Here is a 50,437-nt window from a genome sequence, read left to right on the forward strand (position 1 = left end):
AAATATCTAGATATATCTAACAAATTTCAGTCTCCAAACCTCATTTTTGTAAATAAGCCATGAGCGATAGTTCACTTCTTACCCTACAAGATAAAGAACACGCATAGCACTTAATCTTCTGCTTCATCATCTTCGTAGTTATATAAACTTCTATAAAAAGCGATTGTCTTGATTGTGTGGTTGTCTGTTTCTAAGACGACCCACTTATCTTCTTTCGTATCGACAACATCACCTTCTGAGATGTCAGGGTTAATGTTTTGTAGCCATCCACCGATTGTGTCGATGTCTTCGCTGTCTTCAAATTCGATACCGAACATTTCTTCTAAATCTGAAAGTAACATTCTTCCGTTAATGTGATACAGATTCTCTTCTTGTTCGACTTTAACGATTTCTGGTTCTTCATCTTCGTCGAATTCGTCACGGATTTCACCGACGATTTCTTCGAGAATGTCTTCCATCGTCATCATACCTGCTGTTCCACCGTACTCATCGATGACGAGTGCGATGTGGACGCGTTCTTTTTGCATTTTAATTAGCGCATCAGAAATGTGAGATACTTCAGTAATAACAGGCAGTTCGTGTATAAAGTCTTCGATGTTATCTGTTTTACCCGATAAATACTCTGTGAAATATTCTCTTACGTTTATAAATCCGATAATTTGGTCTTTATCTCCAGTTTCGTCTGTCACTGGATAACGTGTAAAGCTATATTCGTTTACAGTTTCTAAGACACTTTCTAGCGTAATCGGTTGTTGCAGTGTGATCATTTGAGTTCTCGGAACCATAATATCTTTTGCGGCTCTTTCATCAAATGAGAATATATTTTTCATATAAGCGAGCTCTGTTAAGTTGATTTCCCCGCTTTTATAACTTTGTGTCATAATAATTTTTAACTCTTCTTCAGAGTGTGCATGTTCTGTCGCGACATCTTTGATACCAATGAGTCTCACTAAAAATCGTGCAGTTCCGTTCATTGACCATATTAATGGCTTCATGATAACTCCAAATATATAGAGTGGTCTCGCAAATACCATACTCACTTTTTCAGCGTATTGAATCGCAACTGTTTTTGGTGCAAGTTCACCGACGACGACGTGTATAAACGTCACGATTGTAAACGCGACAATAAAGCTAACGATTGTCATATACTCGTTTGGTATATTAATTAAGTCAAATAAAGGATTTAATAAAATTGCGAATGTAGATTCACCAATCCAACCTAATCCTAGAGCTGTGATTGTAATCCCTAACTGACAGGCAGATAAATAATAATCGAGATGAACGATCATATGCTTCACTAACTCAGCTTTTTTATTGCCCTCTTCAATTAGTTGATCGATTTTCGATAATCTCGCTTTAACAAATGCAAACTCAGACCCAACGAACATCATCGTCAGTAAAATGAGTAAAATAAATATAAATAAATTTAAGATTGTGGTCGTATCCAATACGTTCCCGAACTCGGGGTCACCTCCATTGATTACCTATATATAGATAAGAATGCATACGATACGTTTCTTTTTCCAATATAGTATTGATATTTTACCACATTCGCTTAATTTTGAATATATTTCTACATCATTCAAATATAAAACGTTCAGTGATTTTTTTAATTCTGAACTCTCTTCTTTTAACGCATGACTCGTAATCGTTTCAACAATTTCTCCCTCTTTTAAATAATGAATAAAATCAAACTGATCCAAATGACTTAAATCATGCGTCACGACGATTAATGTCTCTTGCTTTAATATAAGGTCCCACATTTTTTTTCGTAACGCATCGTTTAATCGAGCCGTCGGCTCGTCCATCATCCACGTATTTTTACGTTCTAAAATCATGCGAATCGCATGCAGGCGTTTCATTTCCCCTGCTGACATGTGACGAGTAGCGTACATATAGTCATCCAGTTCCAATTCTTTTAGTTCAAATTCATCCAAATACCCTTTTAACTCGTCCGCTTCAACTTCATTTTTACCGAACATCGTTAAATTATCTCTTAAAGTTCCGTTATAAAAATCTAAAAACTGAGGCATCACACTCGCATCTTCTGTAATTAAATGATGAAGTAACGTCGACTTCCCAGATCCACTCGGCCCAATAATGACGTGCTTTTCACCTCGTTTAACGTTTAACGTCACATGTTTTAACACGTCGCGCTTTGAATTTTCATATCTAAACGTTAAGTCTTTAACTGATAACTCTTCGTTAAACGGTCGCTCACTCTCAGAGCGACCTTCGATTCTTTCTATCGTTCTTTTCACACGACTGAACTCGCTCACCGGCTGCATGACCGGAACGAGCACTTCGACGATGTTTATAAATATCAGAAGAACCATCGGTAATAGTAGTACATCATCCACCGCGTAAATAATGAGAGACAATCCAATAATTTGTAATAACTGTGAAGTCATTCGCATTATATGTGTCATGTTCGCGCGCATAAATTTCTTGTCGTTATATCGCTCAATTAACGTCTCAATGTCGTGCTGCTTTTCATCAATCTCTTTGTTGATGAAAAAATCCGTATACCCGTATATGAGACTATATATTTTTAAATAGAGCGTTGACTCCACGTTACTCTCTTCGTCATAAATACGTTCAAATACACGCTTAAAAATAAGTGGTACGACGAGTAAAACGAGCAATGAAAATGCGCTAAAAATAACGACGAGTTTCGTACTAACGAGTGCCGATAAAATAACGACAATAACCGCAATCGAAACAGCCGTAATAATAGGGTAAACGATTCGAATGTAATACCCTTCAATATCATCAAAATGTTTATTTAAACGTTCGATTAACCGGACGTCACGCGTCTTAGTGTGATTTGCCAATGTCTGATTTAAAAAATCAAGGCGCAAACGGTTGATCATTTGAAACGTCGCTTCATGCGAAAATATGCGTTCAAAATATTTAAACACACCTTTTGATAGACCCATCAATTTAATAATCACGATAATAAAAATAATTGTAATGAGTGGTGGGCTAAAATAACTCAAGCTAATCATATACCCACTTAACCCGAATATCGAGACGCCAACGAGCCCACTTAAAATGCCGAGGATAATGCTGAAATATACTTTTATTTGTTCATTTTTAAAAAAGTTCATACACTCACCTCTAGCGTTTTATTTTGCATAACGATATGTGTGTCCGCGATATCTAATAATGCACGTCGATGAACGACTGCGATAATTAACGCATGTTCTTTTAGCTGACTTAAATGCTCTAATACGATTTCTTCAGTCGTTTCATCTAAAAACTCTGTCGGCTCGTCCATTAATACGATTTGTGGTCGTAATAGTAATACACGTGCGAGTTTCAGTCGAACAATTTCTCCGCCACTTAACGGTACGTTATTGTTAATAATTAACGTGTCAAGGCCCGCTTCAAGATTCATAATACTGTCGTAAAGTTGAAGTTCTTTTAAAGTACCGAGTATTTTATCTTCTTCGACATCGTTAAAATACTCTCTAAACGTCGTGTCTGATAAGTAAATATCGTCAGATATATATAACACGTCGTCGGTAGGAATCGTTACTTGTCCCTTTGTTGGTGGGTGTAGTCCGGCGATCGTATTTAATAACGTCGTTTTCCCAACACCAGATTTTCCTGTAATCGCAATGAGTCCTGATTTATTAAACTGAATAGACGTATTTTTAAGTAAGTCGCGGTCTGTCGCGATTGTAACATCGTGGAGCTGTAGCGACTCACCCTTTTCACGGTACTCTTCACGCGGTACTACTATTGACTCGTTCACTTTTTGTAAGTGACCGTCTGCTATTTTTCCGTTATGAAATTCTGTCCCCATCACTTTTAATGATGAATAAAATTCAGGCGCCATGAGCAGTACGAAAAAGCTTTGGTAAAACGTAATATTTTCAAAGATGATAATACGTAATCCGACCTCGAGCGCCGTTAGACCGATACCGAGTATCGTTATAAACTCGAGCATTAACGTCGATTGGAATGCATACTTTAGTATATGCATCGTCTTCGATAAAAACTTGTCGTTACTCTTTTGTAACGCACGACTCGCTTCACGTTCAGCGTTCGTATAGGTGACCGTTTCTTTTCCGCGCACTAAATTTAAAAATAGCGTCCCCATCTCGTCGAACCCTGTCGCTTGCTCGAGTGCTTCATCTTCGGTTTTAAGGCCGACTAATATATAAAATAACGGTATAAATGGTGCCGTTGTAAGCAGGATAATCGCTGCAACTGGCTCTATAAAAAAGAGTGCACCGATAATTATAACGACCTTTGTCACAGTTAAAACGACCGTCGGTATAAAACTTTCTTGATACGGACGATATTTTTCTAAATGGACAAATACTGCGTTTAAAATCGATTCGCTATCTCGCTTTGAATCGACGTGAATACTACGTGCAAGAGCTTTTGCTTTCTCTGTTAAGTTTTGACTTGCGACTTTACTCGTGTAGAAGTTATACATATATGTCACTAAGAAAAACAAGATAAAGTACACGATGAGCATTATAAATTCAGTCTTTACTGTCGTTTTGTTTATGATTAAATTTTCGAGTAGTTTTGATAGTTCGTGACCAAATAACAGATAACTCACTGCAATTACAGTTGAAATGAGCGTATAGATCACGATGTACTTTCTATCCAAATCTAACTTCATGTTTTACACCTCTATTAAAAAAACGTGAGAGTCTATCCTCTCACGCTTCTTATCCTCCAATATAGCTCATATCTATTTTACGACGTGCTTTGCGTTCTTCTTCTGTAATTTTATGACGAATTGCTGAATATTGATCGTCACGTTCATTCCACACGCCCATTAAGATGTCTTCGAGTGCTTCATCTGAAATACCTTCACGCATGAGCGTTTTTATATCAAATCCTTCAGTTGCGAATAGACATCCGTAAAACTTACCATCTGCAGATAGTCTAGCACGCGTACATGTTGAACAGAAGTTTTCAGACACACTCGTAATAAACCCTAAATGTGCATCTGTGTCCGTATGCTTATACACTTTCGCAACTTCCCCGTAGTACGCTGGTTCTACTGGCTCAAGCGTAAATTCTTCACGCAACATATCTAAAATATCTTCTTTAGATACGACTTTTTCGAAGTTCCAGCCGTTATCGTTACCGACATCCATAAATTCGATAAAACGTAACGTAATTGGCGTGTTTTTAAAATGACGTGCCATCGGTAAAATCTCATGGTCGTTTAACCCTTTTTGTACGACCATATTGACTTTAATTTTAAAGCCGAGAGAAATCGCATAATCTATATTTTCTAATATTCTCGACGTACCAATGCCACGGTCGTTAATTTGACCAAATAGTTCGTCGTCCATCGCATCGAGTGAAATGTTTAAACGACGAAGCCCCGCGTCGTAAAGCTTTTGGCCATGTTTCTTTAACAGTAACGCATTCGTCGTCATACCGATATCTTCTATACCTGGAATTTTATTTAATCGTGCGATAAGTTCGTGTAAGTCTTTACGCATTAACGGCTCACCACCTGTAATACGTAATTTTTTGACACCGAGATCTGCGTATATACGCGCGAGTCTTTCAATTTCATCAAATGAAAGTAAATGCTCTTCTGGTAAAAACGCATAGTCATCGCCGAATATTTCTTTTGGCATGCAGTAGCTACATCTGAACTGACATTTATCCGTTACGGAAATACGAAGATCTCGTAACGGTCGTCCAAACTTATCAGTTACTTGTTTCATCGTATCCCTCCTAGAGAATATCCGTTTTACGATTAATGTTTACAAACATCGATTCATTGAGACCGTAGTCTTCAATGTTTAACGTTATATAGTCTTGATGCTCTAAAAATTGTCGGATACTCAGTTTATTTGATTCGAGTTGTCTTTTTAAATCTTCGACGATTGTTTCACCGTGATACACACCGATTAACGGATGTAGTTGCTCACCTTCCGTAACGACGATTTTGTTCGTTTCGATCGCCTTTTCGACTAACACTTTTAACCATGCACTCGGTACGTACGGCGTGTCTGTCGACACGATAATGACGTAGTCGTCTGGATATTCTTTCATCAATGCGTAAATTCCACCGAGTGGTCCGTGATCTATAAAACTTTCGTCATCTATCACCGTTTTATACGGATGAAATGCATCCTTTAATCGCGCGTTCGTATTGACGACAATTTCGTCGACGACTCCACTTTTCTTTAAACGATTCACGACGTGCATATACATCGGTGTATCGTTTAACGCATATAATGATTTGTCTGAACCAAATCGCGTTGAATTTCCGCCTGCTAATACTGCTCCAATTACCATTTAACCACCACTCACTGGCGGGATAAGTGCTACGACGTCATCAGGTGCAATCGTCGACTCGTCTCTTTCAAATGATTCGTTCACTGCAACTTGAAACACTTCCCCGTCTAATTCTGGATAATCGATATATAAACGCTCTTTTAATTCTTTCACTGTTATTGCGTCATGAATCGGTAGTTCAATATGATCGTCACCGATTTTTTCTTTTATACTTGCAAATATTTTAATTTTCATCACGATCCACCTCCACACTCGAGTGATAATGTCTAGAGTCACCAATCCACTCTTCTCCGTCTTCCCAAATCTCTTTTTTCCATATTGGAACGATTTCTTTTAATCGATCGACTGCGTACATATTTGCACGGTACGCGTTATGTCGGTGAGGTGAAGACGTTAAAATAACTACCGCGATTTCAGTCGCGTCGAGTTTACCGATTCGGTGTGCGATGCTCGTTTTTACACCTGGCCACTTTTCGCTTATCTCATCTGCGATTTGTGCGAGCATTTTTTCAGCCATCGGAATATATGCTTCGTACTCTAAATATACTGTCCGCGTGCCCTTAGTCCACTCACGCACGTGACCCGTGAACGTCACAAGACCACCTTGATGTTCGTCTAGAACATATTGTTGATATTTTACGATATCAATCGGTTCAGTTACTATTTCGAACTGCTTCATCTATTTTTACTCCAACCTTTAAACCATTGTAATATCGCATCTTGATCTGATGCTACGTTATAGTAGTTTACCACATTTGACAGCTCTAAATCTCTTATATCGCCTTTTTCACCCGTGAACGAATGCGTGAGGACAATCTTGTCATAATCTTTGCTTTTATAACCTTCGACTAAAACGACGTCGACTTTACCGTTCAAAGCTTCGATTTGTTCTTCTAAATCCGGCACTTTGTTGTCATGGTAAATTGTATAGTTCGGTGTGTTTAAAATTGTATAGTCACTCAGTCGACTGAACTTTCCAGTGTCTGTCGATTCATCGATATCGATGTGATGATGTTTTATTACGGCTGCTTTTAAGTTCGAATCTTTCAATATTTTTAGAAATTCCACGATTAACATCGTTTTACCGGTGTCTTTATATCCAACGACTTGTAAAATTTTCATTGTAGAATCGAAAAGTGTGACACACCACTCGTCACATCTGTCAGCATTACTTGTACTTCATCTCCTGCTTCAAATCCACGCGTACCACCTGGTAATACGATAACTCCGTTACTTCTCGCAATCGACGTTACGGCGTTTGACTTATTAAATCCAGACGGTTTTGAAATGACTTTCCCGTCGACAAAGTCAATCTCAGCACGGACAAATCGCGTAAACGGATTTGGCTTTTTAAAGTCTTCTCCAAGCGTCGCGTTCACGAATGGCGCGAATGCTCGTGCAGAGCCTTGCATGAGTAATATCGCAGGACGAGCGAATAACTCAAATCCTGAATAACATGCAGATGGGTTCCCACTTAAACCGAATAAGAACTTGCCTTTTGCCCTTGCGACTGTCGTAACACTACCTGGTCGCATTGCCACTTTGTTAAACAGAACTTCCGCGCCGAGTTTTTCATAGACTTTCGGAAGTAAGTCGTAATCTCCAACAGACACACCACCTGTTGTGATAACTGCGTCGACTTCGTTAAACATTTTTTCAACTTTTTCTAGAAGTGTATCTAGATTATCTTCTTCTAAATCATAGCGCTTAGCGTGTACGCCAATTCTCTCTAACTGCGCCATGATCATCGGTGTGTTTGAATTTCTAATTTTACCGCGCTCTAACTCGTCAGATACTTCAAGTAGTTCGCTTCCTGTCGATAAAACGCCGACAACTGGGACGCGGTAGACATTCACTTCAGCGTATCCAAATGTCGCAAGCGTTGCGACTGTACCTGGGTTGATTTGGCTTCCTTTATGGACGATAATGTCGCCTTTTTTACACTCTTCACCTTGCATTGCAACGTTATCGTACGCGTTAAACGTTTTACGTATCGTGAACGTATTGCCGTCAATATTTGCCTGTTCAAACATCACGACCGTGTCCGCAGATTTCGGTAATTCTGCACCTGTCATAATACGGAATGCTTCATTTTCTTTTAGTTCGTAGTCACTCGTACTGCCAGCGGGTACTTCATCTACAACAGTGAACGTTGCACCTTTACCTGAATCTGCACTACGGATCGCAAACCCATCCATCGCTGAGCGCGTAAATAACGGCACGTCATGAGTTGCTGTTAAATCCTCTGAAAGATAACGATTATAACTCTCTTCGAGTTTCACTGTTTCAGTATCTATATGTGTAACATTTTCTACTACTTTAGTTACGGCATCAAAAACTGGGATTGGTTGTCTATTTAAAGTCACTAAAATCTCTCCTTTTGATATAATTAACGTAATACTTATGAACTATTATACTAAAAAGAGGGATTTTAATGTCTAAGTTTACTCACTTTAACGAAGAAGGACGCGCAAAAATGGTCGACGTCTCAGAAAAAAATGTCACGTCACGCGTTGCAACTGCAGAAAGCGTGATCGAGGTCAGTCAAGAAATATATGAAGGCATCATTAACGAAAAGATGAAAAAAGGTGACGTGTTAGCAGTCGCACAAATCGCTGGAATTATGGCAGCGAAAAACACGCATCAAATCATCCCGATGTGCCATCCACTACAACTTTCTGGAATCGACATCTCATTTAAATGGGATACGGATGACGGATACAAACTACACATCAAAGCAACAGTAAAAGTCAAAGGCCAAACAGGAGTGGAAATGGAAGCTTTAACAGCCGCAAGCGCTGCAGCACTCACAGTGTACGACATGTGTAAAGCGCTCGATAAAGGTATGATCATCAAAGAAACTAAGCTATTAAGTAAATCTGGCGGGAAATCCGGAGATTATTCGGTTTAGGTGATGGATGTGGGGGGTGGGGTGCTTTTGAAGTGTGTTTTTATTCTTTTGCCGAGTTTATTTAACAAAAATATCGCGGTTTTGTTAATTATTTTGATGTATCTAACACTTTCAGACATTTTTTGTAAATAACCGATGAGTGATAGTGGCTTTTTATCCCAAAAGATGAAAAACGCTCTTCTACCAAATTTTATTTAACAAAATATCGCGGTTTTGTGAGATATCCGGATTTAATTAAAATATTTCGGCACAGGCGCACCGTTTTTGTTAATTATATTTTTTTATCTAACAAAAACGTGGTCATATCCCCAGTTTTTGTTAATTATCCGGATATATCTAACACTTTCACACATTTTTTGTAAATAATTGAAGAGCGACAGTGGCTTTTTATCCTAATAGATGAAAAGCACCCTTCTCCCAAATTTTATTTAACAAAAATATCGCGATTTTGTGAGATATCCGGATTTAATTAACATATTCCGGTCCGCCGACACCGTTTTTGTTAATTATCCGGATATATCTAACACTTTCAAACATTTTTTGTAAATAACCGCTCCACACACGGCAAATCGCTCGCACTTCATCATCCATAAGAACAAAAACCTACTCCGACCGCACGTCGTTACAACTTACTACAATAGTTCGTGCCCCTACTAGTTCTCTTTGTTTAACTCAAATACTAGATGGTTTAACTCTGGGACGATGAGTTTGTCCATGCCGAGTTTGACTGCGCCTGTTGATCCTGGGAGGCTGACGATGAGTTGGTTGTCGTGCGTGCCCATTGCAGCGCGTGATAATAGACTTCGCGATCCGATGTCTTCTGTGTAAGACAACATTCTAAATAGTTCCCCGAACCCTTCGACTTCTTTGTCGAATAGTTCGCTCACCGCTTCTATTGTGACGTCTCGCTTAGCGATTCCTGTACCCCCTGTCGTGATGACGACGTCTAGATTTTTTTCGAGTAATCCAACAACCGCTTCACGGATTTTTTCTTTATCGTCTGTCACGATTAAGTGATTGTCATCTTCGACAACTGCGTTAATGTCAGTTAACTTTTCGATGACAAGTTTTCCGCCTTTGTCTGTTTCTTTTGTACGCGTATCACTCACTGTAATTACACCGACGTTAATATCTCTATCGATTCTTTCAACAATACTCATAGTATCTCTCCTATCCAAATAGTTGTGCGACGATCGTGCGTGCTTTTTCAATTCGTTTTAGACCGTGTATTAACATTCGACCGTTTTTAAATACGATAATTCGATAATCATCATAATAAAATTCGATGAAGTACGGTGTCTCTTTAAAATCACCGAGTCGCTTCGCAGTGTTTAACGAAAGTTCATAAGTGACTGTGTCATCATATATTTGAACAGTATCTCTTCCACATAAGCTTAATGCTTGGTGTGATTCATTATATGAAGGATAAAGTTCTAACTCACACGTATCGCACTCTTTATTCTTAATGTTATCAAATGCGATGCGACCATGCTCGCCTGACCATAAGTCTCCAAACGTCATATAGTGTCTGTCAAACGTTTCACCGATGAGTATTTTTATTGCTGTCGTGACTTGTATTGACACGGCCGTATGAATGGCTGGAGATATCACACCTGCTGTGTCACACGTTAATGTATTTGACGGAAGTACTGGCATCACACATCTATAACACGGCGAGTCCTTTGTAAATGGTGCACTTACGTATGACGCTTCGACGACAGCTGCGTGGACCCACGGAATCCCCACTTTATACGCGACGTCATTAATTACGAGTCTTGTTTCAAAGTTATCTGTCCCGTCTAAAATTAAATCGACGTTATGAGTTTTTACGAGTGATTCTAAAAAGAGTGCGTCTACGTGATTCACATGGACTTCAATATCTAGATCACTACGAATTTCTTTTAAATGTTCGAGTGCCGCGATTGCTTTTGGTTTTTGGTTTTCTGCGTCACGTTCAGTATATAACGTCTGACGCTGTAAATTCGATAGCTCAACGTAGTCTCGGTCAACTAAAATGAGTTTCCCAATACCTAAACGCGCAAGCATCTCGCTTGAAACTGATCCGAGTGCACCGACTCCGACGATGAGTACGGTACTATCTAACAACTTTCGTTGACCGTCTTCACCGATATTTTTATATAAAATTTGTCGACTATAACGTTCGATATTCATAGTTTCACCTTAAAAAGTATAATCTCTATTACAATACTATATTCTACACTATTCCATGAGTATTCTACATTGTAAAGATTGTGTAAAATATAAGTGAATAATTGTAAACATGATAAAATGATTAACATATAACAAATTCGATATGCAGGAGGTTACTATGCATAAAATTCTCGTTGTTGATGATGAAACATCAATTGTAACGTTACTTAAATTTAACTTAGAACAAAATGGCTTTGAAGTCGTTACAGCAAACGACGGTTTAGAAGCGATTGAGCAAGTGAAAAAGGAATCACCAGACGTAATGGTTTTAGACTTAATGCTTCCAAAAATGGATGGCATGGACGTCGTGAAAACTTTACGTCTCGATAAAATTCACGTTCCCGTTTTAATGCTCACTGCAAAAGATGATGAGTTCGATAAAATACTCGGCCTTGAAATGGGGGCGGATGACTATATGACAAAACCGTTTAGTCCGAGAGAAGTCGTAGCGAGAGTTCGCGCGATATTAAGACGCATTGACTTTGAAGCAAATCAAGTTACTACAGAAGACAACACTGTAAAAATCGGTGAACTAACAATCGATTATGACAACTATTCTATTTATAAAAACGATAAAAAAATCGACCTCACTAAAAAAGAATACGAACTTCTCGTTTACTTAAGTAAAAACAATGGACGTGTTTTATCTCGCGATCAACTGTTAAACGGAATTTGGCAGTTTGATTTTGACGGTGATACACGAATTGTCGACGTCCACATCGGTAAACTAAGAGAAAAAATTGAAGACAATCCGAAGTCGCCGAAATACATTCATACTGTTCGTGGATTCGGTTATAAGATGGAATATATCGATGAATAAACTGTGGGTTCGCATCACACTTTCGTTTTTCATCGTTTTAATTGTCGGATTATGTATGATGTTTTTCTTTGTAGATAACGTAAACCGTACGACGTATAACGCAATGACGAGTAAGCAACTTACTGAAGAAAGTGAACTGCTCGAAAGTATGATTACAAAAGATACGTTAACCATTCGTAATACGAAGGAAATGTTTTCGGATCTAAAGTTGCCCGAAAACTTACGCTTTACGATTATCGATGAGGACGGGAGAGTCATTTACGACACGGATTCAAACATTTGGACGATGAGTAATCACATCGATCGCCCAGAGATTAAAGAAGCGAAACGAAAGAAAACGACGAGTGAATCATACATTCGACAAAGTGACACTGAAGACATACAGATGATGTACGTCGCTGTACCGATCACTGAAGACGGTGAAGTCATTGGGTATGTCCGTAGCTCTACTCCACTAGAGACAATCGAAGCAGCTGCACAACAAAAATGGGTATCAATCGTCATCGTATTTACACTCATTTTAGTCGCAACGATTATATCAGCAGCACTACTCGCATATAAAATTACGAATCCAATTCAAAAGATTATAGAAGTGACAGAGCGTCTGAAGAAAAATGATTATAGCGCGCGTATTAACGATACGTTTCCTGGAGAACTGTACACGCTTAGTGAGTCCGTCAATTCTCTAGCAATTAGTCTAAACGCTCACGTCACAGAAATTAAAGACCAATCTAAACAGCTTGAGAGTATTTTATCGAATTTAAATACGGGTGTTATTTTGATTAACCCGGAAGGTAAAATTGACGTGATTAACGACGCAGCGTTAAAAATGATCAACCAAACGCGAGATAAAATTCTCCATAATGACTATCAGGAAAGTCTTGTTAAATTAAATGTACTAAGAGACATTCGTCACGTTTATAAATACGATGAAGTAAAAACGAGTGAAGTACATTTATACAATCCTGAAGAAATGATTTTAAACTTTTATGCCGCACCGTATTACGGTGAACGCTGGGAAAAGCGTGGTGTAATCGTTGCGCTTCACGATATTACGGATATTAAGCGACTTGAAAATATTCGTAGAGATTTCGTTGCAAACGTGTCTCATGAGTTAAAAACGCCGATCACATCAATTCAAGGTTTCTCTGAAACGTTATTACAATCTGGGGATTTACCCCGAGAAGTTGAGCGAGAGTTTTTAGAAATTATATATAACGAAAGTGTTCGGTTAAATAAGCTGATCATCGATATTTTAAATTTATCGAAAATAGAAAAACATCAAATTCGACTGAATGAAACGAATTTTGATTTAACTGAACTCGTTCATGCGACTGTGCGTCCAATGAAACGTTTATTTAAAGATAGAAACTTACAACTCCATTTACCAGAAAATGAGGAGCATATGCTCTATGCGGATAAAGAACGCGTCGCGCAAATACTCGTAAACCTACTTTCAAACGCTGCAAATTACACGCATGAAGGTGACATAGTTGAAGTAAAAATAGAAGAGACGAACGATTCCATAGAGTTAAGTGTTCATGACACAGGGGCTGGAATTCCAGAAGAAAGCCTCAGTCGACTATTCGAACGATTTTACCGCGTCGATTCTGCACGTAGTACAGCAGATGGTGGCACGGGCCTAGGTTTATCGATTGTGAAACACCTCGTCGAACTTCATAATGCCTCAATAACTGTAGACAGTATTGAAGGAGAATATACGACATTTACGGTAACGTTTAAAAGATAAAATGACGCCACTTTTAAAAGTGGCGTCATTATTATTTTCGGCGAATTAATTGTTCAAGTGCGATCATTTCTATAACGACCTGCTCTAAACGTTCTAGTCTATCATAGACAAATTCTACATCAGCATCTAAGGGCTCACTATTATAATCATTCGAGACATCTCGTAACTTCTCAAATCCTTTAACGATTTCCTTTTCTTTACTTTCAACTTCTACGTTATATACTTCCGCATGTTTATCTGAAACGACGAGTGGGTGTACTGTATCTTCGAGAAGTTCACTATAATCATTTAAAGCTTGTTTGACTTTATCATATGCGTGATGGACGTTTTCGTCTTTTAATTTTTTCTTCGACACTTTTTTAACATATTCATGTAAAACGGGTAGTTCATCTTTTAAATCTTCGATATAACGGTCGTGGACTGTTTTTGTAAGATCTTGCTTCGTATGATTGACGTAATTTGTGACATACTCGTCTTCCACAAAGTCTTTTAAATCGTTCACGACAGCTTCTACGTCTAAATTATGTTTAACCGCGACATCTTCGACTGTTACCGTATCGTCGACAGCAAATTTAAGTGATAAAGGACGGATAACCTCTCCGATATTTGGATAATCTATAAATAAATGTTGTACGCGTGTAGTTTTATCTAACGCCATAATTAACGCCTCCTCGTTTACTTACATATTGCCGATTATTTATGTTTATAAACACAGCCGTTTCGTGTAAATGATTAACGGGTACGTTATAATAATAAGTAATTCGTTAACCGGAGGTTATTTTTATGAAAGAGAAGCTAAGAATGGCTGCGACAATTTTACCTGTTTTACTCGTACCATTACTCAAAAACAGAAATGAAATTAAAGACCATCCAGACGTGCAAAAACTCGCAAAAAACAGTAATATTTTATATAGTAAAGCTAAGGATAAAACACAAACTGTCACTGAAGCGGGCGTTAAAGGATTTAACGAAACGCGTGACTTCGTTTCTGAAAAATACCACGCTTCAAAAGATAAGCGCGAGTATAATAAACAAATGAAAGCACACGACAAATCGTTAAGTAAACTGAACAAGTTAGAGGCACAGTTTGAAGCTGACAAAGAAAAACATCGTAAAAAACGTATGGAAAGTCTCGTATCAAGAGAGACTCTAGATCACGATGAAAAAGAATCACGTATGAACGTATCGAAAGGACATCAGAAATTGACTACTGAAAGACCAGACACAACAAACGTAAAAGAACTCAATGAACAATTCGTTGAACAAACAGAGTATGAGGATGATTATTCTCCAGGTGCATTACATTTAAAACATAAAGATTTACTCGACCCAAGAAGTGCACACCTTCGTGAAGAAGCTAAAGAACGTAAAATAGAAAAAGCCGACAAGAGAGACGATTCACTATTCGGTAAACATCGCCGTCAAAATGAGCGCCACATCGAAAACCACGGAAGAAAAACAGGATACGGTGAGAAATATCAAAAATCGGATTCTCTAAAACAATTTATCGAATGGAAAGACAAACATACCGACTAATGGAAATTAGCAAAGTTTCTGTTTTTTGTGGTGCACGTTTAGGTAATAGTGATAAATTTAGAGAAGATGCGTATACGCTCGGTGAAACGCTCGCAAACGAAAATGTCGAACTCATTTATGGTGGAGGCGGCCTCGGTTTAATGGGGGCTGTTGCGAACGGTGCGTTAGACGCTGGAGGCGACGTGACTGGCATTATCCCGACAGTATTAGTCGATAAAGAAATGGCACACCCTCGCGTTACAAACATGAAAGTCGTCGACACGATGAGCACGCGTAAAGATATGTTAATCGATGAAGCGGATGCGATCATCATTTTGCCTGGTGGCGCAGGCACGATGGAAGAGTTTTTCCAAGTATTTGTCGGTGGACAAATTGGACACGCTCAAAAACCAATTGCGCTCGTCAATACAGATGGTTACTACGATTCACTATTTGATTTGTTTGAATCATTTATTGAAAACGACTTTTTAGAGCGCAGATTTTTAGATTTAATCATTAAACTCGATTCAATCGAAAACGTACTCGACGAATTAAAACAATTCCGTCCAGTTGCTGGACGTAGTCGAGAAGATATAGAAAACGGACATCGTGATTAATTTCAAGATGTCCGTTTTTATGTGTGTATTTTAAAAATTAAACTGTCCGCTTTACGATGCCCTTCTACATAATACGGGTTCGTATATTCAAATATAGGATCCATACCGATTTTGTCGATGACATTTAACCACGGAAGATTGAGCTTTGAAGTGAATGCATATACTTCTTGAATGTCTGTTTTTTTACGTACAAACTTCATCACCGCTTCAGCCGCTTCAGTTGCGAGCCCTTGATTCCAGTATGGTTTATCAAGTAATAAATATAGCTCAACACACGGAAATAAATGTTCGATTTCATCTAAGTTTAGATGTTCGTCGTACTGTTTAATACGAATGCCCGCGATTCCTATCATTTCATTATTACTTTTTCTTTCTAACGCAAACACTCCAAATCCTCTGTCGCGAATGCTTCCTGACATATCTCTCACGAGTGTTTCTATTTCAACGTCAGATAACGGATTTGGAAAGTACTGCACGACATCTCTATCACGCATCATGTTTCGAATACAATCGATATCTGATGATGTGTAATCCCTTAATAATAAACGCTTTGTTTTTATCTGTGTCATTGTCTGTCACGTTTATTATAGTTAATTAGCTTTACAGTAAATTCTTTTTCATTTAAATCATAATCGACTAAATGCTTCTCTTTACTTACATCAGCTACGACGCTAACAAAATCATTAGAACCTTCGATATCAAAGTGGATATAGAACGTGTCATAACTATCTTCAGGTTTTGGTTGTTGTGAGACGCTACGCTTCGTTTGTTCAGCGTTATATACGCACTTATTTTGAATGATGTTGCTGAGTTCTTGACGTAAAGCTTCTAAAGACATCGTTTCGTTTTCCATTAAGACAAAATCACTTTCGTACATACTCTTTACTCCTCTTCTTCATCTTCTTTATCTTTTTCATTATCTTCTTGTTCGATTTGACTGAGTTCATCTTGTTTCGTTTTTAACTTCTGTTTTAAATCATCGTTATCTCTTTTTAATTCGTTAATTTGTCGTTCTAAGTTTGTAATGCTTTCTTCGAGTGCTTGGATGTCTTTCTCTTTTTGAGATTGTCCGCTACACGCACTGAGAAACACCGTGCATATTAACAAGATTAAAACACGTTTCATATCATCACCTACACATATAATAATAGTATAGCACTTCACATATACGTTGAAAATTCTCTTGTAGATTCTATCATTTTAAGCGATACTAAACTTAAGAGGTGGAACGAATGTTTGAATGGATTAAACTCGGAGTTACTGTTGTTTTCATCATTTTAATGCTCGTCGTATTTTTTAAAAATAAAAACGTTACTCGTTCATTAATCATACTACTTATTGCACATTCTATTATTATATTTTCACTTCGCTTTTTTGTCGGTAACGAACCGTTAGTCGATTCTATATTAGGCGCAGTGTATTTAATTGTAATTGCTGTGTTTTCAGTATTAATATTTAGAGCGTTAAAACAACAAGACAATTGATAAAACGTCCCAATTTTGGGACGTTTTTTAAAATACAAATACGTCTAATACGAACCATAAAATAATTAATGTGTAAACGACCGCTTTAAAAACAATCGTCGTTACAAATGCAGCTAAACTACCAAGTGCTGCCTTTAATGCTTTCGATGCATCTTTATAAATGACAAATTCTGTAAAGAATACTAAAAATAGGGGCACAAAAATAACGCCGAGTGGCGGGTATATAAACATCCCTAATACGACACCGATAAGCGCCGCCCATTCTCCTTGTTTTGTGCCTCCGAGTTTACCGACGTAATATTTTGTGATCGCCATGTCAGAGACAAATGTAAGTACTGTAAATACTCCGAGTATTAACCAGAACATAATTCCTAAATTATCACCGATGAAGAACGCGTAAATCGCAGCGCCAAGCCAATACATAAATATCGACGGAATAACTGGATACACGAGTCCAACATATCCAATGACAAACGATAAAACAACTAAAAGCCAAAGTAATGCTTCCACTTAAATCTCACCTTCTCTAAATTGTGTTTTCGTAAACATAAACAATATGACAGACGTAAACATTAAACCACTACTCACTAAAAATGCAGTGTTTACGCTAAACATATCTGATACAAATCCTCCGATTAAGTTTCCGAGTAGCTGGCCAACGACCATTGCATTCGCAAATAATGTCGATGCGTATCCTGGAAAGTCAGGGAGTAAATCTTGGAAATAACTAATTCCCATGCCAAGTAAAATTGCTAAGAAAAATGCGAGGACAACTTGTCCAATAAGTATAACTGTAAAACTTTGGAATAGCCCGATCGATAGGAAGAATAATCCTCCGACGACTCCAGCAAACATGAGTAAATGTTTCGTTTCAAAACGAGAGGCGATCCAGCCAATCCCAATCATAAACGGCACTTCTAATCCTGCACAAAGCGATGCGAGCACTCCGACTTTTCCTCTATCTTCACCGAGTACTTCAGTCACGTATAGAGGCATATTTAGTAAATACCCCCACTGACCGACGTGTAACATTATAAATGCAATAAACGGAACGATTAGAACAGGTGCACTGAATAATGACGGCGCTCTTTTTTCATCGATTTGTTGAATTGATAGTTCGCGTTCTGTTTTTACTGGTTTAATAAAAATTGTCGTAATAAAGACGACACCAAATAAAATCATCGTTCCGACAAACAGTCCTGTAAAATCGTATCTCGCAATTAAAATCGATCCGATTAATGGACCAAATAAAAATCCGAAACTAAACATCGAACGTAAAACGGTATTTGCAAATATTTTTAACCGTGCGTCATTTCCGTTGTCTTTATTCACAGATTCACGTGCTGACGCATATAACTGCGGAATCCCAGGTGCACCGAGTGAGAAGAATATTACGTATCCAATAACTAAAATTATCGTATCTTTAACGATTAAAAATAGACTAAACGTAATAATCTCCATAACGATCGCAGCGAGTAATAAATACTTTCTATCAAACGATAGCTTATCGCTAAATCGCCCAACAATTGTATTGACGATAAACGACCCTATCGCACCAGCGGCCATAAATATACCGTGCTGCGTGATTGTTAAACCGTGCTCACCTGTCATGAAAAGCACAAGGAATGGCGTCGTAATTGCGATTGCCATTCCAAATAAAATCATATTTACTAAAAATAATTTATAGTTCTCAATTGAAAATAACTTTTTAAACATACGAATTCCTACTTATATTCTTCATCTAATAATTTTAAAAACTTTTCTACTTGTGGGAGTTCTGCCATTTGATGATCATACGCGACATATGTTGAACGCGTCAATGGTACGTGATCGATTTCTACCTTTTCAGTATGGAATTTCGATAAGTCCATCGTGTTCGTAATAATCGTTGGTAGTACTGTCATCCCTACACCTTTAAGTAACAACTCTCGACACGTCGTTACTTGATCGACATAGAGTTGTGGCTTATATGGTTTATTAAAACTCTTTTCAAAAAACTGTTTGAGCTGGTTAATATACCAAGGATCTGCTTGAAATTCGATGAGCGGTTCGTTTTCAAGCGACTTATTTTTTGGCGCAACTAAATAGTGCTCATCCGTAAATAACAAACGATTTTCTAAATTTAATATTTTATTGCCACGTATAATCGCTAAATGATATCGATCGACGTTATCAATAATTTTTGATGAAGAACCGATTTCAAGCTGTATATCAACGTTCGGATATCTTTTCAAAAACTTCTCAAGTAACGTCGGCATAATCATATACCCAAGTAACGACGCCACTCCGATTTTTAATTTACCTTCAACTTGATGCTTATTAATATGAATGTTTTCTTTTAGTAAGAGTTCTGTTTCTACGATTTGTTTCGCGTGCTCGATAATCTTCTCACCCGCACTTGTCTTAATAAGTTCTTTTTTTGTGCGGATAAAGATCTGTACACCCCAGTAATTCTCGATTGTCTTTAAACGTTGACTCACAGCAGGTTGCGATATATATAACGCTTCGGCTGCTTGACGTAACGTCTTTTCTTTATCGAGTGTAACGAGTAATTCATAATCATCAAATCTCATTTTCTCTCTCCATCATTTCATACATAAACTGCCCTCTTTTAACGACCTCGTCAAACTGATAGTCTATTAAACGCTCGACGTCTGATGCAATTCTATACGCAAAATCTCTCTCTTCTGGTGTGACTTTGCCGTATTTTAATGCACGAATGATATCATCTTCATCGACGAGTTCACTTCGACCGTCTGGTAGTGCAAGAACATCTAAATATAAATCTTCTCGTCTCGCTCGACCGAGTTCTAACGTGTTTGATTTATTTATATCAAAATAATATTGAACCGCTTCATCATTTTCATTGAACATTACAGTAAGACTATAATGATCGCCTTCACCCATCATCGTAATCCACTTATAATGATCGTCTGCAACTTTAATCTTTTCACCAACAATCGTCACAGTAAGTGGATGATACACTGAATGAATATAATAGCATCCGATGAGGACCTTTTTACCTTCATATGTTGTTAATACTTCTTTATAGTCGGAATGTCTAATTCGGCGCCAGTCTTTTTTATTCAAATACTTTGTCTTCATCGCCTCATCTCCTTCTATAAGTATACAAAATTTATATCGTTAAAGTATAACTTAATACATTAAAAAGGAGAACCTTTCTGCTCTATCTCTATGTTTTTGGCGAATATTTTGGTTGAAACGATCGTGTGCTTCAATTTGCGTCAACGAAATCAATTAATTTTTACATAAAACGTTTTTTCGTTAAATTGTTTTTCATCTTTTAATACAAAACGCTTTTGCGTAAAAGGGCGTGCTGATTCGTTAACACAAACGCACTAATCGTCAAACTAATCCACAACTCGTTTACGCAAATGCAATTTGCGTAAAATAAACACACGAAACAACCTATCCTATCCCGAAATTTACGGATGAAAAACTAAAAAAGACTGTAGATCTTGTCTACAGTCTTAAACTTTTACTTTACAACTACTGATAATTCAACATACATTGGTGAATCTCCGTCGTTGTAGTGATCTCCGATAATGTAGAGTGTATCTCCTGACATATCAAAGTTCATTTCGTTTAGTTTATTAAATTCTTCTTCTTTGTCTGTTTCAGCGACTTCGACAAAATCGTACTTTTTAGATACTTCACTGTACGGCTTCGTTTTAATATCATTAAATAGTTGCTTCACATCATCGACTTTATTTAAATCGACTTTATATAACATATTTCCACTGTAACCATTAAACTCATAGTCGTGTTCTTTCATAAATGACTGAAGTGCTTTGTTGTATAGTGATGTCAGACCGGAATACGCACTAAATACATTGTAATTCGTGTTCACTTCTATATTAATAGTTCCTGTTTCAGCATATATATCAGATTCTGTGTCGATGTTGTTCATCTCATTTTGATAACCTTTAGCTAATACATTGAAATCTTTTAATGATATCTCTTCTGGATCAAACATCATACTACCAATTGTCATTGTTGAGATTGATTCAAACTTCTCACTTTTCACTTGATATAAAAAGTCTTTGTCTTTACTAAACGATGGTATATCTGAATTGATAATACGCTGTCCGACGTCGCTTGATGCACTGATTTCTCCGAATTGTCGCGACACTAATTTACCATTTTTTAGTAAGTAAGTGATTGTAACAGTTGGTGCGAGTTCTTCATTATTTCTACCTGAATCCGTGCGTACAATTTCGCTATGCAGATCACGTACTTCTTTGATTTTGTCTGTTTCGATATCAAACGTATAGTTTTCGTTAAACTTGTCTGAGTCTTTAACATTGACATTGTGAATACCATTTCCATCGTTATAGTTTACACCTTTAATGTCTGCTTCATTCGGTATATAACTCGTATAACGATCCCAGTAAACGAAGAATCCAACTAAGAATAATACGACACTGATTAGTGTAATCATCGCTTCTTTTAATCTGAATTTGATGCGCACTGTGTCTTGAGTAAACATGAGTACAAATACGTATGTGACGACTGCACTAAACGTAATGATTAAGATCGATAACGTTCTGTAATCTGGTAAGAGTACTGATAATACACCACTTAATAGTAACATTCCGAGAATCGATAGTAATACGACGAGTACGTAGTACATAAATTGATAGTTAAACGGTTGGTTCACACGCTCGTTACGTCTAATTTTATATAGATAAGCACTGCCGACGAGTAACCCGATAATCACAACTAACCAAATGATGAACGAACTTCCACCAAATCCGCCTTCGCCAAATGCTTTAAATAAGTATATGACTATACTTGTGTTTTCCATCGGTTCAAGTAGCGTTCTAAATCCACCAGCAGTGTATAACATAATACCGTCAAAGAATGTCGCTGCATTAAATACAATCGCAAACCATAATACATAAGGTACAAACATCATGATGAGTATCATTTCGATATGCAGTGTGATTGAGTTTACAAACATCCCAGCAAACACACTGATAATAAACACCATTACCTGAGCGATTAGTATAAATAATAGCCAAACAGCGATGTGCTTCATTGAAATTGGTATACTGATAAATGTTTTTTCAATCATGATAACGAATGCTGTAAGTAGTGTCGGCACAAAAATCGCAATTACACCCACAAAAAATCCGCTATTAAAAATCGCGAGTCGCTTAATTGGAAGACTGTGGATAAAATCATTCGTGTCCGCATTGTTTTTATAGTTATAAATTACGATCGCTAACGTCGCACTGAAAATAATAGAAATAATTAAATGAGCATGACCATACAAGAATAATACATTATCATTCCCAAAAGTCGTTCCATAATCTGCAGCACCCATATTCAGTGATGATATATATATTGGTAACGGTAATGATAGTAATGATAATAAGAAATATCCGACCGTTAACCACATAACTGAACTCGTAAAGTTTTTAACGAGCACTTTATTCAACAATGATGTTTTCGATTGCATATCCTGTCTCCCCCATTTCATAAGCGAACATCTCATCTAACGTAATTGGTAAAATATCGTACATGAGTGGTTCGTATTTTGAAATATTCACTTCGACATTTTTAATGTCGCCTTTAATAATCGCTGTAATTACGCGTCCTTGAATCGAGTGTTGGACGACGTTTAACTTTTTGTAGAACGATTCGTCTGGTAACTCTTTAAACGCGATTTGTAGTTTACAATGCGTATCTTTCATATCATGAATACTGTTTGTGTACAGTACTTTTCCGTCGTGCATAATTGATATCGCATCACATATGTTTTCCATTTCGAGTAAGTTATGGCTCGATAAGAATACTGTTAAGCCGTAACTTTCAACGTCTTGTAAAATGATGTTTTTAATTTGTCTTCGAACGATTGGATCTAACCCGTCAAACGGTTCGTCGAGTAATAGTACGTCTGGTTTAGATGAAAACGCAAGTATAAATGACGCTTGACGTCTCATCCCTTTAGACATTTCATTTAATGGTTTTTTCGGATTTAACTTAAAGTAACTATACAGCTTTTCAAAACGTTCGTCGCTCCAGTTACTGTAAAGTGTCTTATAATGATTTGCCATTTGCATTAACGAAAATCCACTAAAGAAAAAAGGCATATCTCCTATAAAAATTACGCGGTTTTTCACGTCTAGGTTTTCAAAAACAGGTGCGTCATCGAATAGCGCTTCACCTTCATCTGACTTATAAATACCTGCTAATATTTTTAAAAGCGTCGTTTTACCTGCTCCGTTAGAACCGATAAGCCCGTGTATCGTTCCACTTTTGACGTTTAAGTCAACTTTATTTACTGCAAGTTCATCGATAAAACTTTTGCTGAGCTTGTGTGTATTTATGTTCATTTACTTAACCTCCTATATTTATACTTCGCAACGGTCGACAGCACGTTTGATATCTTCTTTAGTTTCGTTCATATGTAATAGCTCGAGTACTACACGATTGAAACTTCCGTACAGTTCTTTAATGTATTGGTTATTTTGAGTGTCATCGGCCATTTCTTGTACGTAACTTCCTTTTCCTGGAATCGAGTAAATGTATCCTTGCTGCTCAAGTTCACCATAAGCTTTTTGAATCGTATTCGGGCTGATTGTCAGTTGACCCGCAAGCGCCCTTACGGATGGCATCTTTTCATCTGGTAATAATACTTGTTTAATAATCATTTCTTTTATATGATCAATCAATTGTTCATATATCGGGGTATCTTTAGAAAATCTTAAATCGAACATATTGCACCTCCATCTAACTGTCTCACTTAATATAATACAGTGAGCTTTAAAAAAATACAACTGTATTACTCAAATTAATACAGATATTTTTTAAATAAAAAATAGAAGTGGGAATCCACTTCTATTATTCTGGATTATTTTTAATATTTTCTTCAATAATCGTATCGTTGATAATCATTTCCATTTGATAAATACGGCTCACTAAACCGTGAAGCTGTGCTTGAGTGATTGCATATATTGGCCATGGTAATGCAGGATCAAAATCATGTAATGCCATAATGAATGATTTTTCGTGTTTTAACTCTCGAAATTCTAACCAACTATCACTTTTTTTAGCCAAACGTCCTCCGACGACGTCAAAAACGATTTGCCTTTCAGGTGTATCTTTTCTACGTCTTAATGTGAGTAACGGTGTTCGAGATGTTTCTATCGTCATGTGGATTTCATCGTCAACATAATCGATTTTAAACATACCGAATATAATTTCATCGAGCCATTTAAAATAATATTTCATAACTCCTTCAAGCGTCCAACCTCTCGGTATTTCAGCGCGCTGTGCACTGCGCATCGTTTTGTTATGAGAGTTATTATATTTTAAACTTTTACCGAGGCGTTTCACTCTCGTATCAGTCGTTATCACGTTAACATCATACGATGTCAACGTACGCTTCACGTCTTCGTGTAATATTTCTTCTGAAATATAGATAATGTCTTTCACACTATTATATTCAGCTGCACGCCCGACGTTATCTGCAATGAGTTCAAAGAACGTATCGAAACGCCCTTGTGTGATTTTACTGAACCGCATTATTGGATCTTCAAAAAATATAATTAAATCCATCCCTTTAACCGCTTCAACCATATGTTCTAGTTTATATGGATTTAAATAGACCGGGTGAATTTTATCTAACGTTTCCGTATCTTTTTTGCTCATAAACGCATACAGTTCATATGTATCTTTTAAAGTGTCATACAGATTTCTACCAATTTCTCCGTAAACACCAATGAGTAATATCTTTTTCATGCGTTACACCTCTTTAAAGTTAATACCTCTATCAAGTACTGCAAATACGACTAACAACACTATTAATACGATTGCCATGCTGAAAAACGGAATCGTAAACTGTTCTGTAAAGTACCCTGCAAGTGTAGAACCGACGACTGATCCAACTGAGAAGAACGCATAAAATATACCGTTCGCTTTCCCACGTTCACTCATCGTCGTAAATTGTCCGATCAATTTATTCATCGATGGGAATACGAGCGCATATCCTACTCCGTATATACCGAGTGCTGCGTATAGCATGCTCATACCTTGTCCAAAGTGAATGAGAATCATCGCAAGAGAAATAATAACGAGACCGATTTTTATTAATCTGTTTACAGCGACTCGGTTAAACATATTATTTAACGGAGAGCCAAATACGATTACAGCTGTAATTCCAAATACACTTAAGAGCATCCCTGTCACTCGATCATCTAATCCGAGCGACATCGTTTTAATCGGTAACGCAAAAGATAAAGCACCCATTGACGTCATTAATGCTAAAGACGCAATGTATGCAATGACTAACGGACGTCTCGTAATTAATGTCGTCCATTTCGTCTCATTATATTCTCTTCTCGACTGTACAGTTGTACTTTCTTTAACCGCAACAATCGTAAGTAAAAGTCCAACTACATACACAAGTGCTAGTATTAAGTACGTATTCGCGTATCCATACATGCTAGAGAGGATACCGCCTGCTGCAGGACCGAAAATCGCAGCAAGTCCAATCGATACACCAGTTAACGCCATCGCTTTTCCGATTGCTTCACGCCTAGAAATATCTTGAACTAAACTAAACGCAGCCGGCGTAATCATACCGCTCGTAAATCCGTGCACGACGCGAATACCAATTAACACACCAATCGTTGGCGTCGATATATATGAGCTAATAATTAGCACTTGTAGAATCATTCCAAGAAGAAGTGTTCTCTTCCTACCAAATCTATCAGAAAAATATCCACCGAGAACGTTACCGAGAACATTCGTTACAGAATACGCTGCAACGACGACACTCGCCATAAACTCACTTGCACCAAGTTCAAGCGCGTACGGCGTAACGATCGGGAATTGAACAAATAAATCTAAAAAGCATATGATAATAATGACATATATTAACTTTCTCAAACAAAACCTTCCCTACATTTATGTAATAGCTCTATTATATTAAAAGAGATGCATAAAGTCATGATGTGGGGTTGATACTCTTAACCTGAGCGCTCGTTTTCATTGGAGCACCTCTAAGTATTGACGTATTTCGTTTTCTACATTTAATATATCTGCGTATTTTATTAATTCTCTTACATTAATTTGTTTATTCGAAAAGTATTGTTTTATTGCATGAGTGAATATTTGAGGATCAATTTTATCTTTATTCTTTACAACATCACATATTGTGCGCTCAATATTATAAAGAATGATTTCTCCTCCAAAAGGGCTTCTACCTTTCACTTTTCCAAGATCAAGCACATCTTTTTTTACATAATGTACTTTTAGGTTTTCATGTCGCCTTTTTAATCTAGATGCATTATACCCTTGAGGTACAGTAATATGGATGTGTGAAGGAACTCTATCCGATAAATCGTGAAAATATAAAGCCGTATGATAAGAATAAATAACCCGATCACTTGTCTTTTGTAGGAGTACATACTCATCTATAAATTCATCTTTTAGAGCATATATACCATGTGCGATTCTATCAATTTTATTTTCATTTGCTAAATATGATAATTTAAATCGATCAATACCATGTTGTTCTGCTTCTTTAACGTATATGAAGCCATCGTTTTTTAATAGTTGTTCTAATATGTATCTATTTTTGTTCATGATATCCCTCATTTCACATTCGTGCTTTAATTATATGATTTTAAAGTACATTTGTAAATTGATGTATATCATAAAAAACGCTCCTGACTTTATCAGGAGCGTCGAACGTTATTTTTTACTTAAACTTTGGTCATATGCATCGATGATACCTGCAATAGCACCATCACCTGTGATGTTTGCTGCAGTTCCAAAGCTATCTTGTGCCATATATAATGCAATCATTAACGCGACTGCCGCTTCGTTGAAGCCTAAATGTGATACGAGTATTCCACTTGCCGCCATTACTGCGCCTCCTGGCACACCAGGTGCTGCTACCATCACGACACCAATGAGTAATACGAACCCTATCATTTTTAACATTCCAGGTGTATCATATTCAGGTAATACACTCATTACAGCAATTGAACATGATGTAATTGTAATTGCTGAACCAGATAAGTGAATGTTCGCTCCGAGTGGGATAACGAAGTCTGCGATTTTGTCACGCACACCCATCTCTTTTGCTTTTGGTAACGTGACTGAGATTGTCGCTGCACTACTCATCGTACCGAGTGCTGTTACGTATGCTGGAAGCATTGTTTTAATCATCTTAAATGGATTTTTACCAAGTAATGATCCTGCGATTGTGTACTGAACTGTAATCCATGTCCAGTGGAGTAAAATCGCAATGAGTAACACAACTCCAAATACTGAAAGTGTTCTAAACACCGTTCCTGTAGATGCCATTCCTGCAAATACCCCAGCGATGTAGAACGGTAAAATTGTGATAACTACTTTTTCGATTAAAAATTCAACGACTTGTTTACCGTCGTGTATCCATTGTTTCATCGTCTCAGCTTTGATGATATTAATGACGATACCAACTGAAAACGCAAGTACTAGTGCCGTTAAAATATCAAGTGGTGCTGGGATGTCGAACTCTAACAGTGGTCCGAGCTCTGTTCCTTCCTCTTGAAGTTGTCCACCTTTAGTGACGATTGGCATTAAGAATTTAGCAACGATAAACGCTAAAAATCCTGCACCAATTGTAGAGATGTATGCAACTCCTAACGTTGCACCTACAACTTTTCCAGCACCTCGTCCAATAGATGAAACCCCGTTAGCAATAAAGAAAAATATAATTAACGGAATTAAAAAGAATATAAACGATCCGAGTATGCTTTGCATCGTGATGAATAATCGTGTCACGATTTCCATAATGCTGTGGAACGTTGTACCATCTGCCGAGAAGTAATAAATTGAACCAACGATAATTCCGGCGATGATTCCTGAAAATAACTTAATAAGTAATTTCATTTTTTATCCTCCTACTCTTTTTTTAATTTCTAAAACACCTTTTCGTATGCAACGTACCATTCATTTAAATTGTTATGAAGGTTTAGTTTACCTCTGTACTCGTATCCGCGCTTTTCGAATAGACTTTGCATAGGAAAGTTATTTAGATTGGTGTCCGTATGGACACCGAGATACCCTTCATTTTTAAAGTGCGCTTCAACTTCGTCAAATAGTTTCGATGCGATACCTTGTCCTTGAGCTCTTGGGTCGACTGCTGCTCTATGAAAAGCAATACTATCTAATCTCGCCAGTTCCCAAGGGATATCGTCGTACTCATATGCATGATGATTATCTGCAACGATAAATCCAAGTACTTTCCCATCTTCTTCATAAATGTATAAGTTTTCGTTCTCTATGTCATTTAAAAGCGTGTCACGTGCTGGATAACTTTCGCTCCACTGGTTGTTTCCGCTTTCTTTCATCAGTATAACAACGGCATTTTTTATTGACATTATGTCGTCAATATCAGAATTTTTACCTTTTCTTATCCCCATTTTCATCTTCCTTATTAAAATCAGTGCTTTAAAATATTTCTTATACATGATATTATACAGATATATATATCAAGTTTGAAGACAATTTTAAAAAAGGCGGTGCCTAAATGTTTAAGTACGATAAAGACACAAAACCGTACCACATTAAGAATTTTATTTTTTACATTTTTGCTTTTATTGTTTTGGGAGCGATTTACTACTTCGCATTCCTACCACCATTACTTGACGCGACGAGCGGAGAATTCTTTAACGAATTTGGTTTTAGACAGTTTGTTGGAAGTATTTTCTTCCTCATCTTATTCGTTTTACCATTCGCTTTAATTTACGGCGCGTTTTACCATTTCAAAGGCTTTACTGATAAAAATGTAAGAGCACATCAGAAGTAATTATTATTGATTACATAGTAATATCCTCTTAAGTAATAAACTTAAGAGGATATTTTTTATGCTTTATATGCGATATCTTTTCTATAAAAGAAATCTGATGATTCGTATTTCACTTTAGATAATGTGTCGTACGCATTTTCTTTTGCTTCCTCGATTGTACCTCCGCGTCCAATCGCAAGTAATACACGGCCACCATTTGACTCGTATGTGTCGCCGTCTAAATGCTTTAATGCACTGACGTAAATGTCTGCCATCGTATCTTTTTCGATTATGATCTCTTTTGCTTTCTCATAATCACCTGGATATCCTTCTGAAGCGAGTATGACTCCAACCGCATATTCATCTTTAAACGATAATTGAAGAGGCTGTTTATTGTACATATTCTCTAACAATTCGACAAAATCTGTTTCTAATAAATCGAGAAGAATCTGTGCTTCTGGGTCACCGAATCTTGCGTTATATTCGATTGTTTTTACCCCGTCTTTTGTAATAATAGCACCGAGATAAAGAACCCCGAAATAATTTAATCCTTCCTCGACCATCGCGTTTACCGTCGGACGTACGATCTTTTCTACCGCTTCATCGATTATATTTTGAGAAATATAATCTACAGGCGCATATGCACCCATTCCACCAGTATTTGGTCCTTCATCGTTATCAAATGCACGTTTATGGTCTTGTGCGATAATGTTAAATGGCGTGAACGTATCACCATTTACGAGGACCATTAAACTAAATTCGTCACCGTCTAAAAATTCCTCGATGACGACTTCGCCGTCAGTTTCCATCAGTTCATCAAGCGCCTTCTTTGCTTCGCTTAAATCTTGAGCGATGATAACCCCTTTACCTGCTGCAAGTCCGTCTTTTTTAATGACGATTGGAAAATCTCCATTTTCTAAGTACGTAGTTGCTTTCGCCTTATCTGTGAACACTTCGTAACTTGCTGTTGGAATGTCGTATTTTTTCATTAAGTGTTTTGTAAATGATTTAGAAGACTCCATTTGTGCCTCTAGTTTTCTAGGGCCAAATACTTTTAAGTTAAACTTGTCTTCAAGTCCGTCTACAATGCCTTCAGATAATGGATCTTCTGGACCAACAACGACCCACTCAACACTGTTTTCTTTACAAAACTCACCAATTTGGTCGAATTCAGAAACTGGGATGCCTTCGACAAGCGTCGCTTCCGTCATTCCGTCATTCCCAGGTAACGCAAATACTTCATTTACTCTATCTGAACGATTCAATGCACGCACAATCGCATGCTCTCGCCCACCACTTCCAATAACTAAAGTATTCATAAATTATTCTCTCCTAATGTTTAAAGTGTCTCATACCAGTTGTGACCATCGTCATATCATGTGCGTCACAGTAATCGATTGAATCTTGGTCACGCTTAGATCCACCTGGTTGAATAATTACCTTGATGCCTGCTTCGTGTGCGACTTGTACAGAGTCTGGCATTGGGAAGAACCCATCACTTGCCATAACGACTGTTCCATCTAACTCTTTTGTTGCACGTTCAATCGCAATTTTTAACGCACCGACACGGTTCATTTGTCCTGCACCAATACCGACTGTACGATGCTCATCAGCAAGCACAATCGCGTTTGATTTTACGTGTTTAACAACTTCTAACGCGAGAGCAAGTGCACGGTATTCACTGTCTGTCGGCTCTTTTTTCGTTACGACTGTTACGTCATCCATATTTAACGGAGCGTTATCCCTATCTTGGATTAAATACCCACCTGAAACGCTAACGATTTCTTCATCGCCTGTTTGTTCAGTGAAGTCAATTTCTAATACACGTAAGTTCTTTTTCTCTTGAAGTTTTTCTAATGCCGCTGCAGTGTATTTCGGTGCGATAATCACTTCTAAAAAGATTTTGCTTAATGCTTCTGCTGTTTCTAAATCAACTTCTTTGTTTAACGCAACGATTCCACCAAAGATTGACTGTGGATCTGCGTCATACGCATTTTGAAACGCGTCGTAAATCGTATCGCCAACGCCGACACCACACGGGTTCATATGTTTAACAGCAACCGCTGCAGGACCGTTAAATTTACGCGCGAGTAAATACGCACTATCTGCGTCACGGAAGTTGTTGTATGATAACTCTTTTCCGTTTAAAATCTTTGCATTTAAAATCGTGTTCGGTGCACTTGTCGTACGAATATAACGTGCTTTTTGGTGAGGGTTCTCACCATAACGAAGTGTTTCTTCAGCTTGACTAAAGAAGTTTGTGATCGCTTGGTCATAATTTGTCGTATGTTTAAATACTTTAACCATTAACTCTCTTCTAAATTCTTCTGTTAAGTCATCTGTTTGAATTCGGCTAATGACCGCATCGTAATCAGCTGGATTGACGACTGCGAGTACGTGTTTATAGTTTTTAGCCGCTGCACGTAACATCGTCGGACCACCGATATCGATATTTTCAATCGCATCTTCAATCGTTACGTTTTCATCTTTTACCGTTTCTTCAAACGGATAAAGGTTAACGACAACCATGTCGATTAACTCAATATCTTGCTCTTTTAATTCATCTAAATGAGACTGTTTACTACGATCTGCAAGTAAACCACCATGTACTGCTGGATGTAATGTCTTCACTCGGCCATCCATAATTTCAGGGAAGTGCGTGAGTTCTGACACACTTTTTACAGGGACGTTCGCTTTTTCTAACGCTTCAAGCGTACCTCCTGTACTAAATAATTCGTAGCCGTTATCTACGAGTTTCTGTCCAAATTCAGTAATTCCTGTCTTATCTGAAACACTGAGTAACGCTCTCATTCTTTTACCTCCAACACTTTTTTAAGCGCGCGAATATATAATTTATATTCGGCTTCATGAATTTTCTCTTCAAAACTTTCTAACGTATCGTCATCTTTTAAAACTACTGGTTCTTGGTCGATGATTTCACCAGTATCGATACCACTATCGACGTAATGAACCGTAACTCCACTGACTTTTACACCGTAATTATAAGCATCTAATATGCCGTTTTTACCTTTAAAGCTCGGTAATAACGACGGGTGGATGTTAATAATTTTACGGTCGTATCGTTCGATAAATTCTGCCGATAAAATTTTCATAAATCCTGCGAGTAATATGTACTCGATATTTTTGTCTTTTAAAACATTTAATATTTCAGCTTCGAACTCTTTTTTCGTTTTACCGCTTCTTTCGACAATTTCATACGGTACATTTAAACGTTTTGCGCGTTCAATTGCTTTTGCGTCTTTATTGTCGACAATTAATACTTTTATAGACAGTGGTAAGTCGCTCGTCGCGATATTTTCAAAGTTACTTCCGCTTCCTGAAGCGAATACCGCAACGTTAACCATGGATTGTAAGTCCTTCTTCATTCACTACTTTACCTAAAACGACTGGACTTTCACCTGACGCTTTTAAGTTTTCAAGTGCTTTGTCTTTATCGTTTTCGTCGACGACAATCATAAAACCTACGCCCATGTTAAAGACGTTATACGCTTCGTCACGGTTAATGTTTCCTTTGTCGATTAACCATTCTAAAATCTCAGGTACTTTAACATCTGTCACATCCACTTCAGCTCCGAGCCCTTCTGGTAACGCACGTGGAATGTTTTCATAGAAACCTCCACCTGTAATATGGCTCATCGCTTTAATTTTAACGTCTTCTTGGAGTTTAAGAACTTGTTTGACGTAGATTCGAGTTGGCTCGAGTAGTAAATCGATTAACGGCGTACCGTTTAACGTATCGTTTACGTCGACGTTGTTATCTTTAATGATTTTACGTACGAGTGAATATCCATTGGAATGAATACCACTTGATGGTAACCCGATAATGATGTCTCCTGCATTGACGCTATCAAAATCAACATATTCTGTTTTTTCAACCGCACCGACAGCAAATCCTGCGATATCATATGCACCTTCGTCGTACATATCACCCATTTCAGCAGTTTCTCCACCGATTAACGCACATCCTGCTTGTTTACATCCTTCACTAACACCTTTAACGAGATCAGCAACTTGCTCAGGCACAACTTTATTTACAGCGATGTAGTCTAAAAAGTACAGCGGCTCTGCACCTGTCGTTAAAATATCGTTCACGCACATCGCAACTGCGTCAATCCCAATCGTATCGTGGCGATTTGAATCGATCGCAAGTTGTAACTTCGTACCAACACCGTCTGTACCAGACACGAGTACCGGTTCTTTTAAATTTAACTGCGATAAATCAAACGCTGCACCGAAGCCTCCAAGACCTCCGAGCACTTCTTTACGCATCGTTTGTTGCACGTGCACTTTCATTTGTTTAACCGCTTCATACCCTGCTTCAATATCTACGCCAGCTTGTTTATATTGCTCAGACATAATTAAACTCCTTTAGATTTTTGTTCTTTTTCTTGTGGTAATAAGTCGTCCACAACTTCAATCGGATAATCTCCTGTAAAGCATGCGTCACACTCACCTCTAGAGCCGAATTTTCTATAGACGTCATGCATGCTTTCAACTGACAAATACGTCAGAGAATCTGCGTCAATTTCTTCACAGATTTCTTCAACAGACTTCTTTGAAGCGATAATCTCTGCATGAGTCGAGACGTCGATACCGTAATAGCACGGATCTTTTAACGGCGGCGAAGAGACACCCATGTGTACTTCCGTTGCGCCTGCTTTTCTCAGTGCACGAACGATATACTTACTCGTCGTCCCTCTAACGATTGAATCATCTATGACGATGACGCGTTTCCCTTCAACAATATCTCTCACCGGAGATAACTTCATCCGTACTGCACGTTCTCTAGCTTCTTGACCTGGTGTAATAAACGTACGTCCGACATATCTATTTTTAAGTAGCCCAGCTTCTTGTTTAATACCAGATTCTGATGAAAAACCTCTCGCTGCAGCGAGACTTGAATCGGGCACCCCGATAACGAGATCCGCTTCATGTTTAAACTCCTTCGCAAGGGCAGCTCCGAGTGCTTTACGAATACGGTATGTGGACTGATGACGAAACTCTGAGTCTGCGCGCGCAAAATAAATATATTCCATCGAACATAAATTTGGACGCTCGACATAAGAATACTTATCAAAGTCGATACCGTCGTCAGTAATCGTTATAAATTCACCTGGTTCAATATCACGGACATACTCCGCACCGATTGCTGTAAATGCACACGTTTCACTCGCCACACACCACGCATCGTCGATTCGTCCGAGCATTAACGGACGGACACCGTGGTTATCCATTGCAATCGTTAAACTGTTTTCTTGTAGTAGTAAAAATACAAAAGCACCTTTGACTTGTCTAAGTGCACTTTTAATTCTATCTTTATTTGTTCTTGCTTTAGATCGTTTTAAAAGATGAGCCATCACTTCGACATCTGTTGTCGTTTGAAAGATTGACCCTTCAGATTCTAAAGCTTTTCGTAATTGTATCGCGTTCGTTAAGTTACCGTTATGACATATACCTAAGTCACCAGAATAACTTTTTAGTAATATCGGTTGGACGTTTGCGAGTTCAGACGAAGTTTTTGTCGCATAACGGACGTGTCCAATCGCATTTTTAAACGGCTTTAATGACTCGAGCTGTTCTTTAGATATCGCATCATTTAAAAGGCCCATACCGCGCGCACCAAATAAGTAGTCCTCATTTGATGCGACGATACCTGCACCGTTTTGTCCTCGATGTTGTAAACTATGGAGCGCGATATATGTGAGTTCTGATGCATTTTCATGACCCCATATACCAAACACGCTAAATTCCTCCCCCAGTTATTCTTAATTTAAGCGACTTGTAATTGCTGTTTCGTAAAGTTCTTTCACTTCTGACATCAGTAAGTCTAATTCAAAACCATCTGCTTTCACTTTGAAGTTTTCACCTGTCACTGTACCGATTTCTACAGCGTCTTTAATATTTAATCCTTTTTTACCAACTACGATATACGTACCTGCTGTTTCACTGAATAATAAATCACCACGAACGTCTAATTGAACGTCTGCACCTAAGTCATAGTGCGATAGGAGTTGTGCAAGTTTGATGATGAAACCACCACGACCGATCGGCGCAACTTTTTCTAAATCACCATCTAATAATAATTGTCTTAACTCCATACCACGTGCGTATTCTTTATCTAAATCTACCGTACGTTCTGTATGACGCACTGTATTGTCGACGAGTTTTTCGATTTGGCTTCCGCTAAATTCAGGTGTTAATTCTCCTACGACGTAAATGCTATCGCCTTCTTTTACAAATCGCTCAGTTAAATACGTCACGTCTTCAATTAAACCGACCATACCGATAATTGGTGTCGGTAATACTGGGCCGTCTTTTGTCTCGTTATATAACGAAACGTTTCCTGAAATTACTGGTGTATTTACAGCAACTGATGCTTCAGCCATACCTTTAGTTGACTGTTTAATAATTTCATACATTTCTTTATTTTCAGGGTTACCGTAGTTCAGACCATCCGTCATCGCAATTGGTAACGCACCTGTTGCAAGTGTCGTTCTAAACGCGTGTAATACTGTCTCTTTACCACCGTTATATGGATCTGCTTCTACGTAACGTCCTTTACCGTCAATCGCTACAGCAATCGCTTTATTGCTGTCTCCAATACGGACAATTCCTGCACCAAATCCAGAACCTTGTAGCGTGTCTTCTTTACGATCGAATTTGTTGTAAATGTATGACTTATCTCCAAGTGTTGGATGGTGAATGAGTTGTTTAAAGACGTCGACTAAATCTTCGTTACTATAGTCTACTCTTCTTTCATCTAATTCTCTTTCTTTACCTTCTAAAATAACTTCTGGTGCGTTTTCTAAATGTTCTGTTGGAAGGTCTGCATACTTTTCACCTTCGTAATATAAAACGAGTGATTCACCTTCAGTAACTTCACCGATCACTGCAGCTGGTAAGTCATGTTTTTCGAAAATTTTAATGAACTCTTCTTCTGAACCGTCTTCTACGACGAGAAGCATTCTCTCTTGTGTTTCAGATAACATCATTTCAAATGGTGAAATCGTATCGTCAGATACAGGTACTTTATCTAAATGCATTTCAATACCGTATCCACCTTTAGCTGCCATTTCTGCTGAAGATGAAGTAAGCCCCGCTGCACCCATATCTTGAATACCGACAAGTTTATCGTGTTTGATTGCTTCAAGTGTTGCGTGCATTAAACGTTTACCGATTTCTGGGTACCCTTCTTGTGTATCTGGAATTTCTACTTTACGGTCCTCACCTAACTCTTCACTTGAGAATGACGCACCTAAAATACCGTCTTTGCCTGTTTCAAGACCTGCATAAACGACTTTGTTCCCGACACCTTGTGCGAGCCCTTTTTGAATGTCATCATGATTAATTAAACCGACTGCCATCGCGTTAACGAGCGGACGTCCTTGGAAACGTTCATCGAATTCTACTTCTCCAGTTACAGAGCTAATTTCCATCGTATTACCATAAAATTGTAAACCGTCTGTTGCCTCTTTTAATAACCACTTACTGTTATCATTGTCTAACTCACCAAATCTTAGAGAGTTTACGAGCGCAATTGGTGTTGAACCGATTGATACGATGTCACGTAAAATTCCACCAATACCAGTCGCAGCACCATGGAACGGTGCAACTGCTGACGGAGAGTTATGAGATTCTACTTTAAATACGACCGCTTCATTGTCGCCAATATCCACAACTCCTGCACCTTCACCAGGCCCCATTAATACGCGTTCACCTTTTGAGTTGAATTGGCGTAAAAATGTTTTTGATGTTTTGTAACTACAATGTTCACTCCACATAGACGCAAAAATTCCAGTTTCTGTGTAGTTTGGTTGTCTTCCTAATAACTCAACGACTTTGTCGTACTCATCTTCACGTAATCCCATTTGTGTATATAGTTTCTCATCGGCAATTTGTTGTGCAGTAGGTTCATTAAATTTAGTCATTATTTTCCTCCAACGTTTTAATTTCTTATTTTAGAAATGTTGTTTAATATCGTTTAATGTCGTTTCGATTTCATCTGTGAGTATTGTGACGTGGCCCATTTTACGTTCAGGTTTACGGTCAGATTTTCCATATAAGTGAACGTTCCAGTCTGAATGCTTATATAGTTCATCTTCTAAGCGATCTAAATCTTGTCCGAGTAAGTTCATCATAATCGCTGGCTGATGCTGATAAACTTCTGGTAATGGTAAATCACATACCGCTAATATATGTGCGTCAAACTGACTGATGTTACACGCTTCAATCGTATAATGTGCTGAGTTGTGAGGTCGTGGTGCGATTTCATTGACGTAGACGTTGTTGTCTTTGTCGACGAAAAATTCTACTGTGAAGACTCCGACGAATAGTAACTCTTCCATAATGAGTTCAACTTGTCGCTTAGCCTCTTCAAATACGTCAATTCTTGACGGTGCAATCGTACGATATAGAATTTGATTTCGATGTAAGTTTTCTTGAAGTGGGAAGACGACTGTTTCACCACTTGCGCTTCTTGCTACTGTTAACGACACTTCTCGTTCTAGGTCGATATATTTTTCTGTAACGAGTTCAACGTCTCCAAATGGCACGTCTTTAATATCCTCTTCTGACTCAATTAAATATTGCCCTTTACCATCATAGCCACCTGTTGCAGTTTTCACGATTACAGGGTAATCATGTTTTTCTATAAACTGCTGCAATTCTTCTTTTGTATTCGTCGTTTGATACGGTACGACTGTCGCTCCTGATTTTTGAATTGCTGCTTTTTCAGTTTCTCTGTCTTGAAGCGTCAGTACTGTCTCTGCACCTTGAGGAACGTAGTGATGTTCAACTAAATCTCTCAGTAAATGTGCATCGATGTTTTCAAATTCATACGTTAGAACATCTGACATTTCTGCAAGTTGTTTGAGTGCACTTTCGTCACTAAAGTCCGCATGAATAAATTCGTGACACGTCGCACGAGCAGGGGCATCTTCAGATGGATCTAAAATCGCAACTTTATAACCCATTCGAAGGGCACTTTGTGCGAGCATTTTACCGAGCTGTCCACCACCGATAATCCCGGTTGTTTTCATTGGTAATATCGTCTTACTTGAGGTCATTTTGCATATCCTCCACTTTTTGTTCTAATGATTTTGTGTATGCTTCTAATTTGTCATAGACTGATTCGTCTTCTATCGCGATCATTTTCGCCGCATAAATTCCAGCATTCGTCGCTCCAGCTTCACCAATTGCCATCGTCGCCACTGGGACGCCACCTGGCATTTGAACGATAGAATATAACGAATCGATACCGCTTAACGCTTTCGTTTGTATTGGTACACCGATGACTGGTACGTTCGTCATCGAAGCGATCATCCCTGGTAAGTGCGCCGCACCACCGGCACCTGCGATGATTACTTTCGTTCCTTTTTCTTTTGCATTTGTAGCAAATTCATACATATTTTTAGGCGTACGATGTGCACTTACGACTTCGACATCTGTTTCAATCCCGAAATAGTCGAGCATGTCTTTTGCTTTTTTCATCGTTGGCCAATCAGAAGAACTACCCATTACGATACTAACTACCAAAATACTCACTCCGTTTTTTAAGAATTCATTAATAATATACCACATAAAACAACGACAAAAAACCGAAAATACGAACGTTTTTTCATTTTTAAAAGCGAATGTTTGTGTTTTGATAAGAACAAACATAAAAAAGAGCGATTTAAATTATAAATCGCCCTTTTTCCTATCATCTAACGTTTTTTCAATTGCGTAAATATATAAATCTACTTCAGCTGCTCCGTTCATTTTAAAGCGCTCGTTAAAAATAAAGTGTGGCACACTTTGAACGCCGAGAATTTTCCCGTAATTAAAGTCTTCGAGTACAAGTTCAGCAAATTCTGATTCATCTTCAATCACTTCTTTTGCGCGTGCTCTATCGAGTTCTACCGCTTCAGCAACTGATAAAAGCACATCTTTATCAGCAACATTTTCGTTCAACTTAAAATTACGGTAGTATAATTCGTCTAACAATTCACTACCTTTTCCTTCTTGAATAGCAAACTTTAATAAACGATGCGCATCACGTGTATTTGATGGCACAACGTTTTCTAAATTCAATTCAATACCTTCTGCTTTTGCAGACTCGATTAAAATACGGTATTGTCTGCGAATTTCTTCTTCAGACACACCTGTTCTTTCTGATAATGACGTAATCAACGTTTCCTCTGGATATTTTGGTGCTTCATAGTTGAGTTCAAAGCTTTTATATTCGATGTCAAAATCGACTTCGTTAAATTCCTTTAACGCTTCTTCAAATTTCTTTTTTGCGATATAGCAATACGGACATGCGATATCTAAATATATTTTTATATTCATACAGCTCATCCTAATTTCAAATAGTCGTACTTTTATTTTACCAAATATTATACTTTTTTGAACAGCATCATGCGAAAACAGGCCGTTTCTGCTATAATATTTAATGCATGATTATCTATCGAGTATAACTTGCAATTATATGTATGATAGGAGAAAACAAAATGAAATATCGAGTATTACTGTATTACCACTACGTTACGATTGAAGATCCAGTAGAATTTGCTGATGAGCATCTTCAGTTTTGTAAAGACCTCGGTCTAAAAGGTCGTATTTTAGTCGCGAATGAAGGGATTAACGGCACAGTGTCAGGTGATTACGAACAGACTGAAAAGTACATCGAGTACATGAACAATCACCCACTATTTAAAGGAATGCCTTTTAAAATTGACGAAGCAGATACACATGCATTTAAGAAAATGCATTGCCGCCCACGTCCTGAACTCGTGAACTTAAGTTTAGAAGATGACATTAACCCACACGAAATTACGGGTGACTATTTATCACCCGAAGAGTGGATGGAAGCCATTCAAGATGAAAACACTGTCGTATTAGACGTAAGAAACGACTACGAATATGACGTTGGACACTTCCGTGGTGCTATTAAACCTGAAGTTTCAACATTTAGAGATACACCAGAATGGGTCAGACAAAACAAAGACCTATTTGAAGGTAAACGTGTTTTAACATATTGTACAGGTGGAATTCGTTGTGAGAAGTTCTCTGGCTGGTTAAAACGTGAAGGTATTGGAGAAAACGTCGGACAACTTCACGGTGGTATCGCAACTTACGCTAAAGACGAAAATACAAAAGGTCAACTATGGGACGGTCAAATGTATGTATTTGACGAACGCCTAACAGTACCGATTAACCAAGTCGACCCAACAGTTATCGGTGTCGACCATTACGACGGTACACCATGTGAACGCTACGTCAACTGTGCAAACCCAGAGTGTAACGCACAAATTTTATGTAGCGAAGAAAACCAACACAAACATTTAGGCGCTTGCTCAATGAAATGTGCAGAGCACCCTAGAAATAGATATATTACGGTTCATAACATTCCACAAGAAGAAGTCGAAGAACGCCTTGAAGCAATGCGTAATAGTGACTTTGCTAAAACTGAAATGATTGGACCACGCGCATAATAAAAACACGTCACTTATGTGACGTGTTTTTTAATATCTGTAATACCCATCCACTTTACCATGGACATAAGATACTGCACGTAGTCCGACACCTTCGTCTGGATTTAATGCGTCGACCATCATTCCGTCTCCAACATATACACCAACGTGAGCAAAGTCATTAAAGAACACTAAGTCTCCTGGTTCGGGATTTTCTACTCGTGTACCTTCTCTCACTTGATCATAAGTTGTTCTAGAAACGTTAATACCTCTAAACTCTCTTAAAAACTGCTGTGTAAACGCGGAGCAATCGACTTCTGTATTAGAGTTCCCACCCCATACATATCGTTTTCCTACAGCTAGTTGTAACGCAAAATCCGCAGCGTCAGTATCAGGTTGTACAAAATCTTCATCTACAAACTTTCCATATGTATACGTTATAGAATCATTTTCCTCTTCTTCTTCAGAGAATGGCTGACTCGGCTGTAACATTAATGCATGCGCTTCGTTTGATAATACAAAGCACGCACATGCTGATAAAACAAAAGAAAGTATTAGCTTCTTCATATAATCCTCCTCTTCTAAAGAATAGAAGAACGAGCTTACGCTCGTTCTTACTATTGTTCTACAACTACATATGCGCTAAACTCTTTAGTTTTCAACTCAACTTGCCCAGATTTTTTATTAAATAATCCATTACCTTTGAATTGTTCACCAGAGTTAACATTTAACACATTAACTTTTTGTTTTGGTGACTCTAGAAGTACGACAAAGTTTGAATTTAGCTGAGATACTTCTTCAGCGGCACCATTTGATTCAACGATAAGTTTTACTTTAAGTTGATCTGATAATCCATCTGATTCAAATCTTTCAAGAACTACATATACGTTGTCATAGCCATTTAATTCATTGAAGTTATCTACGTTAAACTTAACGCCGTAACCACCTAAATCAAATGTTAACGATTTGTTCTTTTTAAGTTTTGAAAGTGTGTTTAGTGCACTATTATCTAACTCAACAGCTACGCTGTTGTATTCAGAAAGATCAGCGACAACATCACTTCTACCATTTACGAATAAGCCGTCATAGTTGTTTGGATCGAATGAAACAACTTCCTCTTCAAACTCTCCTTCGTCATCACCTGGCTCTGGTTCTGGCTCAGGATCTGGCTCTGGTGCTGGTTCGTTTGGTAATTCGTGATGTCCTTCTTTTACATCATTTTCAGCAGGGTTTACAGTGTACTCATATGTCTTACTGTTACCAGCTGCATCCGCAAAGTCGATAGTTAAGTGGTAAGCAGTATCAAACTTCTGATCGAAGTTGAACTTACCTTCTTTAGTGAATTGTCCGTTACCAGTTAACTCTTCTTCACCATTACTTAATTTCACTTTACCTTTAACGAATAAGTTCGGATCGTAATCTAATCCATAAAGCTCTTTAAGTTTTGGTAATGCGTTGATGTAAAGATCGTCTACAGTAATATCTAAGTTGCCATCTACAACTTTTGCTTCTGTAATTTCAGTCGCTTTACGTTTAACGAATAATGGACCATCGAACTCAGAGTTTAATTGAGATTGTCCATCAATCGCTAGAACGTCTACTGTGTAGACACCATCATCAATTTTACCTGGTACACGTTTTTCATCTACGATATTGTACATGTCACCGGTAATCGGTAATTGATTTTTTAATTCTGGTAAGAATAAGAAATCAATTGTTCCTTCATACCCGTCGTTATCTGGACCAGATTTAGGATCGAGTAAGTTAAAGTATGAAACAAGTGCATAGCTTTGTGGTTGACCAAACTCGAGGTCGAGTACAGTTTCATCTTGTACGCCGTCATCGTTTGGTGAAATGTGTAAGTCTTGTAATTCAACTTTCTTAATGCTTTCGCCACCTGCATCGTCACCGATTAAAGCAGCAAATGGAACGCTGTAATCACCGTGGTCACTCTTCACGTGAATGTAACCTTGGACTTCTGTTCCGTCTGGTGTGTCTTCAGGAGCATCAATCGTAAACTCTACAGACGCATTGTCTGCTGTTGATACTGATGTTTCGCTCGCTTGAAGGTTAATTCCAACATCTGATAACATTTCAATTTCGATGTTGTAGTTTACAGATGAACCACTATTATTCTCGATGAATAATTCTTTAGTTTTTGATTCACCACTTTGCATTTTTCCAAATGACATTGTACCACGTGTATGCTCATGAACTGTTCCATCCATTTCTGTTTCATGATTCACTTTAAGTAGTGAGTCAGTCGTTGCAGCTGCATACGGCTGTACAAGTCCAGCACCTTGATCGAATACATCAAATGTAGATGTGTCGAGTAATTTCGCTGTGTTTGAAAGTGCAGATTTCACGTCAAACGGCGTGTAATCAGGGTTTAACTCTAAGATTAACGCTGCAATACCTGCAACATGTGGAGTTGCCATAGAAGTACCTGTGTACTCTGCGAATGCATACGTGTAATCCATATTTTCATCGAATGCTTTAAACACTGGTACTGTAGATAAGATGTTTGTACCTGGTGCTGAAACATCCGGCTTAATGTCAAAGTTTGGTTTCGACGGACCTCTAGAAGATGAATCGTTCATTGCGTCTCCGCCTGAAACTTCATCTTTAAATGAGTTGAACGTCACTTTACCTTCTTTGTTTTTGTCGATTGCTTCTTTGAACTCTTTACCGTCAGTGTAGCCAACATCTAATGTCGGTACGTAGTGGAATGATTTACCTAAGAATAATCCTGTTGGACCAGGTGCGCCGCTTCCACTTTCAGAGTTATAAATAATAACTCCTTTTGCACCTTGCTCTTTAGCGTTTTGAATTTTTTCAACAAATGGAATATCTCCACGTTGAATGAGTGCAACTTTATCTTTTACATCAAGACCTTTAAAGTCTTCTACTTTACCAACATTCGGTACTGCAACTACTTCTTCAGTATCGCTCAGTTGGTCTTCTGGATTTTCATTCATTGTGTATGTCATAAAGAGTACGTCTTTTAACTCTTTTTTATAGTCTCCAGATTCTAACGTAACATTTGCGTAGTATTTTAACTCTGGTAGTGTCGTGTTACCTACACCGATACCAATCGCACCTGAAGCTGGACCTCCAACTGTAGAACGATTTGGACCTGAGTTACCTGTTGCTGATACCGCAACTGTACCGAGTAACATCGCGTTGTTTACAGCAAATGAGTTTGCTTGTGCTTCATCTGCTGAGCTGTTACCGAGTGATAAGTTAATAACGTCCATGCCGTCTTTAACTGCGTCTTCAATACCACTGACAATCCAGTTCGTATATCCACTACCGTATGCTCCAAGCACGCGGTATGCATATAATTGAACGTTCGGTGCAACACCAACAACACCGTATTCGTTGTTACCTTGTGCTGCAATTGTTCCCGCTACGTGTGTACCGTGAGTTGTCCAGTACTCACTTCCGTTTCTTTCTTCTGGAACATTGTCCGGACGCTCTGCTGGATTAGTTTCATACGGATCATCTGCTGCACGTGGTGATTTGTATTCATTACCTTCTACGTAGTTACGTCCACCTTTATAAACATCTTTTAAGTCTGGGTGGTTGTAGTCAATTCCAGTGTCGAGTACTCCGACTTTAACGCCGTTACCTTTTTCACCGATTTCCCAAACCTTTTCGATTTCAAGGTGTTTTAAAGCAGGTATTAGGTTAGATGAAACATCATCTTCACCTTTTGCTACTTCAGCTGATTCTGGAGTATGTACTTTCGTAATTTCAGGGTCTAAAGTTACAACAGTATCTTTTTCAACAAATGCAACATCTTTTAGCTCTATAAGCTTATCTAAGTCTTTTGCATCTACTGTTAATGCCTCAGCATTTAAGACTACGTCGTATTTCTTCTTCTCCTTAACTTTTATCTTCTTAAACTTTCTTTCTTTTTGAACACGTAATCGCTCTTTTGCGATATCGTTTTTAATCTTCTTTTCGTCTGCTGCTGTAAAGTTTTTGCCTTGCGCATTCGCGATACCTTTCGCTAACCCTACAGACGGCGTACGGTAGTGGACAATTACATCTACTTGCCCTGTCTCTCCTTCTAAGTTTTCAGAGATTGTTGCTGGACCATTAATAAGTTCTAATTGTTCAGCAATTGCTCGCTGTTGTTCAAGTTGTTCTTTTGTCAGTTTAACATCGTGCTTTAATCCTTCTACTCTAAGCGTACTGTCTAAATCAAAATCATTTTCAGCCGCATTAGCGAGTGGCGAGAACGAGGTTAAAACAATTAGAACGATCGAGAACAGTAAAAACAAACGTCTAAGTTGCTCTACCATATACAAGCCTCCTAAAAATTTTAATATCGAATTCTGAAAATTTGATATTTACAGTTATGTTAACGCTTTAGTAAAATTAATGCAATACAATTTATAAAAATTATTTTAAAATCCGAAATAAAAAACGCACATCGAGTTGATGTGCGTTCCATATGAATGAAATTTTTATAATCCCATTTCTTCTTCTACTACTTGTGCAATTTTTTCTGCATAAGATTTCGCTTGTTCTTCTGTCTCAGCTTCTACCATTACACGTACGAGTGGCTCTGTTCCGGATGCACGAACTAAAATTCGTCCATTGCCTGCCATTTCTTCTTCGACAGATTGTATAACTGATTTTACTTTTTCGTTATCAGTGACATGATATTTATCCTCAACTTTTACGTTCACAAGTTCTTGAGGGAATTTCACCATTTCACCATGTAATTCACTTAGTGTCTTACCACTTTTCTTAATGATGTGTGCGAGTTGTACACCTGTTAATAACCCGTCACCTGTCGTATTATGGTTGAGCATAATAATGTGACCAGATTGCTCTCCACCTAAGTTATAGTTGTGAGTTTTCATTTCTTCAACGACGTAACGATCTCCAACTTTTGTTTTATCGCTTTTAATATCTAGCTTTTCAAGTGCTTGATAAAACCCTAAGTTGCTCATTACTGTACTTACGACCATGTCGTCATTTAAAAGACCATTTTCTTTTAAGTCTTTTGCTAAGATGTACATAATTTTATCTCCGTCGACGAGCTGTCCTTTTTCGTCAACCGCAATGATACGGTCTCCATCTCCATCGAACGCAAGACCAAAGTCAGCACCGAGTTCGACTACTTTTTCTTGTAACTTCTCTGGATGTGTAGATCCGAATCCAGCGTTAATGTTTGTACCATCTGGATTACATCCAATCGTATCTACGTCCGCTTCTAAGTCACCGAATAAGTACGGAGCAAGTGAATACGTCGCACCGTGCGCACCGTCAAGGACGATATGTTGATCGAGTAAATCTCCGTCAATCGTTGATTTTAAATGACTTAAATACTTTTGCCCACCTTCGAAAAAGTCTGTTATAAATCCAACGTCAACTCCTGTCGGACGTGGCAATTCAGCATCTTCATCTAACATACTTTCAATTTTTGCTTCTGTCTCGTCGTCAAGTTTAAATCCGTCGTTTTGGAAGAACTTAATACCGTTATCTTCTACAGGGTTGTGAGATGCAGAAATCATCACACCGAGGTCCGCTTCCATATCTTTAGTTAAATATGCGACACCCGGTGTTGAAATAACCCCAAGACGAATTACTTCTGCTCCGATTGATAATAATCCAGCAATGAGTGCAGATTCTAACATCTCACCAGAAATACGTGTATCTCTTCCAATCAGAACGCGCGGTCTTTCTTCTTTACTATTTTCAAGTAAAACACTGCCTCCAACACGTCCAAGTTTAAATGCAAGTTCTGGTGTTAAAAGCGCGTTTGCTACTCCTCTAACACCGTCTGTTCCAAAATATTTACCCATAATTAACTCCTATTTCTTACTTATTTTGACTTCAGCTTTTACATTCGCTGGTTCAGTTTTTTGTATATTACTCGGTAATTCTAGTGATACATTAAAACTACCAGATTTGTCGATATCTTCTAAATTAATTTCCGCTTCGACCCCGACGATTTCATCGAGCATATCTTGTGGGCCATAAATTGTTATCGTCTCATTTTCTAAAGAGATACCATCGAGTTGGTATCCACTTTTTAAACTGCCGACAACATTTAAATAGACCGGCACTTCTTTACTATTTTCTTTCACTTTAATATCTACTGCAACTTTCTGTGGCTCGATTACGACATCTAATTTGTTATATACACCGTCAAAGACACTTACTTCCGCACTTTCTCTAATCGCATCAGTAATCTTCTCAGTGCCAGAAATCATTGCACGAACATACTGTATACGTGCCATATCATCTTCTCCACCTCTAACAGTGACGACTTCCGGGTCTGTCGTAATAGACTCGATTGTATAGTTAGATGATAAACGACTTTCGTTTACTTCCGCCTGAACTTCAAATGTTTGTTCGACTAAGTTTTGAATCGACACCATTGTCTTTTTCGGTAAAACTGTTGCTGTGATGTCATCAGGTATTCCTTCTACTTCATACGTCACTTCAAACTCACCAAGCTCATAATTTCGTAGATCTAATACGACGTTAAAGTTATCTGTCGCTTGAATTTGCTTTAACTTTGATGGCGTCCCTGAGAAGTTCACTTGAACTGTTTTTTGTGCTCCTGTCACGTAGTACTCTTCTTCATCGTACTTTAATTCAACAGGTACATTTTCAATCGTAATCGTATCATTACCACCATTTTGTCCAAATAGATTAAAATCTTCAAATATCTTATTTGCGCTCGCAAACATGAATAACGCGAGTATCAGTGATACGACAAGTATACCCGGTTTACTTTCTAGCAAATAGACCACCTCCGTCTTTCTTTACGGATGTCATTATCCAATACTTCTTTAATTCTTCATCGAGTTCTTCTATCGATAAATTTTTTCTTAAACGGCTGTCAATCGTCGTAGAAACGTCACCAGTCTCTTCAGAAATGACGATTGTAAATGCATCTGTAACTTCTGAAATACCGACAGCTGCTCGGTGTCTAGTCCCAAGTTCTTTGCCGATTTTATTACTCTCTGATAGCGGTAAATAACTCCCTGCTGTAACGATTTTATCGTCTCGTACAATCATCGCTCCATCATGCAGTGGTGTATTCGGCACGAAAACGTTAATGAGTAATCCAGCAGTTAAATCTGCATTCATCGGCGTCCCTGTTTCGATATAGTCTTTTAATCCAGTTTCACGTTCAAATACAATTAAAGCCCCGATTCTACGTTTGGCCATATATTTCACAGCAGTAATCATTTCTTCACGGTACTTCTCTAATTCGTCTTCACGATTTGTCGTCGACTTTTTAAAGATCTTTCCTCGTCCGAGTTGTTCTAACGCTCGTCTTAACTCAGGCTGGAATATTACAATTACTGCTAAGAATCCCCATTGAAGTACAAGGTCAAAAATTTGTGTCGTCGTCGTCAGTTCTAAAAAGTTACTAACTGCTCGACCGATGATTATGAAAAATATACCTTTGATTAACTGGATTGCTTTTGTCCCTTTAATCACATTAATTAATTGATAAAATACAAACCATACAATTAATAAGTCGACAATACTTGTAATTAAATGGAGTGTTGGTGTTTCTTCAAATAGTTTTCCTATAAGCATGTCGTTTCTTTTCCTCTCTAGATAATAGATTTGAATCGCTCGTCTAGTTCGTCTATTATCTCATTCAATGCATTGAATTCACGCGTGAATTCAATCGTTCCATATATATCAAGCGCAGACTTAACGTCCCCTTTCGCAAGAAGTGAATATGAATACAATACTTTATCATACACATTAGTTTTGTGTGCTGTAATTAGTTCTAGTGTATCAAATTTTTTCTCATGATACAGGCAAATACCCTTCATATAACGTACGTCGTCCTCTTTATAAGTGATATTCACTTGACGAGATAGATATTCCATTCTATTGATAATTCTAAGTACTGTATAGTACTGCTTTTTATTGAAATAAATATTGGCCATTAAAAATAAGTTTTGAATCGACTCTAGTTGAAACTGATTCGTATATGACATTTCAACGAGTGCACGTTCTAAAACGTCGAGTGCTTCATCATAATCATTATTTTTAACATAGTAGCGACTGATCACATTCGTATAACGAATAAAATAATCGTTCACAGGCATTTTTAACAGTATATTTGCTGCATCGTCTAAATATCGTTTACATAACTTGTATTGAGATCGATTTAAATAATATTCTCCATATATTAAATAAATTCTCGCTAAATCTAACTTTTTAATATCTTCTTTTTCTTCATAATGGTTGTCGATAAATTGTTCAATGACGTCAAAATCTTCATTTTGAATTTTATTCTCATAAAAAATTATCTCACGACTCATATCGATATCACTGTATTGATAGTTCTTACTTTCAACCATCAAGTCATTCACATTTACACCAAGTCGTTCACTTAACTTAACAAGCACGTTATTCGATGGCTGAACCGAGCCTTTTTCAATTAAACTTAAATACGTTCTCGATACGATGCCTTCAGACAATTCTTCTTGAGTCAGTTTTTGATTGTTCCTTAATTCTTTAATTCTATTACCAATCATATGTACACCTCACGTTTCACTCTTTTAGAGTATGAACGTTTTAATAACAAAATGCAACAATGTTTAATAAACGTTAAAAAAGCTAGTGCAATTGCACTAGCTTATTTTGTACGTTTACCGAATAAATATTCTGTTACGTGTACAGCTGTTTCTGCTGTCTTATTTTCTTCATCGAGTAAAGGATTCACTTCTACTAAATCCATTGAAGTGAGTTTGTTTGTTTTACTTAACTCTTCCATAAACATGATGACTTCAGAAGTAAATAGTCCACCTGGTACTTTAGTACCTGTACCTTTTACTTCCATCGGGTCAATTGAGTCTACGTCAAATGATAAATGTAAGCCATCTGTATGCTCTAAATGTTTTAGAGTACGGTTTAAAATCTCATTTAAACCGAGTTCTCTTACGTCACTCATAGAGAACGTTAAAATATTTTTTTCTTTAATTAATTCTTTTTCTCCATCGTCTAAATCTCTAACTCCGATTAAAACGACATTTTCAAAATTAAGTTTCGCATTAAAGCCGTTCACCGACGTTAATTTTTCATTACCTACACCTAATAATTCAGCTAAAATCATACCGTGAATGTTCCCACTCGGAGATGTTTCTGCTGTATTTAAATCACCATGTGCATCAAACCAAATAACGCCTAAGTTGTCATAGTGAGGTGCAATTCCTGATAAACTACCAAGCGCAAGCGAGTGATCTCCACCGATAGTTAAAGGAAATTTATTGTTTTCTACACTTGAAGATGTAGCTTTAGCTAACGCTTCAGAGTAGTCTCTTACTTCATCTAAATTTTTAAGATCATCTGTTACTTTAATATTTTGTTTAGTATAGTTATGAGGATAGTTACCGATAATATTTCCAACATCAGTAACAGTATGTCCATTTTGTTCAAGCATTTCTACAATGCCTGCGATTCTTAAAGCATCAGGTCCAAAAGTCACTCCTGGTTTACCTTGCCCAAATGCTGTTGTTGCTCCTATTAAGTCAATCTTTAATGACATATGATAACCCA

General features: G+C 37.8%; 51 protein-coding genes. 8 read left to right on the forward strand and 43 right to left on the reverse strand.

Annotated features, from left to right (window positions below; all coding sequences use genetic code 11):
- Nucleotides 1-110: 110 nt before the first annotated feature.
- Genes TJ68_RS07230 through TJ68_RS07270 form a run of 9 tightly spaced genes read right to left on the reverse strand, consistent with a single transcriptional unit; the run spans nucleotide 111 to nucleotide 8,654 of the window.
- The gene (locus TJ68_RS07230) at nucleotides 111-1,448 is read right to left on the reverse strand and encodes a hemolysin family protein (protein ID WP_040929499.1); all 1,338 of its coding nucleotides are present in this window, start codon (nucleotides 1,446-1,448) and stop codon (nucleotides 111-113) included.
- Between the two features lie 36 nt (nucleotides 1,449-1,484).
- Nucleotides 1,485-3,110, reverse strand: a complete 1,626-nt coding sequence (locus TJ68_RS07235) for an ATP-binding cassette domain-containing protein (RefSeq protein ID WP_052327382.1) — start codon at nucleotides 3,108-3,110, stop codon at nucleotides 1,485-1,487.
- Nucleotides 3,107-4,642: an ATP-binding cassette domain-containing protein gene (locus tag TJ68_RS07240; protein ID WP_040929500.1), complete on the reverse strand. Its 1,536-nt coding sequence runs from the start codon at nucleotides 4,640-4,642 to the stop codon at nucleotides 3,107-3,109. Before TJ68_RS07240 ends, TJ68_RS07235 begins: the two co-directional genes overlap by 4 nt.
- 49 nt (nucleotides 4,643-4,691) lie before the next feature.
- On the reverse strand, nucleotides 4,692-5,711 hold the full coding sequence (moaA, locus tag TJ68_RS07245) for a GTP 3',8-cyclase MoaA (RefSeq protein WP_040929501.1): 1,020 nt from the start codon (nucleotides 5,709-5,711) through the stop codon (nucleotides 4,692-4,694).
- A gap of 10 nt (nucleotides 5,712-5,721) precedes the next feature.
- Nucleotides 5,722-6,288 (reverse strand): molybdenum cofactor guanylyltransferase, encoded by a 567-nt coding sequence (locus tag TJ68_RS07250; RefSeq protein WP_040929502.1) that lies wholly within the window; start codon nucleotides 6,286-6,288, stop codon nucleotides 5,722-5,724.
- Nucleotides 6,289-6,522 (reverse strand): MoaD/ThiS family protein, encoded by a 234-nt coding sequence (locus TJ68_RS07255; protein WP_040929503.1) that lies wholly within the window; start codon nucleotides 6,520-6,522, stop codon nucleotides 6,289-6,291.
- Nucleotides 6,512-6,967 (reverse strand): molybdenum cofactor biosynthesis protein MoaE, encoded by a 456-nt coding sequence (locus TJ68_RS07260; RefSeq protein ID WP_040929504.1) that lies wholly within the window; start codon nucleotides 6,965-6,967, stop codon nucleotides 6,512-6,514. Before TJ68_RS07260 ends, TJ68_RS07255 begins: the two co-directional genes overlap by 11 nt.
- Nucleotides 6,964-7,410, reverse strand: coding sequence for a molybdopterin-guanine dinucleotide biosynthesis protein B (gene mobB, locus TJ68_RS07265; RefSeq protein ID WP_040929505.1), 447 nt, complete (start codon nucleotides 7,408-7,410; stop codon nucleotides 6,964-6,966). Before mobB ends, TJ68_RS07260 begins: the two co-directional genes overlap by 4 nt.
- A complete protein-coding gene (locus TJ68_RS07270) occupies nucleotides 7,407-8,654 on the reverse strand; it encodes a molybdopterin molybdotransferase MoeA (RefSeq protein WP_040929506.1) in 1,248 nt (415 codons plus the stop codon). The genes mobB and TJ68_RS07270 overlap by 4 nt, the downstream gene beginning before the upstream one ends.
- 68 nt (nucleotides 8,655-8,722) lie before the next feature.
- Between TJ68_RS07270 and moaC the strand changes: the two genes are divergently transcribed.
- The gene (moaC, locus tag TJ68_RS07275) at nucleotides 8,723-9,199 is read left to right on the forward strand and encodes a cyclic pyranopterin monophosphate synthase MoaC (RefSeq protein WP_040929507.1); all 477 of its coding nucleotides are present in this window, start codon (nucleotides 8,723-8,725) and stop codon (nucleotides 9,197-9,199) included.
- 653 nt (nucleotides 9,200-9,852) lie between these two features.
- Here the strand turns inward: moaC and TJ68_RS07280 are convergent.
- Nucleotides 9,853-10,359, reverse strand: a complete 507-nt coding sequence (locus tag TJ68_RS07280; protein WP_040929508.1) for a MogA/MoaB family molybdenum cofactor biosynthesis protein — start codon at nucleotides 10,357-10,359, stop codon at nucleotides 9,853-9,855.
- Between the two features lie 10 nt (nucleotides 10,360-10,369).
- A complete protein-coding gene (locus TJ68_RS07285; protein ID WP_040929509.1) occupies nucleotides 10,370-11,371 on the reverse strand; it encodes a ThiF family adenylyltransferase in 1,002 nt (333 codons plus the stop codon).
- A gap of 157 nt (nucleotides 11,372-11,528) precedes the next feature.
- Between TJ68_RS07285 and TJ68_RS07290 the strand changes: the two genes are divergently transcribed.
- Both TJ68_RS07290 and pnpS read left to right on the forward strand, forming a co-directional pair.
- Nucleotides 11,529-12,230, forward strand: coding sequence for a response regulator transcription factor (locus TJ68_RS07290; protein WP_040929510.1), 702 nt, complete (start codon nucleotides 11,529-11,531; stop codon nucleotides 12,228-12,230).
- The gene (gene pnpS / locus TJ68_RS07295; RefSeq protein ID WP_040929511.1) at nucleotides 12,223-13,980 is read left to right on the forward strand and encodes a two-component system histidine kinase PnpS; all 1,758 of its coding nucleotides are present in this window, start codon (nucleotides 12,223-12,225) and stop codon (nucleotides 13,978-13,980) included. Before TJ68_RS07290 ends, pnpS begins: the two co-directional genes overlap by 8 nt.
- Before the next feature lie 31 nt (nucleotides 13,981-14,011).
- Here the strand turns inward: pnpS and TJ68_RS07300 are convergent, their stop codons facing one another.
- The gene (locus TJ68_RS07300) at nucleotides 14,012-14,638 is read right to left on the reverse strand and encodes a hypothetical protein (RefSeq protein WP_040929512.1); all 627 of its coding nucleotides are present in this window, start codon (nucleotides 14,636-14,638) and stop codon (nucleotides 14,012-14,014) included.
- Between the two features lie 125 nt (nucleotides 14,639-14,763).
- Between TJ68_RS07300 and TJ68_RS07305 the strand changes: the two genes are divergently transcribed.
- Both TJ68_RS07305 and TJ68_RS07310 read left to right on the forward strand, forming a co-directional pair.
- The gene (locus tag TJ68_RS07305) at nucleotides 14,764-15,516 is read left to right on the forward strand and encodes a hypothetical protein (protein WP_040929513.1); all 753 of its coding nucleotides are present in this window, start codon (nucleotides 14,764-14,766) and stop codon (nucleotides 15,514-15,516) included.
- The gene (locus TJ68_RS07310; protein ID WP_238316064.1) at nucleotides 15,492-16,112 is read left to right on the forward strand and encodes an LOG family protein; all 621 of its coding nucleotides are present in this window, start codon (nucleotides 15,492-15,494) and stop codon (nucleotides 16,110-16,112) included. The genes TJ68_RS07305 and TJ68_RS07310 overlap by 25 nt, the downstream gene beginning before the upstream one ends.
- 17 nt (nucleotides 16,113-16,129) lie before the next feature.
- Here TJ68_RS07310 and TJ68_RS07315 read toward each other — a convergent pair whose 3' ends face one another.
- Genes TJ68_RS07315 through TJ68_RS07325 form a run of 3 tightly spaced genes read right to left on the reverse strand, consistent with a single transcriptional unit; the run spans nucleotide 16,130 to nucleotide 17,237 of the window.
- Nucleotides 16,130-16,681 carry a GNAT family N-acetyltransferase gene (locus TJ68_RS07315; protein WP_040929515.1) on the reverse strand — a complete coding sequence of 184 codons (552 nt, stop codon included), beginning with the start codon at nucleotides 16,679-16,681 and terminating at the stop codon, nucleotides 16,130-16,132.
- Nucleotides 16,678-16,989, reverse strand: coding sequence for a hypothetical protein (locus tag TJ68_RS07320; RefSeq protein WP_040929516.1), 312 nt, complete (start codon nucleotides 16,987-16,989; stop codon nucleotides 16,678-16,680). Before TJ68_RS07320 ends, TJ68_RS07315 begins: the two co-directional genes overlap by 4 nt.
- A 5-nt stretch (nucleotides 16,990-16,994) precedes the next feature.
- Nucleotides 16,995-17,237 (reverse strand): hypothetical protein, encoded by a 243-nt coding sequence (locus tag TJ68_RS07325; RefSeq protein ID WP_040929517.1) that lies wholly within the window; start codon nucleotides 17,235-17,237, stop codon nucleotides 16,995-16,997.
- Nucleotides 17,238-17,344: 107 nt separating this feature from the next.
- Between TJ68_RS07325 and TJ68_RS07330 the strand changes: the two genes are divergently transcribed.
- Nucleotides 17,345-17,596, forward strand: a complete 252-nt coding sequence (locus TJ68_RS07330; RefSeq protein ID WP_040929518.1) for a hypothetical protein — start codon at nucleotides 17,345-17,347, stop codon at nucleotides 17,594-17,596.
- A gap of 27 nt (nucleotides 17,597-17,623) precedes the next feature.
- Here TJ68_RS07330 and TJ68_RS07335 read toward each other — a convergent pair whose 3' ends face one another.
- The 12 genes from TJ68_RS07335 to TJ68_RS07390 form a co-directional block, all read right to left on the reverse strand.
- Nucleotides 17,624-18,106: a DUF456 domain-containing protein gene (locus TJ68_RS07335; RefSeq protein ID WP_040929519.1), complete on the reverse strand. Its 483-nt coding sequence runs from the start codon at nucleotides 18,104-18,106 to the stop codon at nucleotides 17,624-17,626.
- Nucleotides 18,107-19,312: a sugar efflux transporter gene (locus tag TJ68_RS07340; RefSeq protein ID WP_040929520.1), complete on the reverse strand. Its 1,206-nt coding sequence runs from the start codon at nucleotides 19,310-19,312 to the stop codon at nucleotides 18,107-18,109. It abuts the gene before it with no gap.
- An 8-nt stretch (nucleotides 19,313-19,320) separates the two neighbouring features.
- Entirely contained in the window at nucleotides 19,321-20,169 is an 849-nt protein-coding gene (locus tag TJ68_RS07345; protein ID WP_040929521.1) for a LysR family transcriptional regulator, read from the reverse strand.
- Entirely contained in the window at nucleotides 20,159-20,701 is a 543-nt protein-coding gene (locus TJ68_RS07350) for a ribonuclease FAU-1 family protein (RefSeq protein ID WP_040929522.1), read from the reverse strand. Before TJ68_RS07350 ends, TJ68_RS07345 begins: the two co-directional genes overlap by 11 nt.
- 394 nt (nucleotides 20,702-21,095) lie before the next feature.
- Nucleotides 21,096-23,081, reverse strand: a complete 1,986-nt coding sequence (locus TJ68_RS07355; protein ID WP_040929523.1) for an ABC transporter permease — start codon at nucleotides 23,079-23,081, stop codon at nucleotides 21,096-21,098.
- Nucleotides 23,053-23,958 (reverse strand): ABC transporter ATP-binding protein, encoded by a 906-nt coding sequence (locus TJ68_RS07360; RefSeq protein ID WP_040929524.1) that lies wholly within the window; start codon nucleotides 23,956-23,958, stop codon nucleotides 23,053-23,055. Before TJ68_RS07360 ends, TJ68_RS07355 begins: the two co-directional genes overlap by 29 nt.
- 18 nt (nucleotides 23,959-23,976) lie before the next feature.
- The gene (locus tag TJ68_RS07365) at nucleotides 23,977-24,342 is read right to left on the reverse strand and encodes a GntR family transcriptional regulator (protein WP_040929525.1); all 366 of its coding nucleotides are present in this window, start codon (nucleotides 24,340-24,342) and stop codon (nucleotides 23,977-23,979) included.
- A gap of 124 nt (nucleotides 24,343-24,466) precedes the next feature.
- Nucleotides 24,467-25,366 (reverse strand): hypothetical protein, encoded by a 900-nt coding sequence (locus TJ68_RS07370; protein WP_052327383.1) that lies wholly within the window; start codon nucleotides 25,364-25,366, stop codon nucleotides 24,467-24,469.
- Nucleotides 25,367-25,369: 3 nt separating this feature from the next.
- A complete protein-coding gene (locus TJ68_RS07375; RefSeq protein ID WP_040929526.1) occupies nucleotides 25,370-26,515 on the reverse strand; it encodes an MFS transporter in 1,146 nt (381 codons plus the stop codon).
- 99 nt (nucleotides 26,516-26,614) lie between these two features.
- A complete protein-coding gene (locus TJ68_RS07380; RefSeq protein WP_040929527.1) occupies nucleotides 26,615-27,214 on the reverse strand; it encodes a type IV toxin-antitoxin system AbiEi family antitoxin domain-containing protein in 600 nt (199 codons plus the stop codon).
- A gap of 108 nt (nucleotides 27,215-27,322) precedes the next feature.
- Entirely contained in the window at nucleotides 27,323-28,510 is a 1,188-nt protein-coding gene (locus TJ68_RS07385) for a dicarboxylate/amino acid:cation symporter (protein WP_040929528.1), read from the reverse strand.
- 29 nt (nucleotides 28,511-28,539) lie between these two features.
- Nucleotides 28,540-29,001: a GNAT family N-acetyltransferase gene (locus TJ68_RS07390; protein ID WP_162138469.1), complete on the reverse strand. Its 462-nt coding sequence runs from the start codon at nucleotides 28,999-29,001 to the stop codon at nucleotides 28,540-28,542.
- A gap of 149 nt (nucleotides 29,002-29,150) precedes the next feature.
- Between TJ68_RS07390 and TJ68_RS07395 the strand changes: the two genes are divergently transcribed.
- Nucleotides 29,151-29,429, forward strand: a complete 279-nt coding sequence (locus tag TJ68_RS07395; protein ID WP_040929530.1) for a hypothetical protein — start codon at nucleotides 29,151-29,153, stop codon at nucleotides 29,427-29,429.
- Between the two features lie 56 nt (nucleotides 29,430-29,485).
- Here TJ68_RS07395 and purD read toward each other — a convergent pair whose 3' ends face one another.
- From purD to TJ68_RS07440, 9 genes are all read right to left on the reverse strand, one after another.
- Nucleotides 29,486-30,727 carry a phosphoribosylamine--glycine ligase gene (purD, locus tag TJ68_RS07400; RefSeq protein ID WP_040929531.1) on the reverse strand — a complete coding sequence of 414 codons (1,242 nt, stop codon included), beginning with the start codon at nucleotides 30,725-30,727 and terminating at the stop codon, nucleotides 29,486-29,488.
- A 13-nt stretch (nucleotides 30,728-30,740) separates the two neighbouring features.
- Nucleotides 30,741-32,219, reverse strand: coding sequence for a bifunctional phosphoribosylaminoimidazolecarboxamide formyltransferase/IMP cyclohydrolase (purH, locus tag TJ68_RS07405; protein ID WP_040929532.1), 1,479 nt, complete (start codon nucleotides 32,217-32,219; stop codon nucleotides 30,741-30,743).
- Nucleotides 32,216-32,794: a phosphoribosylglycinamide formyltransferase gene (gene purN / locus TJ68_RS07410; protein ID WP_238316065.1), complete on the reverse strand. Its 579-nt coding sequence runs from the start codon at nucleotides 32,792-32,794 to the stop codon at nucleotides 32,216-32,218. The genes purH and purN overlap by 4 nt, the downstream gene beginning before the upstream one ends.
- Nucleotides 32,766-33,785 (reverse strand): phosphoribosylformylglycinamidine cyclo-ligase, encoded by a 1,020-nt coding sequence (gene purM / locus TJ68_RS07415; RefSeq protein ID WP_040929534.1) that lies wholly within the window; start codon nucleotides 33,783-33,785, stop codon nucleotides 32,766-32,768. The genes purN and purM overlap by 29 nt, the downstream gene beginning before the upstream one ends.
- A gap of 2 nt (nucleotides 33,786-33,787) precedes the next feature.
- Nucleotides 33,788-35,170, reverse strand: a complete 1,383-nt coding sequence (gene purF / locus TJ68_RS07420; RefSeq protein WP_238316066.1) for an amidophosphoribosyltransferase — start codon at nucleotides 35,168-35,170, stop codon at nucleotides 33,788-33,790.
- A gap of 24 nt (nucleotides 35,171-35,194) precedes the next feature.
- Nucleotides 35,195-37,357, reverse strand: coding sequence for a phosphoribosylformylglycinamidine synthase subunit PurL (purL, locus tag TJ68_RS07425; RefSeq protein WP_040929536.1), 2,163 nt, complete (start codon nucleotides 37,355-37,357; stop codon nucleotides 35,195-35,197).
- Between the two features lie 30 nt (nucleotides 37,358-37,387).
- On the reverse strand, nucleotides 37,388-38,494 hold the full coding sequence (purK, locus tag TJ68_RS07430) for a 5-(carboxyamino)imidazole ribonucleotide synthase (RefSeq protein ID WP_040929537.1): 1,107 nt from the start codon (nucleotides 38,492-38,494) through the stop codon (nucleotides 37,388-37,390).
- The gene (gene purE, locus TJ68_RS07435; RefSeq protein WP_040929546.1) at nucleotides 38,481-38,963 is read right to left on the reverse strand and encodes a 5-(carboxyamino)imidazole ribonucleotide mutase; all 483 of its coding nucleotides are present in this window, start codon (nucleotides 38,961-38,963) and stop codon (nucleotides 38,481-38,483) included. Before purE ends, purK begins: the two co-directional genes overlap by 14 nt.
- 144 nt (nucleotides 38,964-39,107) lie before the next feature.
- Nucleotides 39,108-39,758, reverse strand: a complete 651-nt coding sequence (locus tag TJ68_RS07440; RefSeq protein ID WP_040929538.1) for a DsbA family oxidoreductase — start codon at nucleotides 39,756-39,758, stop codon at nucleotides 39,108-39,110.
- Between the two features lie 161 nt (nucleotides 39,759-39,919).
- Between TJ68_RS07440 and trhO the strand changes: the two genes are divergently transcribed.
- On the forward strand, nucleotides 39,920-40,903 hold the full coding sequence (gene trhO, locus TJ68_RS07445; RefSeq protein WP_040929539.1) for an oxygen-dependent tRNA uridine(34) hydroxylase TrhO: 984 nt from the start codon (nucleotides 39,920-39,922) through the stop codon (nucleotides 40,901-40,903).
- Between the two features lie 30 nt (nucleotides 40,904-40,933).
- Here the strand turns inward: trhO and TJ68_RS07450 are convergent, their stop codons facing one another.
- The 7 genes from TJ68_RS07450 to rocF all read right to left on the reverse strand — a co-directional run.
- Entirely contained in the window at nucleotides 40,934-41,449 is a 516-nt protein-coding gene (locus tag TJ68_RS07450; protein WP_052327384.1) for a C40 family peptidase, read from the reverse strand.
- Between the two features lie 50 nt (nucleotides 41,450-41,499).
- Nucleotides 41,500-45,192, reverse strand: coding sequence for a S8 family serine peptidase (locus TJ68_RS07455; RefSeq protein WP_052327385.1), 3,693 nt, complete (start codon nucleotides 45,190-45,192; stop codon nucleotides 41,500-41,502).
- A gap of 165 nt (nucleotides 45,193-45,357) precedes the next feature.
- On the reverse strand, nucleotides 45,358-46,704 hold the full coding sequence (gene glmM / locus TJ68_RS07460; protein WP_040929540.1) for a phosphoglucosamine mutase: 1,347 nt from the start codon (nucleotides 46,702-46,704) through the stop codon (nucleotides 45,358-45,360).
- Nucleotides 46,705-46,713: 9 nt separating this feature from the next.
- On the reverse strand, nucleotides 46,714-47,652 hold the full coding sequence (locus tag TJ68_RS07465) for a CdaR family protein (RefSeq protein WP_040929541.1): 939 nt from the start codon (nucleotides 47,650-47,652) through the stop codon (nucleotides 46,714-46,716).
- Nucleotides 47,639-48,460: a diadenylate cyclase CdaA gene (gene cdaA, locus TJ68_RS07470; protein ID WP_040929542.1), complete on the reverse strand. Its 822-nt coding sequence runs from the start codon at nucleotides 48,458-48,460 to the stop codon at nucleotides 47,639-47,641. Before cdaA ends, TJ68_RS07465 begins: the two co-directional genes overlap by 14 nt.
- A gap of 17 nt (nucleotides 48,461-48,477) precedes the next feature.
- Nucleotides 48,478-49,416, reverse strand: a complete 939-nt coding sequence (locus TJ68_RS07475; RefSeq protein ID WP_052327386.1) for a helix-turn-helix transcriptional regulator — start codon at nucleotides 49,414-49,416, stop codon at nucleotides 48,478-48,480.
- A 101-nt stretch (nucleotides 49,417-49,517) separates the two neighbouring features.
- On the reverse strand, nucleotides 49,518-50,437 hold a 920-nt coding region (gene rocF, locus TJ68_RS07480), incomplete at its 5' end, for an arginase (protein WP_337587687.1).

It is taken from the genome of Nosocomiicoccus massiliensis, from assembly GCF_000438455.1.
Lineage (GTDB): Bacteria > Bacillota > Bacilli > Staphylococcales > Salinicoccaceae > Nosocomiicoccus > Nosocomiicoccus massiliensis.

Excerpts from the sequence above, each read along its gene's own strand:
- TJ68_RS07235 (WP_052327382.1), bottom strand. The coding sequence starts at position 3,110 with ATGAACTTTTTTAAAAATGAACAAATAAAAGTATATTTCAGCATTATC.
- TJ68_RS07240 (WP_040929500.1), bottom strand. The coding sequence starts at position 4,642 with ATGAAGTTAGATTTGGATAGAAAGTACATCGTGATCTATACGCTCATT.
- moaA (WP_040929501.1), bottom strand. The coding sequence starts at position 5,711 with ATGAAACAAGTAACTGATAAGTTTGGACGACCGTTACGAGATCTTCGT.
- TJ68_RS07250 (WP_040929502.1), bottom strand. The coding sequence starts at position 6,288 with ATGGTAATTGGAGCAGTATTAGCAGGCGGAAATTCAACGCGATTTGGT.
- TJ68_RS07255 (WP_040929503.1), bottom strand. The coding sequence starts at position 6,522 with ATGAAAATTAAAATATTTGCAAGTATAAAAGAAAAAATCGGTGACGAT.
- TJ68_RS07260 (WP_040929504.1), bottom strand. The coding sequence starts at position 6,967 with ATGAAGCAGTTCGAAATAGTAACTGAACCGATTGATATCGTAAAATAT.
- mobB (WP_040929505.1), bottom strand. The coding sequence starts at position 7,410 with ATGAAAATTTTACAAGTCGTTGGATATAAAGACACCGGTAAAACGATG.
- moaC (WP_040929507.1), top strand. The coding sequence starts at position 8,723 with ATGTCTAAGTTTACTCACTTTAACGAAGAAGGACGCGCAAAAATGGTC.
- TJ68_RS07280 (WP_040929508.1), bottom strand. The coding sequence starts at position 10,359 with ATGAGTATTGTTGAAAGAATCGATAGAGATATTAACGTCGGTGTAATT.
- TJ68_RS07285 (WP_040929509.1), bottom strand. The coding sequence starts at position 11,371 with ATGAATATCGAACGTTATAGTCGACAAATTTTATATAAAAATATCGGT.
- TJ68_RS07290 (WP_040929510.1), top strand. The coding sequence starts at position 11,529 with ATGCATAAAATTCTCGTTGTTGATGATGAAACATCAATTGTAACGTTA.
- pnpS (WP_040929511.1), top strand. The coding sequence starts at position 12,223 with ATGAATAAACTGTGGGTTCGCATCACACTTTCGTTTTTCATCGTTTTA.
- TJ68_RS07300 (WP_040929512.1), bottom strand. The coding sequence starts at position 14,638 with ATGGCGTTAGATAAAACTACACGCGTACAACATTTATTTATAGATTAT.
- TJ68_RS07305 (WP_040929513.1), top strand. The coding sequence starts at position 14,764 with ATGAAAGAGAAGCTAAGAATGGCTGCGACAATTTTACCTGTTTTACTC.
- TJ68_RS07310 (WP_238316064.1), top strand. The coding sequence starts at position 15,492 with ATGGAAAGACAAACATACCGACTAATGGAAATTAGCAAAGTTTCTGTT.
- TJ68_RS07315 (WP_040929515.1), bottom strand. The coding sequence starts at position 16,681 with ATGACACAGATAAAAACAAAGCGTTTATTATTAAGGGATTACACATCA.
- TJ68_RS07320 (WP_040929516.1), bottom strand. The coding sequence starts at position 16,989 with ATGTACGAAAGTGATTTTGTCTTAATGGAAAACGAAACGATGTCTTTA.
- TJ68_RS07325 (WP_040929517.1), bottom strand. The coding sequence starts at position 17,237 with ATGAAACGTGTTTTAATCTTGTTAATATGCACGGTGTTTCTCAGTGCG.
- TJ68_RS07330 (WP_040929518.1), top strand. The coding sequence starts at position 17,345 with ATGTTTGAATGGATTAAACTCGGAGTTACTGTTGTTTTCATCATTTTA.
- TJ68_RS07340 (WP_040929520.1), bottom strand. The coding sequence starts at position 19,312 with ATGTTTAAAAAGTTATTTTCAATTGAGAACTATAAATTATTTTTAGTA.
- TJ68_RS07345 (WP_040929521.1), bottom strand. The coding sequence starts at position 20,169 with ATGAGATTTGATGATTATGAATTACTCGTTACACTCGATAAAGAAAAG.
- TJ68_RS07350 (WP_040929522.1), bottom strand. The coding sequence starts at position 20,701 with ATGAAGACAAAGTATTTGAATAAAAAAGACTGGCGCCGAATTAGACAT.
- TJ68_RS07355 (WP_040929523.1), bottom strand. The coding sequence starts at position 23,081 with ATGCAATCGAAAACATCATTGTTGAATAAAGTGCTCGTTAAAAACTTT.
- TJ68_RS07360 (WP_040929524.1), bottom strand. The coding sequence starts at position 23,958 with ATGAACATAAATACACACAAGCTCAGCAAAAGTTTTATCGATGAACTT.
- TJ68_RS07365 (WP_040929525.1), bottom strand. The coding sequence starts at position 24,342 with ATGTTCGATTTAAGATTTTCTAAAGATACCCCGATATATGAACAATTG.
- TJ68_RS07370 (WP_052327383.1), bottom strand. The coding sequence starts at position 25,366 with ATGAAAAAGATATTACTCATTGGTGTTTACGGAGAAATTGGTAGAAAT.
- TJ68_RS07380 (WP_040929527.1), bottom strand. The coding sequence starts at position 27,214 with ATGAACAAAAATAGATACATATTAGAACAACTATTAAAAAACGATGGC.
- TJ68_RS07385 (WP_040929528.1), bottom strand. The coding sequence starts at position 28,510 with ATGAAATTACTTATTAAGTTATTTTCAGGAATCATCGCCGGAATTATC.
- TJ68_RS07390 (WP_162138469.1), bottom strand. The coding sequence starts at position 29,001 with ATGTCAATAAAAAATGCCGTTGTTATACTGATGAAAGAAAGCGGAAAC.
- TJ68_RS07395 (WP_040929530.1), top strand. The coding sequence starts at position 29,151 with ATGTTTAAGTACGATAAAGACACAAAACCGTACCACATTAAGAATTTT.
- purD (WP_040929531.1), bottom strand. The coding sequence starts at position 30,727 with ATGAATACTTTAGTTATTGGAAGTGGTGGGCGAGAGCATGCGATTGTG.
- purH (WP_040929532.1), bottom strand. The coding sequence starts at position 32,219 with ATGAGAGCGTTACTCAGTGTTTCAGATAAGACAGGAATTACTGAATTT.
- purN (WP_238316065.1), bottom strand. The coding sequence starts at position 32,794 with ATGAAGAAGGACTTACAATCCATGGTTAACGTTGCGGTATTCGCTTCA.
- purM (WP_040929534.1), bottom strand. The coding sequence starts at position 33,785 with ATGTCTGAGCAATATAAACAAGCTGGCGTAGATATTGAAGCAGGGTAT.
- purL (WP_040929536.1), bottom strand. The coding sequence starts at position 37,357 with ATGACTAAATTTAATGAACCTACTGCACAACAAATTGCCGATGAGAAA.
- purK (WP_040929537.1), bottom strand. The coding sequence starts at position 38,494 with ATGACCTCAAGTAAGACGATATTACCAATGAAAACAACCGGGATTATC.
- TJ68_RS07440 (WP_040929538.1), bottom strand. The coding sequence starts at position 39,758 with ATGAATATAAAAATATATTTAGATATCGCATGTCCGTATTGCTATATC.
- trhO (WP_040929539.1), top strand. The coding sequence starts at position 39,920 with ATGAAATATCGAGTATTACTGTATTACCACTACGTTACGATTGAAGAT.
- TJ68_RS07450 (WP_052327384.1), bottom strand. The coding sequence starts at position 41,449 with ATGAAGAAGCTAATACTTTCTTTTGTTTTATCAGCATGTGCGTGCTTT.
- TJ68_RS07455 (WP_052327385.1), bottom strand. The coding sequence starts at position 45,192 with ATGGTAGAGCAACTTAGACGTTTGTTTTTACTGTTCTCGATCGTTCTA.
- glmM (WP_040929540.1), bottom strand. The coding sequence starts at position 46,704 with ATGGGTAAATATTTTGGAACAGACGGTGTTAGAGGAGTAGCAAACGCG.
- cdaA (WP_040929542.1), bottom strand. The coding sequence starts at position 48,460 with ATGCTTATAGGAAAACTATTTGAAGAAACACCAACACTCCATTTAATT.
- TJ68_RS07475 (WP_052327386.1), bottom strand. The coding sequence starts at position 49,416 with ATGATTGGTAATAGAATTAAAGAATTAAGGAACAATCAAAAACTGACT.